Annotated in this window: 48 protein-coding genes and 3 pseudogenes (1 of these 51 cut by a window edge); 17 read left to right on the plus strand and 34 right to left on the minus strand. The window is 53.5% G+C overall.

What is annotated here, in order from left to right:
* A pseudogene (locus tag ACTH3S_RS02980) lies at positions 1–440 on the minus strand (alanine--glyoxylate aminotransferase family protein); the annotation flags it as partial.
* A gap of 379 nt (positions 441–819) precedes the next feature.
* Between ACTH3S_RS02980 and rnk the strand changes: the two are divergent.
* Positions 820–1,203, plus strand: a complete 384-nt coding sequence (gene rnk, locus ACTH3S_RS02985) for a nucleoside diphosphate kinase regulator (RefSeq protein ID WP_441807536.1) — start codon at positions 820–822, stop codon at positions 1,201–1,203.
* Between the two features lie 54 nt (positions 1,204–1,257).
* On the opposite strand, the gene ACTH3S_RS02990 is transcribed toward rnk, so the two are convergent.
* Positions 1,258–2,871 (minus strand): methyl-accepting chemotaxis protein, encoded by a 1,614-nt coding sequence (locus tag ACTH3S_RS02990; RefSeq protein ID WP_441807537.1) that lies wholly within the window; start codon positions 2,869–2,871, stop codon positions 1,258–1,260.
* A 276-nt stretch (positions 2,872–3,147) separates the two neighbouring features.
* On the opposite strand from ACTH3S_RS02990, the gene ACTH3S_RS02995 reads away from it, so the two are divergent.
* A complete protein-coding gene (locus tag ACTH3S_RS02995; RefSeq protein WP_441807538.1) occupies positions 3,148–3,813 on the plus strand; it encodes a hypothetical protein in 666 nt (221 codons plus the stop codon).
* Positions 3,814–3,816: 3 nt separating this feature from the next.
* On the opposite strand, the gene ACTH3S_RS03000 is transcribed toward ACTH3S_RS02995, so the two are convergent.
* Positions 3,817–4,440, minus strand: a complete 624-nt coding sequence (locus tag ACTH3S_RS03000) for an L-threonylcarbamoyladenylate synthase (RefSeq protein ID WP_441807539.1) — start codon at positions 4,438–4,440, stop codon at positions 3,817–3,819.
* The gene (locus ACTH3S_RS03005; protein ID WP_441807540.1) at positions 4,437–4,808 is read right to left on the minus strand and encodes a BolA/IbaG family iron-sulfur metabolism protein; all 372 of its coding nucleotides are present in this window, start codon (positions 4,806–4,808) and stop codon (positions 4,437–4,439) included. Before ACTH3S_RS03005 ends, ACTH3S_RS03000 begins: the two co-directional genes overlap by 4 nt.
* A 190-nt stretch (positions 4,809–4,998) precedes the next feature.
* On the opposite strand from ACTH3S_RS03005, the gene ACTH3S_RS03010 reads away from it, so the two are divergent.
* The 4 genes from ACTH3S_RS03010 (at position 4,999) to ACTH3S_RS03025 (ending at position 12,268) form a co-directional block, all read left to right on the plus strand.
* The gene (locus ACTH3S_RS03010) at positions 4,999–7,164 is read left to right on the plus strand and encodes a DNA topoisomerase III (protein WP_441807541.1); all 2,166 of its coding nucleotides are present in this window, start codon (positions 4,999–5,001) and stop codon (positions 7,162–7,164) included.
* 116 nt (positions 7,165–7,280) lie between these two features.
* Entirely contained in the window at positions 7,281–8,033 is a 753-nt protein-coding gene (locus ACTH3S_RS03015; RefSeq protein WP_441807542.1) for a response regulator transcription factor, read from the plus strand.
* A complete protein-coding gene (locus ACTH3S_RS03020) occupies positions 8,026–9,669 on the plus strand; it encodes a FecR family protein (RefSeq protein WP_441807543.1) in 1,644 nt (547 codons plus the stop codon). The genes ACTH3S_RS03015 and ACTH3S_RS03020 overlap by 8 nt, the downstream gene beginning before the upstream one ends.
* 31 nt (positions 9,670–9,700) lie before the next feature.
* Positions 9,701–12,268, plus strand: a complete 2,568-nt coding sequence (locus ACTH3S_RS03025) for a CHASE2 domain-containing protein (protein ID WP_441807544.1) — start codon at positions 9,701–9,703, stop codon at positions 12,266–12,268.
* A 4-nt stretch (positions 12,269–12,272) separates the two neighbouring features.
* Here the strand turns inward: ACTH3S_RS03025 and ACTH3S_RS03030 are convergent, their stop codons facing one another.
* The 5 genes from ACTH3S_RS03030 to ACTH3S_RS03050 form a co-directional block, all read right to left on the minus strand.
* Positions 12,273–12,722, minus strand: a complete 450-nt coding sequence (locus ACTH3S_RS03030; RefSeq protein WP_441807545.1) for a fibronectin type III domain-containing protein — start codon at positions 12,720–12,722, stop codon at positions 12,273–12,275.
* A gap of 343 nt (positions 12,723–13,065) precedes the next feature.
* A complete protein-coding gene (locus tag ACTH3S_RS03035) occupies positions 13,066–13,929 on the minus strand; it encodes a DUF7281 domain-containing protein (protein ID WP_441807546.1) in 864 nt (287 codons plus the stop codon).
* Complete coding sequence (locus ACTH3S_RS03040) at positions 13,919–15,163, minus strand: hypothetical protein (RefSeq protein WP_441807547.1); 1,245 nt, start codon at positions 15,161–15,163, stop codon at positions 13,919–13,921. The genes ACTH3S_RS03035 and ACTH3S_RS03040 overlap by 11 nt, the downstream gene beginning before the upstream one ends.
* Entirely contained in the window at positions 15,163–15,798 is a 636-nt protein-coding gene (locus ACTH3S_RS03045) for a condensin complex protein MksE (RefSeq protein ID WP_441807548.1), read from the minus strand. Before ACTH3S_RS03045 ends, ACTH3S_RS03040 begins: the two co-directional genes overlap by 1 nt.
* The gene (locus tag ACTH3S_RS03050) at positions 15,791–19,549 is read right to left on the minus strand and encodes an ATP-binding protein (protein WP_441807549.1); all 3,759 of its coding nucleotides are present in this window, start codon (positions 19,547–19,549) and stop codon (positions 15,791–15,793) included. The genes ACTH3S_RS03045 and ACTH3S_RS03050 overlap by 8 nt, the downstream gene beginning before the upstream one ends.
* Before the next feature lie 177 nt (positions 19,550–19,726).
* On the opposite strand from ACTH3S_RS03050, the gene ACTH3S_RS03055 reads away from it, so the two are divergent.
* A complete protein-coding gene (locus ACTH3S_RS03055; protein WP_441807550.1) occupies positions 19,727–19,969 on the plus strand; it encodes a DUF2061 domain-containing protein in 243 nt (80 codons plus the stop codon).
* A gap of 30 nt (positions 19,970–19,999) precedes the next feature.
* Here the strand turns inward: ACTH3S_RS03055 and ACTH3S_RS03060 are convergent, their stop codons facing one another.
* The 5 genes from ACTH3S_RS03060 to ACTH3S_RS03080 all read right to left on the minus strand — a co-directional run bounded on the left by ACTH3S_RS03060 (position 20,000) and on the right by ACTH3S_RS03080 (position 25,970).
* Positions 20,000–22,024: a TonB-dependent receptor gene (locus ACTH3S_RS03060; protein ID WP_441807583.1), complete on the minus strand. Its 2,025-nt coding sequence runs from the start codon at positions 22,022–22,024 to the stop codon at positions 20,000–20,002.
* A 190-nt stretch (positions 22,025–22,214) separates the two neighbouring features.
* Positions 22,215–23,021: an ABC transporter ATP-binding protein gene (locus ACTH3S_RS03065; protein WP_441807551.1), complete on the minus strand. Its 807-nt coding sequence runs from the start codon at positions 23,019–23,021 to the stop codon at positions 22,215–22,217.
* A complete protein-coding gene (locus ACTH3S_RS03070; RefSeq protein ID WP_441807552.1) occupies positions 23,018–24,061 on the minus strand; it encodes a FecCD family ABC transporter permease in 1,044 nt (347 codons plus the stop codon). The genes ACTH3S_RS03065 and ACTH3S_RS03070 overlap by 4 nt, the downstream gene beginning before the upstream one ends.
* A complete protein-coding gene (locus tag ACTH3S_RS03075) occupies positions 24,058–25,062 on the minus strand; it encodes a FecCD family ABC transporter permease (RefSeq protein ID WP_441807553.1) in 1,005 nt (334 codons plus the stop codon). The genes ACTH3S_RS03070 and ACTH3S_RS03075 overlap by 4 nt, the downstream gene beginning before the upstream one ends.
* Positions 25,063–25,094: 32 nt before the next feature.
* Positions 25,095–25,970 carry an iron-siderophore ABC transporter substrate-binding protein gene (locus tag ACTH3S_RS03080; protein WP_441807554.1) on the minus strand — a complete coding sequence of 292 codons (876 nt, stop codon included), beginning with the start codon at positions 25,968–25,970 and terminating at the stop codon, positions 25,095–25,097.
* 247 nt (positions 25,971–26,217) lie between these two features.
* Between ACTH3S_RS03080 and ACTH3S_RS03085 the strand changes: the two genes are divergently transcribed.
* Together ACTH3S_RS03085 and ACTH3S_RS03090 are read left to right on the plus strand one after the other, a co-directional pair.
* Positions 26,218–28,002: an ABC transporter ATP-binding protein gene (locus tag ACTH3S_RS03085; RefSeq protein WP_441807555.1), complete on the plus strand. Its 1,785-nt coding sequence runs from the start codon at positions 26,218–26,220 to the stop codon at positions 28,000–28,002.
* Complete coding sequence (locus ACTH3S_RS03090) at positions 27,999–28,856, plus strand: (2Fe-2S)-binding protein (RefSeq protein WP_441807556.1); 858 nt, start codon at positions 27,999–28,001, stop codon at positions 28,854–28,856. The genes ACTH3S_RS03085 and ACTH3S_RS03090 overlap by 4 nt, the downstream gene beginning before the upstream one ends.
* Here the strand turns inward: ACTH3S_RS03090 and ACTH3S_RS03095 are convergent.
* The 15 genes and pseudogenes from ACTH3S_RS03095 to pedF form a co-directional block, all read right to left on the minus strand.
* Entirely contained in the window at positions 28,802–29,716 is a 915-nt protein-coding gene (locus ACTH3S_RS03095) for a TolC family protein (RefSeq protein WP_441807584.1), read from the minus strand. The genes ACTH3S_RS03090 and ACTH3S_RS03095 overlap by 55 nt on opposite strands.
* A gap of 43 nt (positions 29,717–29,759) precedes the next feature.
* Positions 29,760–30,183, minus strand: a pseudogene (locus tag ACTH3S_RS03100) (ABC transporter ATP-binding protein); the annotation flags it as partial.
* Between the two features lie 493 nt (positions 30,184–30,676).
* Positions 30,677–31,316 (minus strand): annotated as a pseudogene (locus ACTH3S_RS03105) (hypothetical protein).
* 113 nt (positions 31,317–31,429) lie between these two features.
* Positions 31,430–33,181 carry a NahK/ErcS family hybrid sensor histidine kinase/response regulator gene (locus ACTH3S_RS03110; protein WP_441807557.1) on the minus strand — a complete coding sequence of 584 codons (1,752 nt, stop codon included), beginning with the start codon at positions 33,179–33,181 and terminating at the stop codon, positions 31,430–31,432.
* Entirely contained in the window at positions 33,165–34,328 is a 1,164-nt protein-coding gene (ercA, locus tag ACTH3S_RS03115; protein WP_441807558.1) for an alcohol dehydrogenase-like regulatory protein ErcA, read from the minus strand. Before ercA ends, ACTH3S_RS03110 begins: the two co-directional genes overlap by 17 nt.
* A gap of 50 nt (positions 34,329–34,378) precedes the next feature.
* Positions 34,379–36,268, minus strand: coding sequence for an alpha/beta hydrolase family protein (locus ACTH3S_RS03120; RefSeq protein ID WP_441807559.1), 1,890 nt, complete (start codon positions 36,266–36,268; stop codon positions 34,379–34,381).
* Between the two features lie 2 nt (positions 36,269–36,270).
* On the minus strand, positions 36,271–37,428 hold the full coding sequence (gene pqqE / locus ACTH3S_RS03125) for a pyrroloquinoline quinone biosynthesis protein PqqE (RefSeq protein ID WP_441807560.1): 1,158 nt from the start codon (positions 37,426–37,428) through the stop codon (positions 36,271–36,273).
* Complete coding sequence (pqqD, locus tag ACTH3S_RS03130) at positions 37,425–37,703, minus strand: pyrroloquinoline quinone biosynthesis peptide chaperone PqqD (RefSeq protein ID WP_441807561.1); 279 nt, start codon at positions 37,701–37,703, stop codon at positions 37,425–37,427. Before pqqD ends, pqqE begins: the two co-directional genes overlap by 4 nt.
* The gene (gene pqqC / locus ACTH3S_RS03135) at positions 37,700–38,455 is read right to left on the minus strand and encodes a pyrroloquinoline-quinone synthase PqqC (RefSeq protein ID WP_441807562.1); all 756 of its coding nucleotides are present in this window, start codon (positions 38,453–38,455) and stop codon (positions 37,700–37,702) included. Before pqqC ends, pqqD begins: the two co-directional genes overlap by 4 nt.
* The gene (gene pqqB, locus ACTH3S_RS03140) at positions 38,452–39,381 is read right to left on the minus strand and encodes a pyrroloquinoline quinone biosynthesis protein PqqB (RefSeq protein ID WP_441807563.1); all 930 of its coding nucleotides are present in this window, start codon (positions 39,379–39,381) and stop codon (positions 38,452–38,454) included. The genes pqqC and pqqB overlap by 4 nt, the downstream gene beginning before the upstream one ends.
* 56 nt (positions 39,382–39,437) lie before the next feature.
* Positions 39,438–39,509 (minus strand): pyrroloquinoline quinone precursor peptide PqqA, encoded by a 72-nt coding sequence (pqqA, locus tag ACTH3S_RS03145; RefSeq protein ID WP_007153157.1) that lies wholly within the window; start codon positions 39,507–39,509, stop codon positions 39,438–39,440.
* A gap of 317 nt (positions 39,510–39,826) precedes the next feature.
* Positions 39,827–41,347 (minus strand): acetaldehyde dehydrogenase ExaC, encoded by a 1,521-nt coding sequence (exaC, locus tag ACTH3S_RS03150; RefSeq protein WP_441807564.1) that lies wholly within the window; start codon positions 41,345–41,347, stop codon positions 39,827–39,829.
* A 142-nt stretch (positions 41,348–41,489) separates the two neighbouring features.
* Complete coding sequence (locus ACTH3S_RS03155) at positions 41,490–42,452, minus strand: quinoprotein relay system zinc metallohydrolase 1 (protein WP_441807565.1); 963 nt, start codon at positions 42,450–42,452, stop codon at positions 41,490–41,492.
* Positions 42,449–43,231, minus strand: coding sequence for a quinoprotein dehydrogenase-associated SoxYZ-like carrier (locus tag ACTH3S_RS03160; RefSeq protein WP_441807566.1), 783 nt, complete (start codon positions 43,229–43,231; stop codon positions 42,449–42,451). Before ACTH3S_RS03160 ends, ACTH3S_RS03155 begins: the two co-directional genes overlap by 4 nt.
* Before the next feature lie 44 nt (positions 43,232–43,275).
* The gene (gene pedF / locus ACTH3S_RS03165; RefSeq protein WP_441807585.1) at positions 43,276–43,710 is read right to left on the minus strand and encodes a cytochrome c-550 PedF; all 435 of its coding nucleotides are present in this window, start codon (positions 43,708–43,710) and stop codon (positions 43,276–43,278) included.
* A gap of 371 nt (positions 43,711–44,081) precedes the next feature.
* Between pedF and ACTH3S_RS03170 the strand changes: the two genes are divergently transcribed.
* Positions 44,082–45,932, plus strand: a complete 1,851-nt coding sequence (locus tag ACTH3S_RS03170) for a methanol/ethanol family PQQ-dependent dehydrogenase (RefSeq protein ID WP_441807567.1) — start codon at positions 44,082–44,084, stop codon at positions 45,930–45,932.
* Between the two features lie 109 nt (positions 45,933–46,041).
* Positions 46,042–46,692, plus strand: coding sequence for a pentapeptide repeat-containing protein (locus ACTH3S_RS03175; protein ID WP_441807568.1), 651 nt, complete (start codon positions 46,042–46,044; stop codon positions 46,690–46,692).
* A 44-nt stretch (positions 46,693–46,736) separates the two neighbouring features.
* Here the strand turns inward: ACTH3S_RS03175 and ACTH3S_RS03180 are convergent, their stop codons facing one another.
* Complete coding sequence (locus tag ACTH3S_RS03180) at positions 46,737–47,420, minus strand: response regulator transcription factor (RefSeq protein WP_441807569.1); 684 nt, start codon at positions 47,418–47,420, stop codon at positions 46,737–46,739.
* Between the two features lie 207 nt (positions 47,421–47,627).
* Between ACTH3S_RS03180 and ACTH3S_RS03185 the strand changes: the two genes are divergently transcribed.
* From ACTH3S_RS03185 to ACTH3S_RS03200, 4 genes are all read left to right on the plus strand, one after another.
* Positions 47,628–48,356: an ATP-binding cassette domain-containing protein gene (locus tag ACTH3S_RS03185; RefSeq protein ID WP_441807570.1), complete on the plus strand. Its 729-nt coding sequence runs from the start codon at positions 47,628–47,630 to the stop codon at positions 48,354–48,356.
* Positions 48,353–49,153 carry an ABC transporter permease gene (locus ACTH3S_RS03190; protein ID WP_441807571.1) on the plus strand — a complete coding sequence of 267 codons (801 nt, stop codon included), beginning with the start codon at positions 48,353–48,355 and terminating at the stop codon, positions 49,151–49,153. Before ACTH3S_RS03185 ends, ACTH3S_RS03190 begins: the two co-directional genes overlap by 4 nt.
* Before the next feature lie 105 nt (positions 49,154–49,258).
* Positions 49,259–49,822 (plus strand): rhodanese-like domain-containing protein, encoded by a 564-nt coding sequence (locus ACTH3S_RS03195; protein ID WP_441807572.1) that lies wholly within the window; start codon positions 49,259–49,261, stop codon positions 49,820–49,822.
* A gap of 222 nt (positions 49,823–50,044) precedes the next feature.
* Positions 50,045–50,728, plus strand: coding sequence for a response regulator (locus tag ACTH3S_RS03200; RefSeq protein ID WP_441807586.1), 684 nt, complete (start codon positions 50,045–50,047; stop codon positions 50,726–50,728).
* Between the two features lie 55 nt (positions 50,729–50,783).
* Here the strand turns inward: ACTH3S_RS03200 and ACTH3S_RS03205 are convergent, their stop codons facing one another.
* The 3 genes from ACTH3S_RS03205 to ACTH3S_RS03215 form a co-directional block, all read right to left on the minus strand.
* Positions 50,784–53,072, minus strand: coding sequence for a NahK/ErcS family hybrid sensor histidine kinase/response regulator (locus ACTH3S_RS03205; RefSeq protein WP_441807587.1), 2,289 nt, complete (start codon positions 53,070–53,072; stop codon positions 50,784–50,786).
* Positions 53,056–54,219: a nitric oxide-sensing protein NosP gene (gene nosP, locus ACTH3S_RS03210; RefSeq protein ID WP_441807588.1), complete on the minus strand. Its 1,164-nt coding sequence runs from the start codon at positions 54,217–54,219 to the stop codon at positions 53,056–53,058. Before nosP ends, ACTH3S_RS03205 begins: the two co-directional genes overlap by 17 nt.
* Positions 54,220–54,473: 254 nt before the next feature.
* Positions 54,474–55,574, minus strand: coding sequence for a porin (locus ACTH3S_RS03215; protein WP_441807573.1), 1,101 nt, complete (start codon positions 55,572–55,574; stop codon positions 54,474–54,476).
* Here ACTH3S_RS03215 and ACTH3S_RS03220 point away from each other — a divergent pair.
* Positions 55,543–55,749, plus strand: coding sequence for a hypothetical protein (locus ACTH3S_RS03220; protein ID WP_441807589.1), 207 nt, complete (start codon positions 55,543–55,545; stop codon positions 55,747–55,749). The genes ACTH3S_RS03215 and ACTH3S_RS03220 overlap by 32 nt on opposite strands.
* A gap of 68 nt (positions 55,750–55,817) precedes the next feature.
* Here ACTH3S_RS03220 and ACTH3S_RS03225 read toward each other — a convergent pair whose 3' ends face one another.
* Positions 55,818–56,120 carry a hexameric tyrosine-coordinated heme protein gene (locus tag ACTH3S_RS03225; RefSeq protein ID WP_441807574.1) on the minus strand — a complete coding sequence of 101 codons (303 nt, stop codon included), beginning with the start codon at positions 56,118–56,120 and terminating at the stop codon, positions 55,818–55,820.
* Positions 56,121–56,491: 371 nt separating this feature from the next.
* Here ACTH3S_RS03225 and ACTH3S_RS03230 point away from each other — a divergent pair, with 371 nt between their 5' ends.
* Positions 56,492–57,671, plus strand: the 5' portion of a protein-coding gene (locus ACTH3S_RS03230; protein WP_441807575.1) for a TonB-dependent receptor family protein. It continues 869 nt past the right edge of the window; only the first 1,180 of its 2,049 coding nucleotides appear in the window; it begins with the start codon at positions 56,492–56,494; its stop codon lies beyond the right edge, outside the window.

Here is a 57,671-nt window from a genome sequence, read left to right on the forward strand (position 1 = left end):
CCTGAAGCGGTTTCTACATGGGGGACAAACACAACGGCAGGCTTTTCTGCTCTGATGCGCTCGGCAACTTCTTCAGCGGGAACCGGTGCAAAAGCCGCCTGAGGCGAATTATCCAAAGCTTTGGCCTTGAGTACGGTTATTTTGTCGGTAATTTGGCCTATTTCCAGTATCTGGGTCCAGCGGTAACTGAACCAACCGTTGCGAACGATGAGGCAGTGTTCTCCGTTGGCAAACTGGCGGGCAACGGCTTCCATCCCAAAACTGCCTCCGCCTGGCACAATAACGGCGCTTTTGGCGTTATAAACCTGCCGCAATGTGGAAGAAATATCCCGCATCACCTGCTGAAACGGCGCAGACATGTGGTTGAGAGATCGGTCATTAAATACCACGGAGTATTCCAGCAAGCCATCTGGGTCAACAGAAGGATAAAGCTTGGACATAAGTAAAACTCCCTGTGTGTGATGCAGTCTTTGGATAGATCATCTATGGTGTCAGTCTAACAAATCTGGCGTTATACGCTTTATTTCTTACGTTTTCCGCAAGCCCACTTGTGGAACCCGACAAAAGCTTATAAATTGATCAAAGCGGCCAAGTTCCCGCTTTTTCCTTTATTTATCCAAACAACGCACTAGGTGAGCCTGTGAGAACGCTTTTCTCAGAGACCAGTCCTTTCTACCATTTCTGTGCCCGCCTCCAGGCAGGCACTTCTGGTGTGTTGCCCGCTTTTCTCTTTTCTCGCTGAATCCGCTGTTAAAACGCCGGGTTCGGCGCCTGAATCCTGAAATTCCAAATTATTAATTATTTTTTCTGGAGATTACTATGTCTGATATGCCGGCAATACTGGTTGCTGAAGAAGATTTCAACCGCTTGTCTACCCTGATCGAAAAACAGGGCGATTCTGATATTGCAGACGGCCTAGACGATGAGCTAAGCCGGGCCACGCTTGTGCCGCTTGCAGAAATGCCGGCCCACGTAGTAACGATGAATTCGAGTGTTCGTTTTCAGAATTCGGATAGTGGCCAGGAGCACGAGCTTACCTTGGTGTATCCCCATGAAGTGGGCACCGGAGATGGCAAGATTTCTATTCTGGCGCCGGCTGGCTCCGCCCTGCTTGGGCTTTCGGTTGGAGAGTCTATCGAATGGCCCATCCGTGGCCGCGCCAATATCCATCTTAAGATCATTAACGTTACCCGTCAGAACTAATTGCCGGGCAACAGCTGTGGGGCGGCCTATAAAAGGCCACCCCATCAGCTATCCTTATCTGGCCAGTCGGAACTGCTCAATGGTTTTCCTGAGCGTTTCCGCCATCACAAGCAAGTCGCCCGCAATGTCCGCAGTTTCCTGAGCATCCGTTGACGCCTGTTCTCCCGAGCGGCTGATCTCAATCACGTTCTGGTTAATCGCCTCTGACACATCGCTCTGCTCGTTCGCTGCGCTTTCCATCTCTTGGTTGAGAGAGGTAATTTCACGAACAGCCGCGGCAATGCTCTGCAATTCCGTTTCTACTTTCAAAATGGCATCTACCTGATCACCAGCCATATCCGAGGCATGGCGCATGGTAGCCACACAATCAACCACTTCGTTTTTAAGCCCGTTTATGGTGCTGCGAATTTCTTCTGTAGAAACCTGAGTGCGTGATGCCAGCGCACGAACTTCATCCGCAACCACGGAGAAACCACGGCCCTGCTCCCCTGCTCTGGCTGCTTCTATGGCCGCGTTCAGCGCCAGCAAATTGGTTTGATCCGCGATGTTAGAGATTTCTTCCAGCATGCTCGCCATCTGGCTGGTGCGCTGGTTTAAATCTTCAATTCGTTTGGCACCGCCCTGCACTTCCGTATTTAGCGCTTCAATACCTGTTACCGCAGCCCGCGCCAACTGCTCGCCGCTATTGGCTGACTCGGCTGTTTCGGCCGACTTCTGGGCAGTGTGATTGGCGTTTTCGCGCACCTGAACCGCCGATGCAGCCATTTCTGTGGTGGCACTGGCAACCTGATCGGTGTTGTCCTTCTGTGCCAACACCTCACGGCCGGTGGTGTCGGCTTTCGCTGCAATATTACGAGCGGCTTGCTCCACCTGCGCGGCGTTATCCATAACCGTGTGCATGCTCACCCGAATTTTTGCCATCATTCGGTTGAACGCCAGGGAGACAGAACCGATTTCGTCGTTACGAGTAACATCCAACTCAATGGTGAGATCAGAGTTGCCAGAAATCTCATCCATGCTCCGCTGAAGCCGACGCAATCTGGAGAACACCAGCCGATTCAACACCAACGCAGTCAGGAAAAATGCCGCAATGAAAATAGCAATCTGAATACCGCCACTGGCAAATAGTTGTTGATGCAGGCGGCCGTCACTCTCTACCAAGGAGTAGTCCACACGAATCGCACCCAGCACGTCACCTTCTTGTGCTTGGTGGCAACCCAGGCAATTCACACCCTGGTAGTTTTCCCTAGCAATAACAGGATCAATCAACGTATATACGCGCCCATCCTCGTTGTTTGAGTAGCGCTCAATCCGTTCACCCGCTAGGGCCTTTCTATCGTCAGGGCCACGCCTTTGCTCCGCTTTTGTACCGTTGCCAAACATCCGGTTTAATTGATCGCTTCGGATCACTCTTACATCCAGCACATCCTCCGGGGCCATTACTTTGTCCCGAAGCACATCGCGATTGCTGATCGTGCCAGTCACCATCATGGTGTTCAGGCCATCAAAATAGGACTTGGCAAGACCGTCTACATACCTGTGGCTGAACTCCTCCATATGGTCGCGCTGGGCATTTGCACTGTATAGCACAGTAAAAACCAGAATGAGTGAAAACGCAGCTGCGAGAGCCGCGAGTAGAAGAAAACGGATGGAATAGTGTTTTTTCATAGCAACCTGGTTAAAAGAACCAATCCGAAGGAGAAATCAACACGCCGGCACAAGAGTGCTGGAAAGAAAGATGAACGCCAGGATTAACCCAACACTTTCAGGCTCTCCCTGTTATTGACGGCACAGTGGCGGGTAACTTTATAGATATGCGTCAAATATTTACTGATTCAGATCAGAACCACGCACTTTCGCCGACTGGCCCGGAATATGCTTGTAATGTGAAACAGACGATCATTTTCCGGCGCGCGCGTGCGAACCGGTGGAGGAATATAAGCCATGTCATTGCTGACATCTCTTATCCAGGCAAGCACCCGCTTTCAGCAATCCCTGGAGAATCGCCCGGCCGCAAACGGCACTGAACAGCAAAGAGCCACAGGCACTGGCAACACAGAGGCAGCGCAGCCCACAAGCCCCGGCGATGACCGTTTCACGCCTTCTGGGGACTCTATAGATGATGCGAATCGACTGAAATCTCAGAAGTTACCGCTGTCGGATTACAAACAGACCGTAGGGCAGGATCTTGCCTTTATAAGGGAGACGCTGCGGCACAAACTTGCCGAGTACAACCTGAACCCGGCCACAGCCGTAAGCGTGAATAAAAGTGAGAGCGGCGAGATTGAGGTGGGCGGAAAGCTGCCGGAGGAGACCCGCGCCCAAATAGAGAAAGATCTGAATGTGAACAAGAACTTTTCAGATGCTTTCAGCCGGTTGAGCGTCAACGAACCGACGCTGCATTTCATGGATAACGCCTTAAAACTCAACCAAGCCTACGGCGTGAACAACTCTCTGCTGGATACAATTATCAGCGAAAACCAGCAGTTCAATGGCCTGCAGGATCTCGTACACCGCTACGATACCCTGCGCCGTTCAGCCCCGGCTGCCCCGTTTGAAGCTTCGGGAAACCGCGGCGCCTACGCCTTTAACTTAAACACCCGGGCCTGAGCATTACACATCAAACGGTGCTGGATCGCCCTTACCAACCCGGGTAACGGCCGGCACTTCACCGGTAAAGTTCACCACTGTGGTGGGCTCCATGCCGCAGAAGCCACCGTCAATAATCAGATCCAGCTCTTGCTCCAGAGTCTGCCGAATTTCATAGGGATCTGTCATGGCGTCTGACTCACCCGGCAATATCAGAGTGCTGCTCATAATCGGCTCGCCAAGCTCACCTAGCAGAGCTTGAACAATCGCATTGTTTGGCACTCGCACACCAATGGTGCGCCGCTTTGGGTGCAGTAGCCGGCGCGGAACTTCACCGGTCGCATCCAGAATGAACGTATACGCCCCAGGTGTGAACGTCTTCAAAAGCCGATACTGAGTGTTATCCACCTTGGCATACACACCGATGTCAGAAAGATCTCGACACATCAACGTAAAGTTGTGCTTATCATCAAGCTTACGAATTCGCTTGATGCGATCCTGTGCCTGTTTTTCCCCCAAGTGACAGCCGATGGCATAGCCAGAATCAGTGGGATACACCACAACGCCGCCCTTTCTCAGGATTTCAACCGCCTGCTTGACCAACCGCAGTTGCGGGTTTTCTGGATGAATCTGAAAGAACTGACTCATGACCGCCCCCCGTGCTGATTTTGATCGCCCGAAGCCGCTATCTGCGGATCCGCCTTGGAACCGCCCATGCAATTCGGCGACGTGGGCGCAACTTGCCCAGATGCTTCCCATTCCTCTGGTGAGTATAGATGCATCGCCAGAGCGTGCACGCCACCGTCCACTTCCAACTCTTCTGCAAGCACCTTATAAATGGCTTGATGCCGCTTAACCTTCATCTGCCCAACAAACGCCGGCGACACCATGGTCACCTTAAAATGCGTCTCTGAGTTTGGCGGCACGCTGTGCTTGTGGCTTTCGTTCTCCACATGAAGAAGGCTGGCGTCAAACGCCTGGCTCAGCTTGGTTTCGATGGTGTTCTGAATTTTCATAATGTATCAACTCTCAAAATTCGCTCTGGATTTGGTGGCGATACCCCGGAGTTTGAAGCGGGTGTGGGAGTTGCTTCCCCCATAGCAAACAGTCTACTACAAGAGGCAAGCCACCCGAACCTTGACACCCAACAACCAAACAGCCACATTCCCTCACCCACTCCACTCCAGAAAAAACCAAGCGAAAACCATGCTCCTGTATATCGCCGAAAAACCCAGCCTCGGCAGAGCGATTGCCGCTGCCCTCCCCGGCCCCTACCAAAAAGGCCAGGGCTGGATTCGCTGCGGCGAAGGCAATGAAGCCGCTACCGTAAGCTGGTGCATTGGCCATATGTTGGAACCGGCCGAGCCCGCCAGCTACAACCCTGCGTGGAAAAGCTGGCGTAAACACGACCTCCCCATGTTCCCAGACAAGTGGCAAGTCGCCCCCAAAGACAGCGTGCGTCAACAACTTAACGCGCTGGAATCGCTGATTCGCCAAGCACACACCATTGTTCACGCAGGCGACCCAGATAGAGAAGGCCAGCTCCTGGTTGATGAAGTGATACGGTATTTTGGCACCGAGGCGCCGGTAAAACGGATACTCATCAACGATCTAACCCCTGCCGCCGTTGCCAAAGCCATACAGCAGCCCAAAGACAACCTGGAATTTCGCAGGCTATCCCATTCTGCACTGGCGCGACAACGGGCTGATTGGCTTTATGGCATCAACCTCACCCGCTTTTACACGCTGAATTACCAACAGCAAGGGCAGCAGGGAGTCTATTCCGTTGGCCGGGTACAAACACCGGTATTGGGCTTGGTGGTGGAGCGTGACAACACCATCGCAAACTTCGATCCCAAGCCCTACTTCCCCATAGAAGCACGATTTAAAGCGCAGGAAGAAGAGGTTGACCAACAGGTTTTCACAGCCAAGTGGCTCCCGGACGAACCGCTCCAAGAGCATCTGGATGAAGAAAACCGTTTACTTGATCGCGAGACAGCCGAGCAAATCGCGGCCAGCGTTCATAGCCGACCCGGTTCCATTGTTGAATCTCGCTTCCGCAATCGGCCCGAAGCGCCACCTTTGCCTTTTTCACTGTCAGCATTACAAATAGAAGCCGGCCGCCTGTTCCGCATGGGCGCAAAAGATGTACTGGATACCGCTCAAAATTTGTACGAGCGCCACCAACTCATCACCTACCCCCGCTCAGATTGCAGGTACCTTCCGCAAGGACATTATGCTCAGCGGGAGCAGGTTACAGGTGCGATTGGCCGTGTCATGCCAGACCTGACTGAAGCTTGCAGCAAGGCTGACTTTAGCCGAAGAACGGCTGTTTGGAACGATAAGAAAGTAGACGCTCACCACGCCATTATTCCCACCAGCCGCACAGCTGCCAATGGCAAACTCAGCGGTGCAGAACAGAAAATCTACGGCCTGATTAGCCGCTATTACCTAATGCAGTTTTCTGCAGATGCCATACATCGCGAAGGCCGGCTTACCGTGCGGGTATCGGAACACCGTTTCCGCGCTACGGAAACCGCGATACTAACGCCCGGCTGGAAAGCGCTGGAGCTGAAACTACGGGATAGCCGTAAAGAGGCAGACAAGCCACCGCTGCCGCGTTTGGACAAAGGCGAACCTGTTTTCTGTGAAGACAGCCGCATAAGTGAGCGCAAGACCAAGCCGCCCCAGCACTTCAACGATGCCACGCTGCTGTCGGCAATGACCAACATTGCGCGATTTGTAACTGATCCAGAATTGAGAAAAACCCTACGGGAAACTGACGGCCTAGGCACAGAAGCAACCCGTGCGAACATTATAGACACGCTGTTCAAACGGGATTACCTATACCGAGACAGCAAGCACATCCGGGCCACCGACAAAGGTAAGGTGCTGATCAACGCGCTACCGGAGTCTGTTAGCAAGCCAGACAGAACCGCCGTATGGGAAGCCACTCTAGACGGCATTCGCCGGGGCGAAGACGACCCACGTAAATTTCTGGAAACGTTGAAAACAGAAATTCGTGGCTTCATTGGTCCTTCTACTACTAGCGCTCCTGATACCAAACCGCAAAGCACCGCACCCAACTGCCCGAAATGCCGTGCTCCGATGGCAGAGAGAGACGGCAAGTTCGGCCGCTTCTTTGCCTGCACCCGTTACCCGGATTGTCGCGGTACACGCCCTATTGAGGATGAAGCACCAAAGGATGGTACTGGGCAAAAGCCCATCCCCTGCCCCCACTGTTTCTCGCCCTTGGTTCGCAGGCAAGGGAAAAAAGGCTGGTTCTGGGGCTGCAGTAATTTCCCCGCCTGCCGACAAACCCTAGATGACGACGACGGAAAGCCCGCGACTCGTTTACGCAAGGCTACATAACGATACTGAATGCGTTCCAGCAATTTGTGATAATTAGCTGATATGGCAGGACATCCTGTATCGCATATAGCGGCACAGAATCGCAACGAGACATCATCTACCCCGGGAGAAGCGCAATGCGCATCGCTCTGCTTGAAGATCAACTGGAACAGGCGCAGCACATTCAGTCTATTTTGTCTGAGCGTGGACACCACTGTGACAGCTTTCCTACCGGCCAAAGCTTTCTCAGTGCGGTATTGCACCGCAGTTACGACCTGATGATTCTTGATTGGCAGATTCCGGACATGACCGGTATTGATGTGCTGACAAGCGTACGAGCGCAGATTAATTGGCCTATTCCGGTGGTATTTCTCACCCAGCGAGACAGTGAGGCCGATATTGTTCAGGCCCTGGATGCAGGCGCAGACGACTTTCTCGCAAAGCCCGCCCGCGCTGCGGAGCTGGTCGCGCGCATTAACGCTCTAGCGCGCCGCGCCAACCCAGACAACGAAAAAGAAGACCTCAAATATGGCCCTTTTGAGGTGAACACCCAGCACAGAACCATTACCCTCCACGGCGAAGAACTTGCGCTAACCGACAAAGACTTCGACCTGACCCTGTTCCTGTTCCAAAACCAGGGCCGCCTACTCACTCGGGAAGTGCTTTTGGAGAGGGTGTGGGGCTTGGCAAGAGACATCAATACCCGAACCGTAGATACCCACATGAGCCGCCTGCGGCGTCGATTGGGCCTGAACCCGGAAAACGGCTTCCGCATCAAAACAATCTACCAGCGTGGATACCGCCTGGAAGCCATGAAGACCGAAGCCGCCATCGACAACATAACTGAAACCCAGGTAGCCGATCAGGAAGTATACGCTCAGAATGGCTGAACACCAGATACCGTTTCTCACCAAAGCATTTTTGGTGCTGGTTCTTCTGGCGCTGGGCGCGCCTGTGGGCGCCGAACTGTCTATTACCCGCGGTTCGGCAACAACCGTGGCAAGTGCTTCCGGCAACTCTGTCCCAGAGTGGATATACACCCTGAAGCCCGGCGAGAGTTTTGCCGAAGTCGCCAACGAGCTTTTGGTTGCAAGCCATACCGCCGGTCGGCTCCGCCAGCACAACGCCATCGAAAACTCCGCCATGCTTGGGGAAGGCGATCGCATTCGCATTCCTTTGTCTTGGCTGAAGAGACAGCCAAACCCTGCACGCGTTACCTCGGTATCCGGCGGTGTTCAACTGATATCTGGCATTAATGGCCGAAAAAAGCCTTTAACTAAAGATGCTCTGATACGAGTGGGTGATGAGGTGCTTTCCGGTAGAGGGGCGGCAACCATTACTCTGGCGGACGGCTCAGAAGTGCGCCTATCCCCAGATTCCCGATTGATTTTCAATCGCCTCACTCAGTACGGTAAATCCGGCATGGTAGACACGCGGCTGAGACTGAACCGGGGGGAAGTTCATACGCGGGTTAAGCCGGTGATTGAAGGCGGCGCCCGCTTTGAAATTGAAACTCCCTCTGCCGTTGCCGCCGTTCGCGGAACCGCATTCTCACTAAAAACTGGGCCGCAAGGCACTCACTTGCAAGTAACCGAAGGCGTTGTGGATTTCGGAGCGCCAAACCAGACTCACCAAATACCCGCCGGCTACAGCGCAACCGTTGCAAGTAACAACGGCAGTAGAAACACACTGAACATACGCAAGATGCCCCCGGCACCAGAGATTAACCCTCTCCCGAGGGTGCTCACGCAGCTCCCGACAGAGATGACCTGGAAACAAAGCCCAGCATCGAACTACCGTTTAGATGTTTTTGAAACAGACAGTGGGCGCTGGGTTGAGAGCCGTGAAATTAACGGCAACCGCTTCGATATCAGCCGACTGGATAACGGCCAGTATGAAATCCACCTCGCGGTGCTTGGCCAGCACGGCATGGCAGGAATGCCCGGTATATTGCCCATAGAAGTTGATTTGCAGGCCCGCACGGCACAATTACTAGCGCCTGAAAACGGCGGCAACGTAAACGACGACATGCCGGAGTTTCGCTGGAATCTCAACGGCAAAAACGAAGTAGCCAGAGTTGAAATTGCCGAAGACGAGGCCTTCCGAAACCTGGTAGCAACCAGCGAGTGGGCGCCAGGAACAAGCGCTTTGCCTTCTCGCCCCCTAAGCCCGGGACAGTATTACTGGCGCGTGGTTACAGAAGCCGGTGGAAATTCAGTGGCCACCACACAGCCTCGCAAATTGATCGTAAACGGCACGCTTCCGCCGGTGCGCATCATCAGCATCAACTACGTCGACAGCCAGGTTCGCGTATTCTGGGAGAAGGTAGATACCGCCGCTAATTACCGGATGCAACTGGCGGAAGAGCCCAGTTTTAACAAGATTATTAAGGAAGCTACGCTGCCAGAGACCACAGCGGCCTTGCGTCTTATTCCCGGAAGACGGTATTTTGTGCGCCTGAAAGCGCTTTCTGACGGCCCATTACAAAGCCGCTGGGGACCAGGGAGGGAACTGTACCTGGAATAACATTGAATAACCGACACACACAGCAGGACACATGAACCGGGATTGGCTGCCACTTAAAACAACTCCATGGACACTTGGCCTGGCACTCCTGCTCATATTTCTGCTCGCCGAAACTACGGCGCTACCCCAGCGTATTGATTACTGGCTTCTGGACTCGGCCTTGCTCGCAAGCCCTGCCACCGCCTCTCCCAACATAGCGATCGTCGCTATAGATGACCTCAGCCTCGCCCAGCAAGGTCGTTGGCCCTGGCCAAGACGAACCCACGCAGCCCTTATCGAAAAACTACACCAAGCTGGCGCAGAAACCATAGTATTCGACATACTCTTCACGGAACCGTCTGCGGATGATGCGGCACTTAAACGCGCCATGCAGACCCATGGCAACGTTATCCTGCCGCTACATCTGTCGCCTTCCAGCTCCCGCATACTGCTCAGCGAACAGCTGCCTTCAAGCGAATTAGTCAGTGCGGCCGCAGGTCTTGGCCACGCACACGTCGAGCTGGGCCACGATGGCATCGCCAGAGGGCTTTACCTGTTTAATGGCATGGGCCGCCAGCTATGGCCTAGTCTCGCGCTTGCGGCTTCAGGCACTCACTCCAGAAGGCCAGATACACCAGAGTTGCCCTCATTTGTAAATGTGCGAGACGACTACCGCATTGTTCCGCTTACCGGCCGCGCTGGCACCTTGCCCACATACTCCTACAACGATGTGCTCAGCACGCCCCCGGCAACGGATGTGTTTAGTGGCAAGACGGTTTTTGTAGGCGCCACGGCGGCCGGGTTGGGAGACATTCTGCCAACGGCTTTTTCTGGCCTCAGTCAGCCGATGTCCGGCGTGGAGTTCCACGCAAACACCCTGTCTGCGGCACAACAGCGGCTCCTGATCAGCCCAGCGCCTAAGTGGATCAGCATAGTGCTGGCCGCCATCACACTCCTGGCCCTGGCTATTCTGCTACCACGCATACGGCCCGCTCGCACACTGATCGCATGCGTTGCGGCTGGCGCCATCATTCTTGGCCTGTACACAGTATTGCTGACTGTGTTTCGCGTTTGGCTCCCGGTCGCCCACGCGCTAATTATCCCCCTGCTTGCATTTCCAATAGCCAGTGGCCTGCGCTTAACCACGACCAGCCAGTTCCTCAATCGACAACTGGACGAGCTGGCTCGAAGCCCTAGAGTGGCATTACCTGAGCCGGCAAAGCGTCCACCCACACAACTTCTTGAGCATTTTCAGGAGCTGTTTCAGCCTCAAGGCTGGTTGCTGATGGAAGGCACTGATGTTCTCTCTTACCGACACCTGGGCTTGGCCGATGCTCCAGACAACCTAGAGCCGGGGCTCTGGTTACATGAGGGAAACCAGAGCTGGATTCTGCTACACCGCGGTAATGCCTGTTATACACTAGGGCTCACACTGCCCAACGATCTCAGCAGGGAAGCTATACAGCGTTACCTACGCCGGCTAATGCTATCCCAAACAGCCCCCACTGCAAAAAAAGTCAGGCCTACTGACAATATTTCGGCGCGCATTGAGCGCGTTAAGGTAGCCACTGAGCGCCTGAACCACATACAAGAATTTATCCGCCGCAGCTTTGAGCGTATGCCTGATGGGATCATCGTAACCGATGAACTGGGCATCATCCGCTTTGCCAATGGCCATATTGAAGAGTGGTTCGGAGAGCCCATGCCCAGCTTAGGCGGGCTTCCGCTAACACGACTCCTGGAAGGTCACGACCCTCGGGAAACACCGCCTTGGCATGAAACAGTTTCTGAAACGCTCACACTGCTGCAAAGCCGCACGGTGGATCTAAAAATCCAAGACAAGGATTTTCTCATTCACTTCGCACCCTTTGCCCTTCCAGACAGCGAGCAATACGGCATTATTGCCAACATTTCCGACATTTCTGAGCTGCGGGAGCAGCAGCGCCAGCACCGGGAGGCAATTGACTTTATCTCCCACGATGTTCGCTCGCCTTTGGTGTCACAACTGGCACTTATCGAACAGTTGAAGCGCGACCCCACACATATCGGCCAAAGCCAGTTGGAGCAACTGGGACGGCTGGCAAGGCGAAGCTACCATCTGGCAGAAGAGTTTGTTCAACTGGCACGCGCCGAACAGCTTACGGAAACCCGCTTTTATGAGTGCGAATTTCTGGCCATCGTCGAGAATGCCCGCGACAGCGTGAGCGAGCAGGCGCTGGAGAAGCGCATCCCCCTGCAGCTGCAAGGCACCGAAGACTTGTGGTTAAGAGGCAATGCAGAGCTACTTGAACGGGCAGTCATCAACCTGCTGACTAACGCTGTACAGTACAGCCCTAAGGGGTCAGCAGTAAGCCTTCAGGTGTTCCGTGCCGGACACCAAGCGTGCTTAACAATTGCAGATGAAGGCCTTGGGATAGACCAAGACGAACTACCCTATTTATTTGATCGCTACCGGCGCCAGAAAAGCAGTGAGCTGTCGGGCAATCACGGTACGGGGCTAGGGCTTTCTTTTGTAAAAACGGTGGTAGAGAAGCACCGGGGAGAGATTTATGTGGTCTCCAGCCCCGGAGAAGGCTCATCGTTTACACTTAAACTTCCGATTGCAGATCCGATGGCCTGAGATCTTAAGACTCAAAGGTCTTTTGAACAGTGCCGGAGGGGGCGCTTCTCAAACCATCAGTATCCTCTACTGAAATACTGAAATACCAAGTGCCGGTACTGAGATCACTGATCTTGTGGGCCATATCTACTCCACCTTCGCCAGGAACGATGACTTCGCGATCTAGGCTTTCAGCATCTTGGCCATAGCTAATGATGTACTTGTCGAGTTCATATAGCTCGATGTCTTGATCGTTTGCCCTGGATTTAGGGGCACTCCAACTGAGAACTGCTGACCTTTCTGCCCCTGGAAGAATCGGCTCAACAACTGCCCCTCCTGTTTCTGGCTTAGCTATGCCTGCCCCTGGCCCAGTGCTTACATCCGTAGAATCAGAAGCCCCACCACACCCAGTAAGCAAAACTCCAAAAGTAAACGCGGCGATCCATACCTTTGACACTTTAATGACGCGTTTCATATCTTTTTAACACCAGTTAATCGTCGTATTTGTTGAATTGTACAAAACGCGGCGGATTATCAATGTGAAGTTCGTCATCAATCTAGTTAAGAAATCGTCAATATTTCGTCAGAAAATGGTAACGAAATTCCTTTTAGGCGGTGAGCAATTGATTAGACAGGCATTTTTTTGCTCGACAGTAAAAAAGTGCACTATTCGGAGGGGTAAAAAAATAATAGGTGTGTTTTGGGGATTGTATTTAGGAGGTAAAGACATCCCTACCAGGCTTGGGCTCTGCGCCGCAGGAGACAGGCGCATAGCGTCGTGCCCATGTGACAAATCGGAAAACGGATTGCCTTGAAAGCTAAACTGAGGGTTGCGGGCCAGCCATCAGAAGTAGAGCCGTTAGAGGCTCATGCCGCAGAACCATATGCTCCTGCATCAGCGCCAGTTCTTCGCTCTCCATATATTTAGCGATGGCGAGAAGCTCCCCGGTGGCTCGACCTTTTAGCCTTTTCAGGGCTGTTGACTGATTGCGGTGGGTCTTTGGTTGGTTAAACGGTGTATGCCTGCCGAGTTCGCGCCATTTCTCGGGTACTAGGGTGCATCCTCTACCTTGATCGAGCGCGAGGGCTTGCCCAGCTGGGTCGAAATCGTAAAACCAGGCTAGCTTCTCTGCAGGCTGGTTGCGGGCGATCTCGGATACTGAGCGGGCATTCTCTCGGTGGCCACGATACAGGATCACTGAATCCTTCCAGTATTCTGGTAGCCGAAGATCCGCCCAATAGGGCATCAAACCGCCGTTTTCAATGATCACCAAGTTCCGGGATTGAAGGTGATCGATATCCAGACACTCCAGTCGTACGCTGAGCACGCTGCCTTGGGACGTTTTGGTACTTTCACCGCTCACCCTTACGCTTGCGGTGCCGGCGGTGGCCAACACGATCAGCCGGCCGAAGACCGAATCCCTGCTGAGTTTTTCACTGGCATCTTGGCGGGCCATGTCCATACGGCCAACGGCGCGGGAGTCGAACTGCGGGTCCAGGCGATATTCGGCCACCACGTATTCTCGTAAGCGCTGCTTGTCTAAGGGCGTAAAGTGGATCTCTCTGCCGATGACCTGCCCTACGCCATTTTCCGCGCAGATCTGTTCCCAAATCTGATTACGTTGAACCTTCGATTTGCCGGCTTTTAACAGGCGCTCGATGGCATTGATTTCAGCCTTCATTGTTGTGTCTCAGGGTCAGGTCAGACACCATCACATTGTCTGGATAAACCCGGTGCGCAACTTGATGGTAGACCACTTCAATGTGTCTCTGGTCTCCGTCTGGCAGGGATTCTATCTCGGAGACAATCGCCTGCAGCCAATCAGCCTTGTCTATTCCCAAGCCAGTGCTGGCAAGTGCCTCGGAAGCAAGAATCGTTCGCTCACCAAGGGCGCCGTCTACAACCAGCTGGATTAGCTCCTCGATGGCTTCTTCTACAGGGTCGTCTTCTTCAGCCTCAGTTTCACCCGCAATATCAAAGTTAACTGTATCTACACCATCCGGCGCTGGCTTGTCTTCAAGCTCCACGGAAATCGTTCGGGCTTTTGCAGCGATCTCGATCAGCTCAAGATCATCAGCCGAATCGTAAATATCCCCAAAGCCGCGTATCTGGAACGGAGCCACCGTATTGAGGAATTCTGGAACCTGCCTCAGATCCAGGTGATCAATAGACGGTTCAAAGCCACGGTTATTAACAAAGTGGGCTTCAAAGGCACCGACCATTCGGCTCAATCGCTGATCTTCGCGCATACGCACCAGCATCTTTCGGAGCTGGTTAAGAGCATAAGACAGGTTCTTTTGGGAAGACTCCAGGGTAGCCGGTAGGTGCCGCAGCAACAGGCGTTTTAGAAAGGCATCCGAACCCGCCTGTTCCGCCAACTCCCGTATCCGAAAGCTTTCGAACAAGGTAATCAGGCGGCCAGCGCGTTCAATAACCCGCTCGTTTTCCCGGATGCGCAGGTTCAAATCTGTGATGTAGGCGAAACCGGTGTTTATATAGGTGGCGAACGCTTCCGTTGCGTTTCGAATGTCTTCAATCACGTCCGCAAGGCACTCTTTGATTTCGCCTTCCAGCCGATCAATGTCACTCAGGGCAGATCGCTTTTTGGCCTCTTTGTATTCCTGGAACAGCTCGCTCAGCTGCTGCCACAAAATATGTACCTGGGCACTGGCGTAACGGCGCCGCTCTGACTCGGTTATGTGGTCGAGAAACTGAACCAACACTTTTTTCAGCTGCAGGTCTTCAGAGTCACCAATGCGCCACACCAGCCGGTGATGCTCCAGGGTTTCAATCAGCCCGAGGTTGTCATCAGAATCTGGAATACGGTTCCCGTTTCGCAGATGCGCTTCCAGAATCGCCTCGCCATATTTGGCCAGGGCCCGGAGTGTGCCGTGAGCGTCTTGAGCGCGGGCCATTAGTGAAGCCTCATCTGCTCAGAATCTGCATCTTCAGACCCTTGAATGCCTTCATGGGTCTGAATAAACGTCATGGCATCGTACAGCCAACTCCAACGGCCGGTCGCGCGGAAAAGACTGCCGCTGGTGCCAATAGGTTTCAGGTAACCCATCTTCTCCAGGCTGGAGAGCACCGCGCGAATCTGGCCCGCTGAATCCGCACGCTTGGTGTGAAACACCTTTTTCTCCGCCAGCGACCTGAGCTTTGATTCCAGCGCCGGTGCCGCCGCAATGCGATCGAGTATCGCGCCTTCAGACAGCTTATCGCCGGGCAATACCGGGCGATCATTTGCCTCCAGCATCATAACCAGCCGCAAAAACTGCACAAACGCTTCAAGATTGTTGGCAACGTCTCGAAACTGATGGCGAATTGCGTCTTTGGTGTCAGCACCCGAAATATCCAGATACGCACACACGAAAGCATCGTGGGCACTGGTTTGGCGTAGGGTTCGGTTGATCTGCCTTAAAAAACGGTTCACCGCATCCTGGTTGCCCGGCATAAGCAGGTAGTTGTACAGCTCGTCGTCACTGACTTCACAGATCACCCGCTCTTGCAGCAAGGCTGTCACGGTGCGCTCGAATAGTGGACTACTCATGGTTTGGCACCTCGTCTGCGGTTACTGGCCGCTCGCCGTGGCTCACACTGGCGAACAGCTCTGTGTGCTTGCCATTATGGGCAGTGGTTTCGTAGATATGAATCCGCCCCTGCTTGAGTGAAATTTTGTTCTCAAAGAACTTGCGCAGGCTTCTGTCAAGCTTGGGACACGCGGAGATCATGGTCAGGTTGTTCGCCTCCAACATGTCAGCCAAATGAGAGATATTATTGGGACTGAGTGTGGCTAACTCGTCAATGGGCCAGGTAATACGTGTGTTCAGATCCGGGCACAGGTAGCGCGTAAGCCCCATAAACACGGTCATAATCGCCAGATACGTAAGGCCCGTAGAGCTGGCAGACAGGAAGTCTGCATCTGTGCGAATCACCACCTGCCGGTCGTTTTCTATCATTTCCAGGCGCATGTCGATCATCGATTCGACACTTTCCTTTACCTTGGCGTCACTCAGGGTGTCTGTAACCAGCTTGAAGCGCCGCAGAATCCCATCGTTCGGCAGTGAGCGGCGGTTCATGGGAATCCAGGTTTGCCACTGATCCACAAATTCCTTCAAAGGCTGCCAGGTTTCGTCTTCATAGATTCGGGGCTCAAGCACAACCTGAATGTCGCTGAGGCTTTCGATCTGCTGATCGGTGTTGATCTTTCGTTTCAGCAGGCTGGACACCGTTTTCACCTCACGGGCCATCACCTCCAGGCTGTCGAAATACTTCACCAGACTGCCGGCTTCAGACACAAACTGATCAATCAGTGCATCCCGCAGCTGGGGGATGTCGGTGTCCAACAACTCACGCAAATCCGGAACCCGTGCCAGCTTGAAGCTTTCCTCATGATCCAGCACCTCGCCGGTCATCAGGCCGCGCCGGTGGGCAGACAGCTTTTGCCAGGCTTGTTGGATCTGGGTGTTGTCGTACCGGTTCAGAATAGATGTGGCCTGATCGAAGGTGCCCACCACCTCTTTGCGCAGCTGTTCCAGCTTCTGATAAGCACCCTGAAGTTCTTGAGTGAGGTCTGAGAGATTACCCGGGAATCCCTCCGCAAGTGTTCTTCCGTGGAAGTGTTTGAGCACACCTTCTGCGGCTTCTACTTGATCCCGAAGGGATTTGATGGCGCTATGGTGCTCGGCAATAGCAACCTTCAGCTTGCCATCCTGCTCCTTCCAGGTACGTTCCGCCTCGTCGCGCTTTCGAACCGCCGCCTCGCGCTGTGCTTTGGCTTGATTGGCTTGCTCCGTGAGCGCCTCAACCTTGCTCCATTCCTGTTCACGCCATTTGCGGTAGCCGCGCACAAGGTCTTCAGACACTACGATCTTTTCGACTGTATCTTTGAGTTTGGCCAGCGCTTCCCTCGCCTCTTGAACCACCTTCGGATCAATGCCCTCTTCGGATAGGCGCTGATCATATATCTGACGCTTTTTCTTGAGGCGCGTTTTGTGATCGAGCTCCGCCGAGGCAATCAGCTCAGTTTGCTGATCTTTGCTGGCTTGAAGCTCAGATTCCTGCTCCGCCCAATGGCCTCGTATATCTAGCACCTGCTGTTGAAAGCCAGATTCCACGTCTCGAATACCCTCCCCGGTTTGCTCATCGAAGGCTTTAAGCTTGAGCTGAACCGCGTCGAGATCTTTGCTGATTTTTGCGACCCGCGCTGCCTGTGCTTCTTTAACACGCAGGCGCACATTGCCAAGCTTGGTCTGGGCGTTATTGCGGGTGCGCTCGAACAGCGAAAACTCTGTTTCCAGCCGATCAGCGGCTTCGGCACGGGTTTTGTAGGTTTCATGCCGGCGCTGGGCTTCACGCTCGGTTTCTGTACGCTGCTTAATCGTGGCCTGGCGTTCGGCATCTATGCCTCGGCTACTATCCTGAAGGGCATCTTCAGAGGCGGCAAAATCCGGTATTGGCAGGGCATCGAGTGCAAGCTGCCAACTCATAACAGCTGTGCCGCTGGCATTTAGATCACGGGTTGGCGTCAGATCCTTTCTATGCAGCAAAGACGGATTAATCACCTTCGCCAAGCGGTTGCCCCACTCTGGGTCTTGGGCGCGTAGCTGCGACAACCAGGAGCCATCTTCCGGCGCAATCTGCCTCTGCAGCTCGTTAAACCTGTCTTCCAGGGTTTGGACGCTTGCATCCATGTGCTGAACTTGTGCCTGAGCTGCTTTCCAGTCGCGGTCTGCTTGGTCGCGCTTACGGCCGGCTTCCAAACGGTTTTCGTGGGCCTGGGAGACCTGCTCGGAAGCTTCCTCAGACGCCTGCTCTGCAACGGCAATCTCTTGCTGCTCCGCTTCCGTTTGGCCAGGGCTTTCCCTAAGTGCAGACAAGCGGGCTTGTTCGTTGGTCAGCTCTGACCGCTCTAGCGACCGAGTATCTTTGTACTCAGATACTGCCGTTACTTTGTCTGTTTTGATCGAGTTCAGTTTTAAATCATAAGCGTGCTTTGCAGAGGTAAGCGCATCGGTAGCCTCGCGCAAACGCTGCTGGCGCTGGGCCTGATGCTTCTCATGCTCACGCTGAATACTTTGTTTCTCAAGGTCGTACTCGCCCTCGATGGCAGACGCCTTATCCGTCAGGCTGTCGTAGTCGGCTTGCGCTGTCGCCAAGCGCTGTCGGTAATCGGCCAGGTTATCAAAACTCTGAGCCAAGTCTGGCAGGTTATCGGCTTCATACTTATCGTTCTGCTGGTGCAGGGCCGCTACTCGCCCATCCAAAGTTTCAAAATCGGCGTTGTGATCGGTCACCTGGCGGGCCAGCTGGTGATCTGTGCCCTCGAACTCCGCTCGTTGCTCGGTTCTTTGAGTTTCAAGCCGCTCTTTGCCTTGGCTCAGCTCACTGGCTTTTTCCCGAGCTTCCTCAACGGTGACGAATAAATTGGCAACGGTTTTATCGGTTTGTTCAAGTATCGCCCGGCGTTCGGCATCTTTTCTGAGACATTCTCGGATTTTTTCTTCCTCGCCCGCGAAGGCAGAAAGGCTCTGTATATCCGCAATCAAATCTTTGCGATCAATGGCTCGGGGCTTGGCGTGCTGGTGGATGTTTTCAAACTGGGTTTCACAGATCATCGTCTTGAAACTGCTCAGAAGCCGATGCTTGTTCAACACCACATGGGTGAGCCGTTCAATGTTGGTCATCTGGGTATCGCTGTCACCCAGGCCAAATTCTGCAGCCAGCGCTCGGAGCGACCGGGCATCTGCCGGCAACCGCTTGAGCAGTTTTTGATTACGCTGAATGATGGCCCGGTAATTGGTGATGGTATCAACCATTTTTGAAACGGTAACGCCCAGCTTGCGCAACGCTGCAAACACATCGTCTGCACTGGCGCCGGCCTGAAGAAGCGCTTTCACCTCTGGCGAGAAAAAGGTTTCTTCCGCCGAACCGGCCACAAAACGGTAGCAGGGTTTGCCCTGGGCATGGCGATACATCACTGCGCAATGAAGGCCGGTGTGTCGACGGTATTCGAAAATGACGAGGCTTTGAAACGTGGGCAGGTAATAGTCCAGGAAGGACAGCTTGCCCGACGCTTTGGTCACAATCCGTTCCGGTTCCTCGCCAAAGAAGGCGGGAACCAGCGCAAGAACAGAGGTTTTGCCGGCGCCGTTCACACCGCCCAGGTGCGTTCGTTCACGGCAATCGATTTTAATGGTTCGCCCTTTCACTTGCTTGAAGGAGTGGTGCAGGACAATGCTTTCTAATCCGTAATTTACAGTCTCGCCAGACAAACTGATTTCCCCGTAACGGCAGGTCATTCTTGAAACCTGCAGTATACAGTGAATCCTGCCCGGACAAAGCCGCCGAGTGGATGACTGACACTCAGAAAAGCAGCCTCCCGACCTTATACAAAAAAACTATCGCCGACATAAACGGAAAAAGATTCATATTGTAGTGAGACTGGTTATCATTAGCGTACACCGTAACCGCCGAGGATGAATACCATGTACACTAACGTCACCCGACACCGGGATTTGATCAAAACAGTTACCTTTGCTGTGATGCACTTCACCGTCGCGTTTCTGGTTACCTGGGCGCTAACCGGCGATATCCTGATCGGTGGCCTGGTGGCCATGGTTGAACCGGCGATTAATACGGTAGCGTTTTATTTTCATGAAAAGGTGTGGGGCTGTGTTAAAGGCAACACCGCCCCGTTGCACATCCATTCTCCGGGGTAAACCACACGCTCTACGGCATATTTCTCTCGCTTACCAACTGTAGCTGAGCGTAGCTATAACCTCTCTACCAGGATTGTAGTAATCCGCTGTGCCAGACCCCACCACGTGTTGCTCATCAAACAGATTACGGACGTTAACTGCCACATCGGTGCCTTTGATAATTTCATAGGTAAAGGCTGCATCAAACAAAGTGGCCGAATCACTTTCCGACGTGTTCGCAGCATCAAAATAGTAAGAGCCGGTATAACGGGCACCCAAACCAAAGCTCATCCCCGTGGCAGGCAAGGTGTAATAACTCCAGACAGAGGCGGAATGCTTAGGCGCAGCGGTGAAGGCACTTCCTTTGATGGACAAGCCACTTCTCAAGGCTCCCTGGACCACCTCTGAATCCATATAAGAATAACCACCGGAAACACTGAGGGTGTCGGTCAGTTCTGCCCTGGCCTCCAGGTCCAGCCCCTGAACCCGTGACTCGCCAATGGTTTGCCGGTCTATGGTTCCGTTGTCCTGAACAACAGCGATAGTAACGTTATCTTTATTGAGATCATAAATCGCAGCCGAGAACAGAGCGTTTATATTAACTGGCGAATACTTCACACCCACTTCATATTGCTCGCCACGTTCAGGCTCTACCCCAATGGAGGGGGGCGCAATGGATTCCACCATACTGATATAAGTGGAGACTTCATCCGTCACCCGATACGTTAACGCACCGCGGAATGAGGTTTCTGAAAAATCATCTGAAGCCCTAACCCCAGAGAGATCTTCAGAGGATAGTTTCAAGCCATCATTGCGCACGCCTGCAGTGACAATAAACCGGTCATTGAAGGACAGGTTCTGTGTCAGGAAGACCGAGCGGGTGGTGTAGTCCTGATCGTCACCGTAAGGTGCGTTCAGGCTTGCCGGGGCGCCTCTGTACTCAGGGTTGGCAAGATCAATCGAACCAGCATCGCCGTAAAATGAGCTATCCCCGGTTGACGCATCGCGGTACTCAAGACCTAGTAAGGTACTGCTGTCGATGCCGTCAAAACGGGCGTTGTATTGGAGAATGGCATTGCCAATCAACTCCCGGGCCTCACTATTGGTGCCAAAATAGGCGCGATCCGTGCCCGCTGTAGAAGAGTTATCCGCCAGATAAACGTAGCCGAAGTCATCAGTCAGGTCACTGTAGCGCAGGTTGCCCCGCAGGATCAGGCCGTTATTGAAATCATGGGTAAGCAGGCCAGTAACACTGCTGCGCTCTACTGCGTGATAGTTGAAGTCTGGCTCGCCATAGAAATTGCTACGATCATATTCCCTGTCCTTTGGGTAACCGCCGCTGTTGGGTGTGCTATCACGATTGAGATAATCCAGAATCAGGGTGGCAGAGGTATACGCGGTCGGCTCCCACGTGAGTCCACCCATCACGAACTCATTATCATCTCTGGAATAATCGTACTCGCGCTCGCTGTCCTGAACCTTTCCCGTGAAACGGTAGGCCAGTGTTTCCGCGTCATTCAGCACATCACCAACATCAATCCCCGCTTCCATGCGATCAAACGAGCCATACGTCAGATAACCCTCACCAAAACTCTGAAATTTGGGTTGTTTGCTCACGAAGTTAACAGAGCCACCCGGATCTGCCGGCCCAAATAATGTGGAGTTGGCACCACGCAGAATTTCCACCCGCTCAAAGGCGTAGGGCTCTTCGCGAACGCCACGCATAGAGCCAAGGGTTAAGCCATCACGGTAGGTTGTCGCCTGAAATCCACGAATCTTGAAATAATCGTTGCGATCATCCGTTCCGTAGTAATCAGTAAGCACTCCAGGCGTGTATTGCAGCACTTCCTCAGTGGTCTTGGCATTTCGCTGTTCGATTTCCTTTTCTGTAATCACAGAAACTGAGGCGGGTGTATCGAGGATGCTGGTCGCCACTTTGCCGCCCACCCAAAGCTCCTGGGCAACCGTTGAGTTCGCATCACCGGTATAAGCCTGTGCATTAACGATGATGGGGGAGAGGCGAAATACATTCTCCTGATCGTTGTCGGCGCTCATTTCCTGAGCATAGCCATTCATCGAAGTGATAATCAGGGGAACACAACAAAGCATGGATCTACGTTGACTCATTCACTGCATCCTCAATGGCTCAGGAAGCCTCCTATCACCATCAGGAGAGACTTCGTTACAAAGAAAACGCATTTTGTGGCATTTATTACATCTCTGTCAACGAATGATAATTATAATCATTGGCATTTTCGTTTAAGGACTATTCGTTCGCTAAACGATGACGACCGATGGGCAACATCATAGGCTTACCCGAAATAGGGTCTGGAATCACCCGGCTGCGCAAGCCGAAGACAGACAGGATAACTTCTTCCTTCAACACTTCTTCTGGCTGGCCGCACGCGAAAAGACGGCCAGATTCCATGGCAACCAGATGATCAGAGTACCGAGCAGCCAGATTGAGATCGTGCAACACCATAACAATAGTAATACCACGACTGCGGTTTAGGTCGGTCAGCAAATCAAGCACCTCAACCTGATGACTAACGTCCAGAAATGTGGTGGGTTCATCCAGCAGCAATAAATCCGTTTCCTGAGCCAGGGCCATTGCAATCCAGACTCGTTGCCGCTGCCCACCGGATAGTTCGTCCACGTCCCTGTCTGCAAGGTTGCCCGTTTTGGTCACCTCCAATGCCATGGCCACCGCCTCGTCATCCTTGAGGCTCCATCGGGATACCAGGCCGTGGTGGGGGTGCCGACCGCGGCTGACTAAATCGGCTACCGTGATGCCCTCCGGTGCCAACGGTGACTGAGGCAACAAACCCAGCGTCCGTGCAAGCTCTCTGGTGGGACTTCGGTGCACGGATTTACCATCCAGAAGGACCTGCCCTTTACTGGGGGACAACAGCCGTGAAATGGTACGGAGCAGAGTTGATTTACCGCACGCATTGGCTCCGACAATCGAGGTAATGCGCCCCGGCTCGAGAGCCAGATCCAAGCCATCAAGAATCGTTCGCTCGCCATAGCCGGCGGACAGGTTTTCAACAACAAGATGATGTCCAGCGGTCACAGCGAACCTCCTCTGCGATTAACACTAATGATTAGATAAATAAGATAGGGCGCACCCAGGGCACCGGTGATAACGCCCACCGGGTAGCGACTTGGCAACAGGAACTGGCCAATGTAATCGCCAATCAGTACCAGGCAGGCACCGATAAGGGCGGAGGGAATCAGGATAGATCCGTTCGGCCCGACTATGCGTGCGGCAATAGGCCCGGAGAGAAAGGAAACAAACGCAATCGGGCCAGTTACAGCCGTGGCGATGGCAATCATGCTCACGGCACAAACCATCACCATGACACGAGTCAGCGTTACCCGCACACCAAGCGCCGCTGCTGCGTCATCCCCCATACGTAACGTATCCAGATCCCGCCCCCGGCTCAACAGTACCCCGCCAAACAACAGCAGAGACACCAGCACAGGCCATGCCTGATCCAACTGGGCAGCATTCACACTGCCCGTCAGCCAGCGCATGGCCTCTTGCAAATCCCACGCCGGTGCCCGGGACAGAATATAAGCGATAGAGCTCTCGATCATCGCCGAGATACCAATGCCAATCAGAATCAGGCGAGTACCTGCCACGCCATTCTTATGGGACAGGCCGTAAACAAGCAGGGCTACGCCCAGTCCTGCCACGACCGAAAAGACAGAGACCGCCGCACCATCCAACTGCAGCACCACTATGGCAAACACAGCAGCGGCACTGGCACCGGAACTGACACCAATAATATCCGGGCTGGCCAGCGGGTTACGCAACATAACCTGGAACGCCACACCACCCAGGCCAAAGCTCATGCCCACCAGCACCGAAAGAACTGCTCTCGGCAAGCGCAGATGCTCAACGGTAAAACTGGCACCGGGCACATTCTCGCCCATCAACACCCGCAGCACGTCCTGAGGTGGCGTGAAAGACTGCCCAAGCATCAGCGTTATCGCCATGCCAGTAACCAGAATGACCACCAGCGCGGCCAGTATGCCCAGCCAGACCCGAGTACGTCGCTGACGGCCCTGTATTACGCGATCAAAAATGCTGATTTGCCCGGTGCTCATAACTCTCGCACTCTCTGGCGACGGACAATCCAGATAAAGAAGGGGGCACCGATGAAGGCGGTGATCACACCGACGGCGAGTTCACTAGGCCTTGCCACAATACGTCCTACCACATCCGCTAACAATAGCAGGTTGGCCCCACTCAGAGCAGAGAACGGCAAAAGCCAACGGTAATCCACTCCCACCAGCAAGCGGCACAGGTGAGGCACAATCAGGCCAACAAAACCAATCGGACCACACGCCGCCGTGGTCGCACCACATAAAAGAATAGCGCCCGCGCCTGCAGTGCCACGAGCCAAAACGAGTTTCTCGCCCAGCCCGGCTGCCAGATCATCACCCAGTGCGAGTATGTTCAGTTTGCGGGCAGACAGCAGGCTGATGGCAAGCCCCACCAGAAGGAACGGAAGAACCAATTGAATGGCGTCATAGGTGGCACCGCCTACCCCACCGATCTGCCACGACCGTACGCCACCCGCAATGTCGTTTCGGGGCAATACCACAGCAATCGTGAAACTGGACAGAGCGACAGATGTGGCGGCACCAGCCAACGCCAATTTTAGCGGCGTTGCGCCACCCCGGCCCAGAGAGCCTATCGTATAGACGAATACGGCCGTCACCCCTGCACCCAAAATAGCGGTCCAGACATAGGCATAGGCCATGCTCATGCCGAACCACGCAAGCCCAATAACGACAGCCAGTGAAGCGCCAATATTGACCCCCAGAATCCCGGGATCCGCCAGCGGATTACGAGTTACCCCTTGCATGATCGCGCCAGCCAGACCAAGAGCACCGCCAGCAATCACGGCCAGAAGAGTGCGTGGAATACGCATCGCCACAGCTGCCTCGCCCACACTTGTCAACTGCCCTTGCAGTGCAGCCGAGATTTCCTGCCAGGTAACCTCGCGGGTGCCCACGGCTATGGATAAGATACAGAGCGCGACTAACAGTACAACCAGAGCCAGCAGGCTCATCCATCTCAACAGCTGGTATTGATCAGGCACAGAGAATGGCCTTAACGTTTCTGTCCGCGCTGTCATTGTGACTTACGCGCTGCTTCCGCCAAGGCTCCAACATAGTCTTCAAGCACCCAGGGAATAGACAAAGGCGTTGGATTAGCCGCCGTGGCAAGTGGCCCCTGGCCCAGCATAACGACAGAACCGTTTTCAATGGCGCGCATGCGGGCCATGAGCGGGTTAGATTCCAGCGGGTCGAGCAGTTGTTCTTCGCCATACGTCACAAAGATGTCCACATCGTTAAACAGATCAATCCGCTCAACACTGACCTCCCCCGAATACGCTCCCTCGCCTGTTACTTGCCTTATGCTTTGTGGAGAGCGCATTCCCAGATCAGCAAAAAAGCTGACCCGGGTATCGTTCGCAGTATAAAAGCGCATGATGCTCAGATCGGTTGGATCCAGGTGCGTAATAAACATTGCGGATTTACCTTCAAGCTCGGGATAACCGGCTACCGCTTCTGCAATCTGTACGTCAATGCTATGGGCCAGAGCCTTGCCTTCTGCCTCCATGCCCAGAGCAATGCTGCTGATAAGGATCATCTCGCGCCAGTCGGTGGACCAAGGCGCATCAGGATAAGCAACCACTGGCGCGATCAGGCTAAGGGTATCGTAGTCGGCCTGGCTGAGCCCCGAATAAGTAGCCAGAATGACATCCGGCCGGGTGGCAGCCACCGCCTCAAAATCAATACCGTCACCTTCATCAAACAGCACAGGAACAGCTGCATTCAATTCCCTGAGCCGGGCACTAACCCAGGGCAAAACACCGTCGCCATTATCATCGCCGAAACTGGCCGCCGCGAATCCGACCGGCACCACCCCCAGGGCCAGGGGAACCTCATGGTTCGACCAGGCAACAGTTGCCACCCGCTCCGGCTTGTCGTTTATCGTTGTCACTCCGAAGGCGTGCTCAATAGTGAGAGGGAACGCAGGCTTCTGCGCCCACGCGGTAAGAGGAAAAACCAATAAAGCACAAAAAAACAGAGAAGAAATCGTGTTTCGGATCATGTACTGTCCACTCAAAAGTGATACTAGGAATATTGTAAATCTAGATGATAACAATTCGCTTTAAACTTTATCACTAAACCGATAAGCTTGGCACCACTTACGTACTCCCTCACTCAAATCCAGCCAAGAGCAACGCATGACCCATCATTCCAACACCAACAGCTTCGCTGCACTTGGCCGCCTGTTACGTTATGCCCGGGGCTACCGTCGCCAGATCACCACCGCTACCCTTTGCTCTGTCATCAACAAATTGTTCGATATCGCGCCTGAAATTCTGATCGGGGTGGCGATTGATGTGGTGGTCAACCAGGAACAAAGCTTCGTAGCTAAACTCGGCCTGGAAACAGCCCAGCAACAAATAGCCGCCCTGGCCGTGCTTACATTTTTTATCTGGGCCGGCGAGTCCCTGTTTGAATACCTCTATCAGGTTCTCTGGCGCAACCTCGCCCAGCGCCTGCAGTCGGAATTACGCCAGGACACATACGAACATACGCAACGTCTGGACATGAGTTTTTTCGAAGCCCAGAGCTCAGGACAACTGGTTGCTACTCTGAACGACGATGTGAATCAGCTGGAACGCTTTCTGGATGGCGGCGCCAATGCGGTTGTGCAGCTGGTCGTTACGGTAGTGGCTGTGGGCGCCGTTTTCTTCGTTATTTCTCCGCTGGTCGCCCTGCTGGCCTTTACGCCTATTCCCATCATTATCTGGGGTACCTTCTATTTTCAGCGTAAAGCCGGTCCTCTGTATGCAGATGTTCGGGAGAAAGTCGGCGATCTTTCAAGCCGCCTGGCCAACAACCTGGGAGGCATTGTCACCATTAAAAGTTTTACCGCTGAACAGCGGGAGGCCGAGCGGCTCAAGGCAAGCAGTGAGGCCTATGTAGAGGCCAACCGCAAAGCTATTCGAATCAGCTCCGCGTTTATCCCAGTGATTCGGATGGCGGTTCTGGCCGGGTTTCTGGCTACTTTTACCGTGGGCGGCATGATGGCCCTGGAAGGCAGCCTGAACGTTGGTGCCTATGGCGTACTGGTTTTCCTCACCCAACGCTTACTCTGGCCCATGACTGGTCTGGCCTCCGTTATTGATCTTTTTGAACGCGCCATGGCGAGCACCCGACGGATTCTGAACCTGCTTGAAGAACCGGTGCGGGTTCATGATGAAAGCAACCAGAGCCTCACTGAACCTGTGCGTGGTGAAGTGGAGTTTAAAAATGTGAGCTTTCGCTACCCAAGCGGCAGTATTGGTGTGGAAAACATTGCGATCAAGGTAAGCGCAGGTAATACCCTGGCCCTGGTAGGAGCAACCGGGTCTGGAAAATCCACCCTCATAAAACTGCTTCTGCGATTGTATGAACCTGATCAGGGCGACATCCTGATTGACGGGCAAGCCATTCGTGACGTTAGCCTGCGGTCTCTTCGCACCTGCATCGGACTGGTCAGCCAGGACGTTTACCTGTTTGAAGGTACGGTGAGGGAGAATCTGGTTTACGGCAATCCCGATGCATCCGATAGCGACATCATCGAGGCTGCAAAAACGGCTGAGGCATGGTCGTTTATTGAGGTCTTGCCCCAAGGCCTGGAGACCCTTGTGGGCGAACGTGGAGCCCGCTTGTCCGGCGGCCAGCGCCAGCGGCTGTCTCTGGCCCGGGCGCTACTGAAAAACCCACCCATCCTGGTTCTGGATGAGGCAACAAGTGCCGTGGACAACGAAACCGAAGCGGCCATCCAGCGTTCCCTGAAACGCATTGGGCATAATCGCACAGTGATCATGATTGCCCACCGCCTGTCCACCATTGTTGATGCGGATTCAATTCTGGTTATTGGTGATGGGCAGGTGATTGAACAAGGCAACCACCAAACATTGCTCGAAAAGGGAGGCGCATACGCCTCTCAATGGCGAGTACAGACGGGAGGCGCGTGAGCATTAACCAGAACCTCGTCGGCCTTTCGTGGCGCGACCTTTATTGCCAACGCCTCAAAGAGGATGGGTTAGACCCTGAGCTGATTCTTACTCAAGCCCTTTGTCGCCGGGATTCACAAGGCAATCCACAAGAGCACCCCCAAGACAGCCTGAGCAGCCTGTTTTCCCTGGCCCAGTGTCTCAAGAATCCCGATCTTCTGATTCAGCAGGTGAGGAACGACTACTCGGCTGCTGCCACCGCGCAACTGCAGAGAGCTTATCTTTCCGTTATCCATCAGGACCTGGCTCTAAGCGTGATCGCACCGCTTACACTGCAGCTGTTCCGGGATGGCAAAGTCCGGCTCCCCAGCCCCAACCAGATCTTTTTGGCGCCGCTTGAGCGCGAAGGCCAGACGACCTCACGCTGGTTCTCGGTAGTTGGGCAAACGGAGGTGGATGAGCAAGGGTTTATGGCGCACATGAGCGAGATCACAACCAACTGGTATCCATTTTTCAGGCGCACACTGGGTGTCAGCCCCGGAAGCTACTGGAGTAGCACCGGGCTGGGATTGGGGGCACCTTTCTCTGCCGTGTGGAACCTCGCCCAACCGGAAGCCACCTGCCACCTCGCGCAAAGCTGGCTGAAGGCCTTTGAAAATGAGGCCAACCGGTTCGTTGACTGGATTCCCTTCCCTTTTAATGACCAGAACTCCGCTCTTCCCCAGCGGCGCGGCTGCTGCCTCCAGTATTTGCTGCCCAACACCGGTTACTGCGGTACGTGCGGGGTTTATCGCAAGGAGAGGATGAAAACCCTCAAGTCTCAGCCCCCCGCATCATCACCAGAAGCATTCCAGCCGCCGCCCAAAGCTTTATAAAGATCAACCGTGACCACCAGACGCGCCAACCGCAACTGCGCTAGCTGTTCCCGGGTCTGGAACAGGGTGCGTTGTGCGTCCAGAAGAGTCAGCAGTTCGTCACTGCCTTCCCGGTAACGTAATTCTGTCAGCTCCAGGGTGCGGGCGGCGCTTTCACTGACTGTTGCCTGTAACGCCTCACGCTGCTGACTGGTCTGAACCCGGTCCAGAGCATCATCGGTTTCCTGCAGCGCAGTCAGGATGGCACTGCGATAATGTTCAAGCAATTCCAGTTGCTGGGATTCACTGATAGCCTGCTGGGCGTCCAGCCGGCCACCATCAAATAAGCTCTGAACCAGAGAAACTGTCCAGCCTGCCGTTTCTACCGGGTTATTCAGGCTCAGCAGATTATTGTTACTCAGCCCCGCGTTGAGCCCCAGGGAAACCGTTGGCAAAAGGGCCGTGCGGGCCTGTTCCACATTGGCATCTGCCGCCTGGAGGCGAGCTTCTTCCCGAGCAAGGTCGGGCCTTCGGGTAATCAGATCAGAAGGCAATCCGGCATCAACTTCAGGCAACTCCATGGCAAGCAGAGTTCCATGAGTGGATTCCACCTCAAACCCCAGCGGGGATTCTCCCACTAACACCGCCAGCGCAGACTGAATCTGCCGGTACTGAAGCTGCACGGGCACCAGGCCGGCTCTCTGATTCAGCACCTCGGTTTGCTGGCGCAGCAACTCTGTCCGGCTGGCCGCGCCATTTTGATAACGCACATCTACAATGCGCTCGGTTCGCTCGGCAATACGCAGGTTTTCTTCCCCTACCCGTATTTGTTCAGCCAGCACCAACAACTGAAACCAGGTAGTTGCCACACTACTGGCCAGGCTTAGTCGAGCAGTATCGTAATCGAAGGATGTGGCCCTGAAAGATGCTTCTGTCGTGGGTAATCAAAATGATGGTGTAACCTTCTTCGGAAAGGTCTCTCAGCAGCCGCATCACCTCCCGGCCGGTGATCCATACGCTCATCCAGCCCCAGCCCCAGCCCCAGCCGCTGCAGCAGTTTCGCGGCGCGTTCCTGCCGCTCAATCGCCCGGAGGCTGGCGTCACTGGCAGGCATTTCCACGTTCGCAGAGGCAGAGATTCCCGGCAGCAGGTTATAGCTCTGAAATACAAAGCCAAAGGATTCACGGCGCAAACGGGCCAGGCCGTCGCTGCTCAGCTTTGATACATTCTGCCCGTCAAACCAGTACTGTCCGGTTGATGGCCTGTCGAGGCACCCGAGAATATTCATCAAGGTGGACTTACCACAGCCTGAAGCCCCCACAATGGCCACAAACTCGCCCCGCTCAATTTCTTCAGTCTGGTCATTCTGGTCTATCACCAGAACACGGGTGCCATTTTCAGACCGGCCCAGCGCGGTTACCGGTACCAGTAGCGCGTTCCTGGCCTCAGCGTTCACAAAGAAAACCTGAGCCGTCATTTGTGTCATTAGCCGGCCCTGGGCATTGGGCACTTCAAAAACTGCGTTGTGCAACACCACGTTGTTTTCAACCACATGCGTAGGCTCCAACCGATCTAACCGGCTCTCCCAGCGGTGTCGTGGATTACCTGAATCAGTGACTCCGTTCGAATATAGCACCCAGAGCCTTAGCTGGCTCACGCCTAACCCGTTTTTAGAGTCAGTCCGGTTGCGTTGAGAACACGACTGTCAGTTTACCGATTGCAACGCCTTCAAATCGGCCTTAATCTGATCAAATATTAATCAAATTATGATTCTCAGGCACGGGCGATCTGCCCAATAAGATGATCGGATTGAGATCAAGCAACGAAGTGATCCGGGTGGTCTACCCGGGAGACGCGAGGCCTCGATAGAGATCACGATAAACCGCAAAACCCGGGCAGTGGCGGCCAAAGCGCTGGAACCGTTGCCTGCTGCTATGGATCAGGCGACAGGCCATGTACATCAGCTCCTGCATCACGGTTCTCAGGCGGCGGCGCTTGGCCGGGTGGCGCACAGGCGCATCCGGGGCAGTGAGCCTCAGCCCCATCCAGCGCAGTACGTTGTAGCCCAGCCTTGCAAATGCCATCACCAAGTTGTTGGTGGCTCAGAAAATCCTGATTGTCGCGGGCATCGTGGGCACTGTCCAGACGCAACAGAATGGGCGAGCGGGTGAGCGCCTTGGCGTCCTCATCAAACCGCTGCCGTAATCGGGCCGAGAATGGCGATTGTTTGATCCCCATGGCGGATTTAAAAAAGGGATCTGTACGCGCTGACTCCACGGCCTCGAAATCGCTCTTGCCGAGCGTGATCAAGCCCAGATAGGTCCGGATCAATTCGATGTTCGGAATACCGTGACGCTTTACCATGGTGCGGGCGGTTTGGGGCAGCGACGTGTGCCAGTTCAGGCAGTGGCCTACCAGAGCCAGTCCGCCGTGGGGAGTGTATACTTCTGTCTTTGATTGCTGGAGAGTGAAAGTACGCATGGGCCGATGCACCGACTGGGTGAATGGATGTCAGGTGCGATTATATCGCCTCAGGCCTTGTGATTGCCGGCTTGAACGTCAAGTTGGGCCGCGTGAAGTCACGGATTCAGGAACTAACCAGAAGCCAACAAACTCGACAGCAACGCCCGCAACCGATTAGGCTTCACCGGTTTATTAAGAATAGGTAGTTCCTGGTCCCGCATCAGCTGTCGCGTTTCCGCGCTATGGTCTGCGGTGATCAGAGCCGCAGGTATGTTGCGCCCCAACATTTTTCGGATAGCGTGAATCGCATCAGACCCGGTCTGGTCATAATCCAGATGATAATCTGCCAATATAGCCACCGGAAGCTCGTCTGCCTGCTCCAAGTATGCACGTGCAGCTTCTTCGCCTGGGGCCGTTACAACGGAGCAGTCCCAGCGCTCAAGCAGTAACTTCATACTTTCCAGAACCGAGAAATCGTTATCGATAACCAGTATTTTTGCGCCAACAAACCCTTGAGCAAAAGTTTGCGCTGTACCAACACTGGGCTTCATAGTGTGTTGTTCATCGCTCACATCCATCGGCAGCACCAGTGCAAACCGCGACCCGCGTCCGGGGCGTGAAACGACGTCCATTTTGCACTCCAGAACCCGCACCATGCGCTCAACAATGGCCAACCCTAGCCCGGCACCTTGGCGGCCACCAGTGCCTTGCGGTAAGAGCTGATGAAACTCTGTAAAAATCTCATCCAACTTGCTCCCCTCGATGCCCACTCCAGTATCCCAAACCTCAATACGAAGAGCATTTCGCCTTGCTCTCATGGCCAGTAAAACACGGCCGTTAGGGGTATAGCGAAAGGCGTTGCTAAGCAGGTTTCTGATAATTCGGGTTAGCATGCGCTGGTCGATTTTAATCATGGCCGGTATGGTACGGATACGAAAATCGAGTTGAGCGTTTGCGGCGATAGCCTCAAATTCCTCACCAAGCCCTTTAATCAGCACGGCGGCATCGGTCATAACTAAATCAGGCACCATTGCCTGCTGGTCAAGCTTTGAGATGTCTAGCAGATCTGCCAACAAATCCTCTGCTCCCTCCAGCGCACGGTGTACTTGTTGAACCATGCGGCCTTCTTCGGCGGGTAACTGGCTTTCTTGAAGTGCGGAGATCATAAGGCGGGCGGCGTTCAATGGCTGCAGCAGGTCATGGCTCGCTGCCGCTAAATACTTATCCTTGCTGCGGTTCGCATCTTGGGCGGCCTGTACAGCAACTACCAGCCCTCGTTCGGCTTTTTCACGCTCTTCAATCTGATAATGCAAACCAGAGTTGGCTTGTTGCAAAGCTGCAGTGCGCTCATCAACCCTGCGCTCAAGATTGGCATTCATTTGCACCAGTTTCTCACGGGACTGAACCCGCTCGGTAATATCCGCAACAAACGCTTCTACCACTTCTGGCCCAAGATCGGGCCGCCGCAGTAGCGTAATCGCGACATGTACCGGGGCCGAATCTGCCCGCCTTAGCCGGGTTTCTCGGGCACTAAGGCTGCCACGATCAAGCAACTCCTGGCGCAAATCATCAAACTCGCTGGAGCTACAAAACAGCTGCTCTCGCAGACGAATCACTCGGTGCTTAAGCTCCTCCGGGCTATCGTAGCCGCAAATTTTTGCCATGGCCGGATTACACGCCAGGAACCCAGCTCTCAAATTACCCTGGAAAACACCATGTAAGGCGTTCTCAAATAGCCATTTATACCGGTTACGTTCCTGCTCAAGCTCTTCGATGCGGTCTTGCAGTGCCGGGTAATAATTTTTTCTAACAGATTGGCTACCAAAACCCAGCAAATCTCCAATGCCATAGTCACTGGCTTGCTCGTCAGAGGGCTTCTTCATATACAACCTGAACATCTCTCAACGAGGATTTGCGAGGGTTGGTTAGTATGCAGGGGTCCTGAAGTGCGAACCCAGATAGATAGGGAATATCAGACACGCTAACGCCGAGGTTCGCCAGGCTGTCTTGCAAGCCAACTTTGCGTTTGAGTTGGACGATGCGATTCATAAGGCGCTTCTGGATTTCAGGCTTACCCATTCCGCGAGTATCAATATCCATTGCTTCCGCAACCCGCCGAAAGCGGTCTTCCGCCGACCGGAAGTTGTAGGCCACCACATGCTCCAGAAGCAGCGCGTTACAGAGGCCGTGGGGCAAGTCCAGAAACCCGCCTAGGCTGTGAGACATGGCGTGAACCGCACCCAGGATGGCGTTGGAAAAGGCCAGCCCTGCCTGCATGGATGCCAGCATGATCTGCTCTCGCAGGAAGGGATCAGAGGTGTTATCGACCAGCGGCTCAAGATTGCGGTTAATCAACCGAATCGCTTCAAGAGCATGGGAGTCTGTTAGTGGTCCGCTTCCTGTGGATACAAATGCCTCTATCGCATGTACCAGCGCATCCACGCCGGTGCAGGCGGTTAAATAGGCGCTCATGGTTTCGGTCACTTCCGGATCGATCAATGAAACATCCGGCACCACTGCTTTGCTGATGATGGAGAATTTAAACCGGCGATTCGGATCAGAAATAATGGCAAATTGTGACACGTCGGCCGAGGTGCCGGCCGTTGTTGGAATCAGGATCAAGGGTGGTGGCGGGTTAGAAATAGTGTCTACGCCTTCAAAATCGAGAATATGGCGACCATTGCTGGCGATAATTCCGACACCCTTCGCGCAATCCATGGGGCTGCCACCGCCGATGGCGACAACCACATCGCACTCTGAAGATTTATAAAGTTCAGCGCCAGCCATCACCTCATCCACGCGGGGGTTAGCGGACACACCGGTAAAAACTGTTGAGCGTAAGCCCGCATCCGTCAATAAGGTAACGATTTCACCCACCCAACCTGCCGCCACAACACCTGGGTCAGACACCAGGAACACGTGTTTTGCTCCGAGATTGCTTGCAAAATTTGCAACGGATTTACGGGCCCCGGCACCGAACACGATCTCTGGCGAGACAAATTTTCGCAGAACAGATATGTCATGACTCATGAGAACACACTCAACATTATGCTTTTTATTGGAATACCTGAGAGCTTAACTCAAGTTTTCTGAGGGTTCACCGGCTTTAGACTATGTTTCTTATAAAAACCATGGAGTCCTTCAAGCATTCTCACCTGATTTTTTTGCTGTAAGAACCCGTGGCCTTCCGACTCAAACCAGAGCAGCTCAGGTGTTTGCCCCAATTGTTTCATAGCCCCAATCATCTCTCTGGTCTGCTCAGGCACAACAACTCTATCCTGCCCTCCCTGGAAAAAAATAACAGGGGTACTTATAGCTGTGGCTTGAAGACTGGGCGTGCGGGCAACCCAGCGTTGAAAATACCGCTCGGGCTCACCCAGTAACCAATCCAGATACCCGGATTCAAAGCGATGAGTCATGCGCCGCAACTGCAGCGGGTCGGTCACACCATAGATACTGGCGCCAGCGGTGTAACGGCTACTCCCCACCAAAGCCATTAACGCCGTATAGCCTCCGGAACTGCGGCCTTGAATAAACACCTGCTGACCATTTGCAAGGCCGGAAACAACCAGATGGTCTGCAGCTCTGGCCATATCCTGTACATCAATTTTCCCCCACCGGCCCGCCAGCGAGAGCCTGAAATTTCGCCCAAACCCACTGCTTCCACGGTAATTTACCTCAGCAACTGCAAAGCCCTGCTGGCACCAATACTGAACCTGCGGATTAAAAACCGGGTATGCCGCAGACGTTGGGCCCCCGTGGGCAATAAGGATGAGAGGAGGCGCACTGGCAGAACGGGTAATCGGTGAATAATAGAAACCCTGAGGAGGCTGGGCTTCGTTATGGCCCAACGGAACCCGGAAGGCCCTTGGTAGTGAAATACGACACCCAGGCAGGGCTTCCTCGCCGCCGGCGACCACGCATGCATGGCCAGTTTCCGGATCTATCCGCAGCACGGCATCCAGCCGGGAAGGCGATTTGGCAATTGCATAAAGAAAACCACCTGCGGCACACAAACAGCGGAAATCACTAAAACTACTGGCAACCCTTACGCACCCGCCGGCTCCTCGCTCTGAAAGCCAGAGTTCACCTGTGCCGTTGCGATAACACACTCGCGCCCACCGGGCGCCCGGCAACGGGCAGTAATGAGACTCACCCAGTTGCCAGGGCGCATTCCCATGATCCAACGGAAGCACGTGTTCGCCGAGTATCCAGCAGCTCGATACCATCTGATGATCCACCTGCCAGGGTTGCCACCACCCCTCATGATCCGACATCACCCAAAGTGTCTGACCTGCGAAAACGGGCTGTTGAATAGAAGCTTCTTGGGGTGCATCGCGAACCTGACAATCCGTCAACTTACCGTCACTGCCGATGTTTGCGGTCCAAAGGCGGGTTCGTAACCAGGGCATGTCTGGCAACTGCCAGCTTACCCACGCTAGGCGGCGGCCATCCGCAGAGAGTGCGGGTGCGCTATAAAAGTCTTCGCCACAATGCAGAACTTCAATCTCACCCGTTAATGCAACGGCAACCAGCTCTTGTTGACCTTGAACTGGCCCCCTTTCAGCATTGTCAGATTCCCGAACCGCCAGTACTCGGTCTCTTAACGGGTCGACAACAAGCCCGCCAAAGGCCGCCGTATCGTCTGTCAGTGCTTGGCTATGACCATCGTCGTGACGAACAAAATGGATTCGCTGGCAAGCACTGACCACAAACGTGCCGGTTAACGAAGCCGCAATGGCGCCACCACCATAGCCGTTTACCTGGCTGCGGATGCTAAGACCGGCATTATGCAACTGAGCGGTTCCGTTATTCCGGTGTGGGAGGTGCCATAGCCGGTTAATGCCGGTATGAGGCTCATTCTGCAGCCAGAACAAACCTGCCTCACAGGCGATGAGGTTGGTGCGCTGGATGTAGCCTTCACAGGCTTCACTGGCGCTAAGTACCCGAATGTCAGAAGGCCCCAGCACCGTCAGCTCTTGAAGAACAGTCTGGAATTGTCTGCGTTGCGATAGGTCAGCTCAGCGATGCCAACCGTGGCGTGATCTGCGGCTTTACGAGCCGCCAGAATACGATCGTGATAAGAAGACTTGCTGCAAACCGGGTCGGCATTATCCGCATTGCCCGTTAATAGAAAAGCCTGGCAGCGGCAGCCACCAAAATCCTTTTCCTTCTCATCACAGGAACGACAAGGCTCTGGCATCCAGGCGTCGCCACGATAGTGATTGAAGCCAGGGCTGTCGTACCAAACCGATTTCAAACTTGTGTCGCGAACATTTGGAAAGTCGATGGGCAACAGGCGCGCGCTGTGGCAGGGCAAGGCGGTGCCATCCGGGGCAACCGTCAGGAATAAACTACCCCAACCATTCATGCAGGCCTTCGGGCGCTCTTCGTAGTAGTCGGGTGTCACGAAAATAAGCTTCATAATAGAACCAGAAGCCTCAAGTTCTGCCCGGTACTCATTCACCTCGCGCTCTGCCTTTTCCAACTGTGCTTTTGATGGCATAAGCCCTTCGCGATTTTCCAGCGCCCAGCCATAATACTGACAAGTCGCCAATTCCACGAAATCGGCTCCCAAACGCTCACACAGCGTCATAACGTCCTTCATCTGATGGATATTATGACGGTGGATCACAAAGTTGAGCACCATCGGATAACCCGCTTCTTTTACAGCGCGGGCCATTTTCAACTTCTGGTCAAACGCTTTTCGCGAGCCGGCGATGGCGTTATTGAGCTCTGGGTCTGACGCCTGAAAGCTCACCTGAATGTGATCCAGGCCGGCTTCAGCAAAGGCGTTCACTTTGGCTTCTGTCAGGCCCAAACCAGAGGTGATCAAGTTGGTGTAGTACCCCAGCGAGCGGGCCTCTGCTATAAGTTCTTCAAGGTCTGGGCGTACCAAGGGTTCACCACCGGAAAACCCGAGTTGTGCCGCCCCCATCTCTCGCCCTTGCCGTAACACTTGAACCCACTCATCCGTGGTGAGTTCCTTCTCCGTTTGAGCAAAATCCAGCGGGTTTGAGCAGTAAGGGCACTGCAACGGGCAGCGATAAGTCAGCTCTGCCAACAACCAAAGCGGTGGCCCGACACTCACATCAGCTTTGCCCGGTGCTACCGGTGTAGAAAGAGTCATGACAGCTCCAGCCAATGTTGATTCCGGGCGTGCTCAAGAAACTCGCACACGTCGCCTGTCAGTGCTCCCGCATCCGGAAACTTCTGTTCCAGCGCAGACACAATATCCGCAACACTACGCTGGCCATCCACTTCATTCAGAATAGCGCCGGCGCTATCGTTAAGCTTCACCATCCCTTCTGGGTACAGAAGTACGTGGCACTGCTGCGCTGGCTCCCACTGAAACCGGAACCCGCGCCGAAAGCGAAGTACGTTTACCATGGCAACCTCCATCAAAGCCCCCGGTGCCAGACTTGCTGGTCAGTAACCGTATGGAACGGTGGCGTTTTATGGCTATACGCCATGGTGAGGGCATCCAGCATGGCCCAGAGAATATCCAGCTTGAACTGCAGAATATCCAGCGCCCGGGCCTGCTGAGTTGGTGAAGTGAAGTGGTCCAGGGTAATGGTTAAACCATGCGCTACATCTCGCCGTGCTTCTGAAAGCCGCTTGCGAAAATAGCTGTAGCCGCCCTCTTCTATCCAGGGATAATGCTGCGGCCAACTGTCCAGCCGGGACTGGTGTATTTCTGGCGCAAACAATTCCGTCAGGGAGGAGCAGGCAGCCTCCTGCCAGGTCGCCCGCCGGGCAAAATTCAGATAGGCATCTACCGCGAATCTTACCCCAGGCAATACGTGGCGCTGATCAACCACCTCTTCCCGGCTCAGCCCTACCGATTCTGCCAGGCACAACCAGGCTTCAATGCCGCCGCAATCCCCATCGTGGCCATCATGGTCGAGAATGCGCTGCAACCATTGCTGACGAACGTCCGCATCCGGGCAATTCGCCATAATGGCGGCGTCTTTGCGGGGGATCATTATCTGATAGTAATAGCGGTTAGCCACCCAGCCCCGGATCTGTTCCGGGGTGCATTGCCCACTGTACATGGCTTTATGATAAGGATGATGGATATGATAAAGCTGGCCTTTATCCCGCAGTGCCTGTTCAAAGTCTGTTCGGTTCATGACAGTGTTGGCGATGGCGTTCATGACGGCCCCACAAGTTCGACCTGCATCCCGTCCCACGCCACTTCAATGCCGTGCTGCGCCAGCTGCGCACGCTCGGGCGAGTCCTCGTTCAGGATCGGGTTGGTGTTGTTTATATGGATCAGGATCTTGCGCTTGGCTGGCATGGTGTCAAGCACTTCAATCATGCCGCCCGGCCCACTCTGGGCCAAGTGGCCCATGTCTTGGCCGGTTTTGGTGCCCACTTCCTGGCGGATCATTTCATCGTCGTGCCACACCGTGCCATCCACCATTAAAACATCAGCTTTGCGCATCCACGACAGGATTTGCGCATCCATCCGGCCAAGGCCCGGGGCGTAAAGCACACTTTGCCCGGTTCGGGTGTCTTCGATAAAAATGCCTATATTGTCACCCGGGTGAGGGTTATCGCGCCGTGGAGAATACGGTGGCGCATTGCTCAGCAAAGGGATGGCTGTCAGGTGCAGTGCAGGCGCACAAGGAATGGTAAAAGCTGCAGACTCCGAGGCCGCCACTTCTCGCCAGTTAAGCCCGCCGTTCCAGTGTTTCAGCATAGGGAACAACGGAAAGCCGGAACTCAAGTCGTCCTTCACTTGCGCGGTGCACCATACGTCCAGTGGCAGCCCCTCTCTCAGGGTCAGCAGGCCAGTGGTGTGATCAACCTGGCTATCAAACAGTAAAACGGCGTTGATGCCCGTATCCCGCAATGCCCGTGCAGGTTGCATAGCCGCGCAAGCGGCCAGCTGGGCACGAATGTCCGGTGACGCATTAAACAAAATCCAGCGTTCGCCGTCTTCACTTACGGCAATGGACGACTGGGTTCGTGCATGGGCGTTTAATGTGCCTTTGCGAAAGCCATCGCAGTTGGCGCAGTTGCAATTCCATTGCGGGAAACCGCCTCCAGCAGCAGAACCGAGAATATGGATATACATGGGCAGAAGCTCCAGAAGTAAAACGGCCAGCATTACCTCACTGGCCGCTCCAGCCTTCAGCGGTTGGCGAAGTACATGGTCACTTCGAAACCGATACGCAGATCTTCATAAGCTGGTTTAGTCCACATAATGCTCACCTCTTTTGTCATGATTATTTGTGCATCAAGGACGGGTCGACAGCATTGCCGATGCCCTACAACTCATCCTAGAGACAGACATCAGATACCCATATGGTACTTTCGCACTGTTTTGGCACGGCCATAAGTTGCATGAAATGAAAGGTCAGAATTGAAGCTAAAACAGATAGTTCGACAGAAGAGACAAAAAAAAGGCCCTTAGCGGGCCAAAAGAGCAGGACAACAACGTAACCACTCAAAAAACCTCCCCGGCAAAGTTCGGGGAGGAAATCTCCCCCTGCTGGAGGGGGAGTGGGACAACACTCAGATCAGAAAAACCCTAGCGGATTGATATCGTAGCTGGTCAGCATGCACTTGGTTTGCTGGTAGTGATCCAGCGCCAGCTTGTGCGTTTCACGGCCGATGCCAGACTTCTTATAACCACCGAATGCAGCATGGGCGGGGTATGCGTGATAGCAGTTCATCCACACTCGCCCTGCCTGAATGCTGCGGCCCATACGATAGGCACGGTTGGTATCACGGGTCCAAACGCCGGCGCCAAGACCAAACTCTGTATCGTTGGCAATCGCCAGCGCTTCTTCTTCTGTTTTAAAGGTAGTGACCGCGACAACCGGGCCGAAGATTTCCTCCTGGAATACCCGCATGCTGTTATCGCCTTTGAACAGCGTAGGCTGGATGTAGAAACCGTTATCGTATTCGCCACCCAAGTCTTCACGATCACCACCGGTGAGAACCGTTGCGCCTTCTTCCTTACCGATTTTCAGGTAAGACATGATCTTGTCGTACTGCTCTTTACTGGCCTGTGCGCCTACTTGCACATCGGTATCCAGAGGATTACCGCGCCTGATCGCCTTGGTGCGCTCAACAACCTTTTGCATAAACTCTTCGTACATGTCTTCCTGCACCAACGCGCGAGAAGGACAGGTGCACACTTCACCCTGATTGAAGAAGGCAAGCACCAGGCCTTCAACGCACTTGTCGACAAATTCTGGCTCGGCGTTCATTACATCGGAGAAGTAGATGTTAGGGGACTTGCCACCCAGTTCGACCGTTGAGGGAATAATGTTCTCGGCTGCGCACTTCAGAATGTGGGAGCCAACCGGAGTTGAGCCGGTGAAGGCGATTTTGGCAATGCGCTTGCTGGTCGCAAGGGCCTGCCCTGCTTCAATGCCATACCCGTTTACAATATTCAGAACACCCGGTGGCAGCAGATCACCAATAACTTCCATTAACACCAGAATACTTGCTGGCGTTTGCTCTGCTGGTTTGAGCACTGTGCAGTTACCTGCTGCCAGGCAAGGCCCCAACTTCCATGCGGCCATAAGGATTGGGAAGTTCCAGGGAATGATCTGACCAACCACACCCAAAGGTTCGTGGTAATGAAAAGCCACGGTATTTTGATCAATCTCGCCCATGTGCCCTTCTTGAGCGCGAATGCAGCCGGCAAAGTAGCGGAAATGGTCGGCAGCTAATGGGATGTCTGCGTTTAAGGTTTCTCGCACGGCCTTGCCGTTATCCCAGGTTTCTGCAACCGCTAGCTTTTCGAGATTGGCTTCAATGCGGTCGGCAATTTCCAGAAGGATGTTGGACCGCTCTGCTGCTGAGGTGCGTCCCCAGGCTGGAGCTGCTTTGTGCGCTGCATCAAGAGCCAGTTCGATATCTTCCGCTGTAGAGCGCGGAATCTCGCAGATCACATTGCCCGTTATCGGGGTAATGTTCTCAAAGTGTTGCCCTTTAACCGGGGCAACCCACTCGCCGCCAATGTAGTTTCCGTAGCGAGACTTGAAAGAAACGACGGAACCATCTTGTCCTGGTTGTGCGTAGATCATGGTGTGGACCTCTTTTTGTGTTTATCGTAAAGCAACGCTGGCTTTCACGTTTACCTGTCTAATTTATGCTGCAAACACGGCTGACTAAATGGTGCGTTGGGGGCGAAAACCTCATCCCTTGGTACTAGGTAGAACATCTGCCTCAATTACCAGTGAGTTCTCGGTTTTCGTAATCAGAATAAAGATGGGTAACCGAGCGGACCAACTCGTAGCTGGCACCCTCTATATCCGCAAAGCGATCAGGGATTGCGGTAAGGATGACTTCGGCTGCACTCAAACCACGGGCCGCCGAAAGAGTCATAACGCCATCTAGCCAGGTTAGGTAATCTGTCATTTGAAGAAACGCGCGGTTGTCCTTAACTACTGGCCCATGCCCTGGCACAACAATAGAAAAAGGCAACTCTGCAAGTTGTTGGATCTCCGAGCGCCATGCCATAAGCCCAGGCGTTTGAGGCGTTGTTAAAGCTCGGTTAAAAAACACCATATCTGAGGCGAACAAAACGCCGGAAGTTTCATCCAAAACCACAAGATCTGCACCTGTATGCCCCTGCATTGCAATGAAACGTAGCGTTCGCCCACCAAGCTGAAAAGTACCGGGCTGCACCCGGTGCTTGGGAACAATCACTTCCGTGCCGCGCATCCAGTCGCCAATCATTCGATACATGTTGTCTGAGAAGGCCTCGCCATCTCGCTCAAGGAGCCGTGCAGACTCATCCAACATGTGAAGAGTTTCTGGGTCGAAGGCTTGGCTGCCGAATGCGTGGTCTGGGTGATGATGAGTAATCAGCACCTTAACGATCGGCTCGCTTGTGTGGCGATCGATCAGTGCACGTAGTGCCTCGCCATACCGTTTGGATGGCCCGGTATCAATAACAACTATGCCTTCGCCCGTTTCGATAAAGCCTGTATTGACGATATTGCCGCCATTGGTTTTTGAGAAATTGGCGGTGCTTCCGACCACCGCCCACACGCCATCAGCGACCGGGGTTGCTCTCAAATCATAAGCTTTCCCATTCGCCCCGGCGGCGGTGGTAATGAGTAGCAACAAGGCAATAGCAAACAAATACCTAACGGGCTGATGCAACAATCCAAGATGGCTTTTCATGGCTTGGCCCCCCCGATTGATCCCTCAAACCGGTAACCGTTGTTGTCTTCCATCCAGATCGCAAGGCTTTCGTTCTCGTGTTCCTGCCCATCTTCAAACTCGAATACAAACATTGGGTTTTCAGAGGCAGACTCGGCCAAGGTCATGGTAAGCAATACGGCGTCTGAACCTTCTTCGCGAACCTCAACATTTCCCACAAAAAAAGCCGGCACATTACCAACCATTCCTGAATCCATCGGGTGCAACAAACTGGCTTTTATTCGGGTTTTGCCATCGCCAGAAAACAAGCCGGTTCTTAGGGTTCCAAACTCATTTTCCCACTCAGAGCTGCTAACCACCTCGCGAGGCGCCGTACAACCACCGCCTGCCGCATCTACAAACCCGCTGTCTATGTGCCACACACCCTTCTCATCCAGCACCGCTGCCCGCACGCTACTGGCTTGTTGAACACGAAAGTTCAGCGAAACCAGCTTTAGCCCGCCATCACGGCTATCTGCATCGAACAAAAGCGGCACCGGGTTCATATCAACCCAGGTCACGACTTTGGTTGCCGTGTGTGGAAACGCCGACAGGTTTACGGCCAACGGTACCTGCGTGCTGTCTTCAGCGAAGCCAGGCACCGACAAACCTACCCGGTCATCCACAACAACATTCGCACCCTGGCCTAAGTAGCGTTCGATGTTGTACTCCCATAACGGCGAACCGAGTGGATCTGCTGGAAGCTCCGCCCAGGCAGCTTCAGCTAAAAGTAAAAGAGCGCATAAACAATATCGTCCCACAACCCACCCCCGGATCAGACTTCATACTATTGATGCTTGCCCTGTTAGTGCTCAGACACAGATTCCACATACGTGCGGATCGACCAGATAGCCGTTTGCCCCAGATTGCTCTTAAAGGAAGGCATTCCCCTGTCGGTGCCATTCATTACTCGGCCAATAAAATATTCATCGTCCCACTCTGTCAGCTCACGCAAATCGGGAGTCAAGCCACCAGACTGCGCCTCAATGCCATGACAGCCTGCGCAGTTGCCAGCGTATGCGCTCATACCCACTTCAACCGCCTCAGCGTTAAGCGTGCCTTTCTCGTTACCTTCACGAAATGGGTTTTCATTCAGAGCTTCGCGCCCGAGATCCGGGAGATCGCCCGTGTCTACCGCTTGCGGCGTTACGTTGCCATGGCTGACAGCGGCAGAAGCCCAGACCAGAGCACTGGTGCAAAGAATCACTTTTAGAACCTTGGAGTACGACTTGGAGTTCAACATAACGAGACACCCTTTTGTTTTATGTTTGGTAGCCCCTCAACGCATACCTTCCTACGTAACAGGCCTTTCTCCAAGTCTAGGGAGTTCGGGGATGGGCCTTATACTCCACTTTGGCCGTTGCGGCTTAGTTCCTTAGTCGTAACCCTCTAGGTTAGGGGCCAAAGCATGAGGCGCGCACCCTTTTGCCGAAAAATTTCGGTTTTTCAAGATGTTGTTTTTAAGCCGGGAAATTATCCCGAGTGCCAGAGCGAAAAATCCCGACTCCCCCGTGAATTCCTCCGTCGCCTACCCACCCACTCCATGCCAATACTCTGTCCGTCAGCGCAAACATGCATGCGTTCGTCACAACAACAATTAAGGGGAAAGTCATGAAAACACTGTTTACCAAGCGCCCCCTGCTGCGCGGTATCAGCTTAGCGGTTTCTATAAGCGCAGCTGGTATGGCCAGTCAGGCACACGCCGCAGGCGTTACGTGGAGCGACATCGTTAACGATGCGGAAACCACCCAAGATGTTCTCGGTTACGGAATCGGGCCAAAAGCTCAACGTTACAGCCCGATGACGACCATCAACAAAGAAAACGTAGACCGAATGGTTCCCGCCTGGTCGTTCTCATTTGGCGATGAAAAACAGCGGGGGCAGGAATCGCAAGCTCTGGTACACGACGGCATCATCTACGTAACAGGCTCTTACTCCCGCCTTTATGCCCTGGACGCAAAAAGCGGTAAGCGGCTCTGGGAGTACACCCACCGTTTACCAGAGGGTATTCGCCCCTGCTGCGACGTTGTAAACCGTGGTGCTGCGATTTTCGGTGACAAGGTTTTCTTTGGCACCCTGGATGCAGGCATCGTTGCCCTGAACAAGAAAACCGGCAAAGTAGCCTGGCGCGTGAAGTTTGGTGACCACGAAGCTGGCTACACCATGACCGGCGCCCCAACACTGATAAAAGATCAGAAAACCGGCAAAGTCATGCTGATTCACGGATCTTCCGGTGATGAATTCGGCGTAGTGGGTAAGCTTTACGCCCGCGACCCGGAAACCGGCAAAGAGCTCTGGATGCGGCCATTTGTTGAAGGCCACTATGGCCGCTTGAATGGTGAGAAGAGCACACCCTCTGGCGACCCAAGCGCGCCAAGTTGGCCGGATGATCCCAACACGGAAACCGGAAAAGTTGAAGCGTGGAGCCAAGGCGGCGGTGCACCCTGGCAGAGCGCAAGCTTTGATGTTGAAACCAATACCATCATTGTTGGCGCGGGTAACCCTGCACCCTGGAATACCTGGAAGCGTACCTCCCCAGGTGGCGATCCAGCAGATTACGACAATCTCTATACCTCCGGCCAGGTCGCTGTAGACCCTACCACCGGTGAAGTGAAGTGGTTCTACCAGCACACACCAAACGATGCCTGGGATTTTTCAGGCAACAACGAGTTGGTTCTTTTTGAATACACAAAGGATGGGGAAACCGTAAAAGCGACGGCCCACGCAGACAGAAACGGGTATTTCTATCTGGTGGATCGCACTAACGGCGAATTCCAAAATGCCTTCCCGTTTGTGGACAACATTACCTGGGCAACCAGCATCGGGGCTGATGGCCGGCCTGTTGAGGGTAAAGGCCAGCGCCCACCACCCGTGGCAGAAGGCGAAACTCGCGGCGAATCCATAGAAGTTTCGCCACCCTTCCTTGGGGGTAAAAACTGGAACCCTATGGCCTACAGCCAAGACACTGGCCTGTTCTATATTCCGGCCAACCACTGGAAAGAAGACTACTGGACCGAAGAAGTTACCTACAAAAAAGGTGCGGCCTACCTGGGCCAGGGCTTCCGTATTAAGCGTATGTTCGACGATCACGTTGGCATTCTGCGGGCTATGGACCCTGTAAGTGGTGAGGTGAAGTGGGAACATAAAGAGCCTATGCCCCTCTGGGCAGGCGTACTGGCTACCAAGGGTGGCTTGGTCTTTACCGGCACGGGTGACGGCTACTTCAAAGCCTTTGATGCCGACACGGGTGAAGAGCTTTGGAAGTTCCAGACAGGCTCGGGAATTATCTCCCCACCTATCACTTGGGAAATGGACGGTGAGCAGTACGTAGGCGTGACCTCAGGTTACGGCGGCGCGGTGCCTCTATGGGGTGGCGATATGGCTGAACTCACCAAACCGATCTCGCAAGGCGGATCATTCTGGGTGTTCAAAATACCTTCTTGGGCAACCGCGGCCAAGTAATCCACTAACCTAGCCCTTCAAAGCGGCCCCTGAACGGGGCCAGCAAGCGGGATTACCAACAAAAAAGCCGCCAGCACACGGCGGCTTCTTTCTCGTTCAGGAGTTCACCATGAAGTTATTCATAAAGCTGGCCATGCTCGCCTTCATCGCTCCTGCATTTGCAGAAGACTACTTGGCAGATGTTAAGCCTCCAGAGTTTAACGGCTGTGTGCTTGAGGAAAAATCGGTATGCAAAGGGGCCAACCTTCGGGGCGCAGATATGTCCAACCTAGATCTGAAGTCGGTAGACTTCAGCGGTGCTGATTTAACCGGGGCTACACTGAACCACACCAACTTGCGCGGCGCGAACCTCAAGGGGGCGAAGCTTGATCAGGTAACCGGTTATCGCGTTAACCTCTACCGGGCCGACGTACGCGGAGCCAGTATCCGCGATGCTCAGCTACAAGGCGCCATGGGGGAGTATCTGTTCGCCCAGGGGGCAGATTTTACCGGCTCAAATATGGCTGGCGCCAACTTTGGCTTTTCGAGATTCTCAGGCGCGACACTTATAGACTGTGACCTTTCCTACACAAGCTTTGAAATCGCGTGGTTACCGAAGGTCGATTTGGCAGATGCCAATCTATTTGGCGCCAACCTGCAAGAAGCGAAGTTTGGCAGCGCCAACCTGGCAGGGGCGGACATGCGCAACACACGTATTCACTACGCAACTTTCGTAGGTACCTTCATGGATGACTGCAAAGGCTGCCCAGTCGACTGGTAGGCTGGAGGTATTTGTAAGCGCAGAGGAAGAAATTGGATTAAGAGTTAGCTGAGGAAGGCAGTGTTATCACTGCCCTTCAGGCCATACCGCACCAAGCCTGATTCTACCGCAAAATGTAACAATTCAAGCGTGGAAGAAATCTCCAATTTACTCTTGAGAATCGACAAATGATTGGCAACGGTTTTTACACTGATGTTTAACCGCTCTGCAACACTTTGGCTGGATACCCCTCGCGCAATCAGAATCAGTATTTCAACTTCACGTTGGGTCATGTCTGCCAGCCGGCTGCTTGTGCTGCTAACCAATCCATGACTACCCAGCTGCACCATTGCTAACTGAGTAGCAAGATCGTGCTCAAGATACACCTCACCTTCAGCGGCTTTTTTTATAGCGGTTGCGAGTTCTGCGGGCCGACAGTTTTTAGAGATGTATCCTTGCGCACCCAGGCCAAGCGCCTGTTTTACCATGCCGACATCATCTATCGAAGATAGAAACACAACACTGGCTTTGCTCCATCGCTGCCGAACTCGCTTACACAGTTCAAGCCCCGAATAATCAGGAAGCAATAGCTCCGTAATAAGAACATCTGGCATGTGGTCGGCGTACTGGTTCACCGCCTGCGCGCCTGTGCCGGCGCTTTCAACAATAATGCCAGGCACCGTGCTCCTTAGCAGGCAGACTGTGGCCTCCCTCACCAACCGATGACCATCGGCAATAACGATCTTCATGGCAGTACCTCAATCACAAGGAGCACCTCAATATAGGGTGCACAGCTGAACGCATGCACTTTCCCTTTTATCCTAACCTCAACAAAAACTTGCTGAATGGTTCTTTAGTACTGGCTGTTTACTACTTTCCGAATATTCCCCCTCTGTTGCGACTCACGTAGCCTGAATCAACAACTTCTGTTCAAGCGATAACAAAAAGAGATGGCCATGCAACTCGAGGTCCGCAACGTCAGTTACGACTACGGCAGTAGTCAGGCGCTTTCAGACATCAGTTTTAAATTGGAAGGTGGCCGATTTCATGCACTTTTGGGCCTCAACGGGGCGGGTAAAACAACGTTGTTCGGGCTCATTACCCGTTTGCTCGCACTCCAGTCAGGGGACATACAGCTCAGCTGCCGCAGCCTTCGCCGTCACCCGTCCAGCGCTATGAAACTGCTGGGTGCCGTGTTCCAGCAAAGCGCTCTGGACCTGGATCTTACGGTTCAACAAAACCTCGAATATCATGCGGCGCTGCATGGGTTCGGCCGCAAAGAAGCCGGCCAGCGCATCGGCACCGAATTGGATCGTTTTCATCTTTCAGACCACGCAACTGCGTTTGTCCGATCGCTAAACGGCGGGCATCGCCGTCGAATCGAGATTGCCCGGTCACTGTTGCACCAGCCGTCCATTCTGCTTCTCGATGAACCCTCAACTGGTTTGGACGTAGCGACGCGTGAAGCACTAATACAGCATGTTCACCAGCTGGTTGAGAACGAAGGATTAACGGTGCTTTGGGCCACGCATCTTTTTGATGAGGTATTACCGACCGATAACGTGCTGATATTGGATAAAGGGCGTCTTTTGGCTGATGAACAGGCCTGCACTCTTGTGCGACGCTTGAATGCCATCACTGTCAAAGAGGCTTTTTCGGCCGTAACCAAGGAGCAGTGCACGTGAGCCCGTTACACTACTGGCACTGTTTTGCTGGCATTCAACTGCGGGAGTGGCGAAGATTCTGGCAACAAAGAAACCGCTTTGCCACAGCGCTTATACGCCCGATATTATGGCTTTTTATCTTTGCCAGCGGCCTTGGCTTGAGCACAAAAGGCGCGACACTTCCCGGAGCAAGCGGGCCAGTCAGTTATCAGATGTATCTGATTCCAGGTCTGTGTGCCATGGTCATTCTGTTCAACAGCATGCAAAGTGCCCTATCCATGGTTTACGACCGGGAACTAGGCAGCATGCGCGTACTTCTGGTTAGCCCCTTACCCAGACCATTTTTGCTCTTCGCAAAGCTTCTTGCCATGGGCAGTCTTTCTGTCATCCAGGTACTGGTCTTCCTTGCGGTCACCTGGGCCGTGGGATTCCGGGGCCCGCCGGCAGGTTACATTACAGCAATACCCGCGCTTTTTGTTTCAGCGCTGATGCTTGGGGCTCTGGGCTTGGTTATAGCGACATGGATTCGGCAACTGGAAAACTTTGCTGGCGTGATGAACTTTGTCATTTTTCCGGTGTTCTTTCTCTCTTCGGCACTATACCCACTAGAGAATTTCGCTCCAGACTCCCCAATTCTATTCTGGGCAGGGCTGGTCAACCCGTTCACACATGCCGTTGAAGCCATCCGATTTTCACTTTCAGCTCAGTGGCACTGGCAAAGCTTTTCAATCTCTGTGTTCAGCACCCTCGTACTGTGCCTGATTGCTATTCAGGGTTTTCAGCCTCAGCGAACGCGCATTCTAGGTAGCACCCACTAGCAGGTGCGCAACTTTGGTATCAGCAAATCACGCCCATGGTTGGATTTACCTGCTGCCAGGTGGTGCTTTGTAATAACAACAACACAACAACCGGGAGGTATGGTTATGTCCAAGGCATGGCTACTGACATTCATCTTTGTTTTATCGGTGGCCCCGGTCATGGTTACCGCCAACGAGGCGAAACCAGCCTCTCAAGATCTGTTTTCCCCGGAAGGCTACCGCATCGACCGGTACCGAAGCCCAACGCCCAACGCTATTGACGATGTGCAGACCATCAGCACGTCAGAACTTAAAGCAGCACTCGACGCCAACCCAGCGCCCATTGTTATTGACGTAATCAACTCAGAGTACCGTGCTGCGCGGTTCATTGAGACCAAGCCTCATTACTCAGTTCCTGGCGCTTACTGGCTGCCCAATACAGGCCGTGGCAACCTGGATCAGCCATGGCTTGACTACCTTGTCAAAAACGTTCGCAAGCTGACCATGAACAACCAAGACCACCCGGTTGTTGTGATGTGTAAATCGGACTGCTGGCTTTCGTGGAATGCTACTCGCCGTCTCAAAGACGCAGGTTTTGCCAATTTGTTCTGGTACAAAAACGGTATAGATTCGTGGAAAAATGCAGATCTTCCCGTAGAGGTAACCGCCCCGGTGCCTCCAGAGATCTAAACCTTGTGCAAAACCGGGCGGAAAATTACTACTTTAGTACCTGTTTTTTGATGCAATGGTCGCATTCAATTAATGGCAGCAGTGGCGTGTAATGGCATAACTACAACTATAAACAGAGGCCCCTCCATGCTGAACGAACCCAGTGCTCTACTAGCATCGGAAAACAGCTATCATACGGCAGACGCCCTTTCCGCCACTGACGTTCAACAGGCAGACACATCCATGGAGCCAACGTACAAAATTCTGATTGCAGACGACCACCCGCTTTTTCGGGAAGCAATCAGCAGTGTTATCGCCTCTGGCGTGGAAGGCAGCGAAGTGCTGCAAACCGACGATCTGGACAGCGCCCTTTTAGTCACCCGCGAAAACGACGATCTTGATCTGATATTACTGGATTTGAATATGCCAGGGATGAATGGGCTGAACGGGCTGATGACCCTGCGCAACGAAGCGCCGACCATTCCGGTTGTAATCGTTTCGGCAGAAGAGGATAAGCAGGTTGTATTGCAGGCGATTACCTATGGCGCCGTTGGTTTCATTACAAAATCGTCGCCACGCTTGGAAATGACAAAAGCTATTCAACAAATTCTCAACGGTAATGTTTACTTACCCTCGGATATCATTCGCACCGGCAAAGAGAGTAGCAATAACAACCGCCGCAACCGCCATGAAGACAATCCAGTGTCGCCAGAGATGCTGAACTCTCTTACTCGACGGCAGTTGCTGGTGCTTGAGCGTATGTCTAAGGGCGAATCCAACAAACAGATCGCATACAACCTCAATATCGCCGAAACCACGGTGAAAGCCCACGTTTCTGCGATACTCCGTAAGCTCGGGGTTCATAACCGGGTGCAAGCCATTCTTTCAGCTGGCGATGTCGATTTCAGCCATTACTTAAAGCGCTAGCCTGGCTGCGCTCTGCTCTCCAAACCCTACCGGCCCCCTCCATTATCATTGCCGTTTACACGCTTCGCAGTATGTGATTCAACGCACTGCGAAGCTTTATCGGTTTCACCGGTTTATTCATCAACACATAACCCAGCTCGCGGATATGCTGTTTCAGCTCGTTGGTGTAATTAGCTGTGATCATCACCACTGGCACAGGGCTGCGCCGGCAGCCATTAATAGCTGCAACTGTGTCTACGCCGTTTTCATCGTTATCCAAGTGGTAGTCTGCCAAGATCACATCCACTGAGCTCGTTGATGGGTCCAGTTGGCACTCCAGATCTGCCAACGAGACAGCCGTAACAACCTGACAACCCCAACCTTCCAGCACCACCTGCATGCCTTGACAAATAGCCGGGTCATTATCAATAACCCATATTCTGGCACCGCCTAAATCATGAGCCACGAGGGTACTGACATCCCGCTTTGGTGTTGCCATGCGAGGTATAAGCTTGCCCATAGGTACGCGAACACTAAAAACGGAACCCTTTCCTTCTACAGACGACACACTGACTTCATGATTCAACATCCGAGAGATTTTATCCACAATGGCCAGGCCCAAGCCCAGGCCTTTATCTACAGGGGAACCTATCGGGCGCACCCGTTTGAACTCCTGGAAAATCTCAGTCAGTTTGTCTTGTGGAATACCCGGGCCGGTATCCCATACCTGCAATAACACAGAATCTGCCTCCCGCCGACAACCGAGCATCACCCGACCCTGTCCTGTATAACGGATGGCGTTAGTCAGAAAATTACGAAGAATCCGTGCCAGTAATTGAGAATCCGATTCGACAATGACCGAACTGCCCACGAAGTCGAGTTGAAGCCCCTCAGCCATAGCCATTTGCCGGAATTCCCGGGCGATGTTATTGAGCAGATCCCGTAGATCAAATGCAGTCACATCCGGCATTATCACACCGGCATCCAGCTTGGAAATATCTACAAGCGTACCTAGTAAGCCTTCCACATCATCCAGTGACGTGCTAACTGAGCGCACCAAATCTTCCGCTCTGGGGCCAAACGATTGTTCCTGTAAGGCACTGGTAAACAATCTTGCGGCATTCAGGGGTTGCAGCAAATCGTGGCTAACGGCCGCCAAGAACTTGGTCTTGGACAGGTTCGCTCGCTCTGCCTCCAGTTTGGCGTCTCGCAAGCGCGCTTCCGCCGCATTACGTTCACCGATTTCTTCGCGCAACTGGCTGTTTAACTCAGTCAACGCCATAGTGCGCTCTTTAACCCGGCACTCAAGATCATCATAGGCCTGCTCTAGAGCCTCAGCGGTTTTACGCCGATCTGTAATGTCTCGAATCAGTACAAAAAAGCCAACAACTTCGCCCTGATCGCCGAAGTTAGGCACATAAGAGCGCAACATATAACGCGCTTGGCCTTGTTCTCCGAATTCTTCAAACTCAAACGTGACATTACGCCCCGTAAGTACCTCTAGGATCTGCGGCATTAACCGTTGATAGGTCTCGGGCGAATGGATATTAGCCAGGTTTTTACATAGAGGTGATTCACCATTACGACCGTACCAGGCAGCATAAACCTGGTTACAAAATTGGATATTCATGTCAGCACCCACATACGCAATCAAGGCGGGTACATGGTCGGTCACCACTCGAATCCAGCGCTCGCTTTCCTCCAGCGCAGCAATGCGCCGGGCCATCTCGCTGTTTTTTATGTCGGTAATATCTGAATAAAGCACAACCAGACCGCCCTCACGGGTGGGCCGCTCGGTCATCTGTACCCAGCGTTCGTTCGACAGCAAAAACACCTCACCCTCGGAATCCGGCTCGCTATGCTCTTCAACAATTAGCCCAGAGGCCAATGCCAGCCTTCGTACGTCGCCAATATGCGTTCCTGGAGATGGGATGGTTGCCCCCGCATGCCGCCAATAGCTACGAAAGCGGCTGTTGCTTTGAATCAATCGATGCTGATAATCAAAGAGCACAAAACCATCTGCAATACTCTCAATGGCATCACTCAGGCGTTGGCGAGAGGTTTCAGCTTCTTCTCGGGCGCGAGTGAGGGCTTTGTTACTGGCCTTCAACTCTTCCATGGTTTGGTTAAGGGCCTCGGTACGCTCGCGTACCTGTTCAGCCAGCACCACAGAATGCTCGAAGGCAGCATAGGGTTCCGGTTTATGGGCTGTGCCAGATTCCACCCGAACAATCAGCGCATCACGGATTTTTCGCAGGCGCTCATTCTCTGCTTCAAGTTCTGCAACTCGTTGCACCAAAGCCGCATCCGCTGCAGACGTATCTTTATCCAGAGCGGATGGCCGGTTTTCATCCGGAATAGGCATCAGGCTGGCCAATGACCACCCCCGTGAACGTCTGGTTGATATGCATTCCGTTGAACTGCTCACCGTAAGTATTAAAACCAACCACTTTATGATGGCGCAAAAAATCCGACACAGTGTCTAATTCACCAATAAGCTCTGCTTCCAGGCGCCGCAAAAAACAATCACAGCCAATCGTCACCAATGGCTTACCAACAATGCGTTCCGAGGTTTCAAGCTGATCGCGCACTGTATCCAACAGCGAGCCTGGCTTCATGGCGGTCATCACAATGCCTGTCTCCACGGCGCAGTAAAACGTCAGGCTTTTATCCGGATTAACGCGCTGAATCGAGCGAACGAAATAATGGCCGCCAATCTTCACGCCCAAAGGCCGCAACGCAAATACTTCCCTGCTCAGGGCATCCACCGTGGTGCCCACTGCGCGTGCATAGGCCTCTGCTGCGGGTTCTGCATTGAGCTCATAAACCGTTCGGCTGTCTGAGCAGGCGCCGGTAACAATCAGCTTTTCGCTACCCTCGGTCAGGTGATGGGTAGAAAAAACACGGAAATCCAACGGTGTGTTTACCAGCAATACCGTCGCTGCGCCGGCATGAAACTGGCCTTTATAAAAAACATGAGTGTCTGCCAAGTGCTCATCGTCACCGGCTGAACCACCAAACTGAGGAATACTGCCGAGCGCAGAATTTAACGTCGCCAGTACCAGTTCCTCTCTGCTCGACAAACCATCCAACAGCGTTATTGCGAACGTGTTGCCTTTAATGGGCGCCAGTTTTGCATTGCGACAGTTTAAGAGGAGGTGATCTATCACGCTCTGTGCATCCCGCAGGGTGAATCGATCCATCTCTCGAATCAGGGCACACTCTATGGCGAAATAACGACTGTCGAAACCGATGGCCGTGATACATCCGCGATCATATCCTTCGGGCGTAATTTCCCCCGCAGAAGTACAGCCTGATACACCAACGTTCGGAAACTCCTGCTCCAACGCCACGCCCAAACGAGCCAAATCATACTCGGCGGAGCAAAAAAACAGCACATACCCAAGATGTTGGTGTCGAAGCTGGCCCGCAAGATCTCTGGCAGCAGAAAACGGGTCGCGAATGCAGGAACTGGCAACCTGCACCGCTGGCAGAGTTGTTACTGGCTTCATAAATGCAGGTTCCACAGGAAAATAGCTTTCCCGTAATTTTACGGCATCCAAGTATCCCGCCAATGCGACTTCAGTGCTTTTGACAGGCGCCCCAAAGTTTCTGTAAGCCATTGATTAGTAGACTCCTTCCTAAACATCGAGGCGCGCAGCATTCCTGCTCATGACAAAACCAGTACTTTCGCACTATTAAGGCGTGATAATCGGGGTGGCACAAACACAGTCTGACCACCCTATAATTATCAGCTCTGCCAACTTCAGAAGGTCACAACAGCCCCTAATGCAACTGTGTCACTATCGGTGGTGGTGACGCCGGTAGTACGATTTTTGTCCTCATACATGCTGTACTCAGCCACCAGCTTGAAATTGCTGTTCACATCGTGAAAGAAGCCAATGGTGGTGTTTTCGGTTTCCAGATCAATAATTTCTGCATCGGTTTCACCGTAAGAAAGCACCACTCGGTTGGCACCGAAGGCATAAGAGCCCTGTAACAAGTACCCATCTGCATCGTCTTCCGTCACAGCGCCATTACTGATTAGCACAGGGTTGTTACCCTTAGACGTAAAGCCTGATGCCGCCAATACAAATCCAGCTACTGACCCTTTAAGACCATAACCCACGCCGGTGCTGTCAATGGTGGTAGCACCATTCTCCGCAGACTGATAACGACCGTTTACCCAGCCGGTTAGTGCCAAGTTGTTGAGATTAGTGCTGTAGGTGATCTCTGATTCAATCCGAGGCGTTGTATTCTCATCGTTCGCTCCCGTAACTGTATCCGCGGGATCCAAAGCGCCCACTGCAATTTTTAAACCGCCCATGTCCGGAGAACGATAGGTAATCTGGGCAGAAGGCGTTGGATACGGATAACCAGTGCGGATATTACCGAAGGAGACGCCGCCAGCGGCACCCGGAGAACCAAAGCCCATTAGGATTTCATCGAGGAAAATATTCGAGCGAGCATAGAGACCGAAGTCTTTACCAATCAGCACTTGGCCGAAACTTCCATCTACCGTGGCGTAGAACTGGCGAACATCAATGGCCGTATCGGTGGGTGAATCCAGACTGTCGTTAATGGTGGTCCAGAACGAGGAACGACCACCTAACGTCAGGTCACCGATCTCCTTACTGAAGTTAAAACCAATGGTATTGGGCAGGAAGCCCATTTTGATGCGGGAATCCCGGGTGTCCGACACGTCGTCGTCACGGTTTACGTAAAAAGCGTTGAAGTAGCCGTCTACCGAAAAAGACGTTCCATCCTTGTCATACAGTTCAACCGCCGCATTTGCTCCCATGCTTGTGCACATAGCAGATGCCAAGGCGATAGCCATGCCCGACTTTCTGAAATTTTTGTTGTTCATAATTCCCCCAGTTATTTTTGAAATTCTGGATCAGGCTGCCGACTTGGGCGACAGCCCCAGGCGTGGTATTGCGCCAGAACATCATATTGAGTTAACCGGGGAAGATGAGAAATCAGCCAAGGGGGCTGGTTTTGTGCTCATTTGGGAGGCAGGGGAAACGGAACTTTGGGAGTAAGACTTGTACTGAAAAAACGACATGCACAGCCCTGACAACATCAAAACAGGGCCATGCTTATTGGAGCACTACTTCCAATAATCGTTCGCAGCAGCAACGGTTTGGAAGTGAACAGCAATCACTTCAGAGACGTGTATTAACGCCTCGCCACTCTGGGCATATTTGTCCCGCTCACGAAACAGTACTTCTTTATCTGGCTGGGTTGTTTTAACACCCACACGTGACAGCTTAACAGCCAGTTCAAAACCTTCTTGGGGAGTGCTTGTTTGTAGCGTCGGCAGCCAGCTTTGCGCTTTCTCCATTGTCGTCTCAGCAGACAGCGGAGCTGCCAGCAACATAGTTGCCGCCAAAACAAGCATGTTTTTTTTCAAAGAATGCATTTTAGTTACCTCTCTATAGTTTTATTTTTCTTAGCTTTCGTCTTTGAAGAAGCTGGAAGCATTCAACAACCAATCCAACCACCTGGATCTCAGTCTACCCAACAAATATATAAACTAAATACCCTTTTATGACTAATTTTGCTGTTCTGTAGTGTTGGTCTTCGCACTGACTGCAGCCCCGATCTCCCTGAACACATACAACACCACCTACTTTCAGGCCCACTACTTTAGTGTCATCATTTGCAAGGATTACGACCGAAAAGGCGCATTGAGCCTTAGGGGCGGTCACTGGAAGTATGTAATTCATTAAACCAAGTTCATCAACCGATAAGGGGGGGGAGCCGTCCCTTAAGGCGAGTGCCATGAAAAACAACAAACCTATATTTTTCTATTTGAGTGGGCTAATGGCGTTACCCATCACTATGACGGCTTATGGCCAATCCGGCGCTGACATTACGGTTACGGCTCCGGTTATAGAGCGTGAGCTGTACCAAACGCCCGTATCCATCTCGATTGTTAGGCCTGAGTCCATCAAAAAGGGCCAACCCAAGCTGAAACTGGATGAAACCTTGAACCAGATCCCTGGCGTTTTTTTGCAGAACCAGGAGAACTTTGCCCAGGGTGAGCGTGTTGCTATACGCGGGTTTGGATCGCGGGCACCCTTTGGTGTTCGTGGTGTGACGGTTGTGGTTGATGGCATTCCCTATACGCTACCCGATGGCCAGGCCCAGCTGGACGCAATCGATCTGGACAGTGCCGAGCGCATAGAAGTGATTCGCGGCCCCGCCTCCGTTATGTACGGCAATGCCGCAGGCGGGGTTATCAGCGTGACCACAGCCGACGGGCGGAACAACCCCAACCAAACCTCCATTCGTGCTACCGGTGGCAGTAACAGCTTTGGCAAGCTCGCCCTCAGCAACAGCGGGAACAATGGCGACTGGTCACACAACGTAAGCTTTTCAGCCCTCAACTCCGAAGGCTATCGCGACCACGCGGAAGTCGAAAAATACCTATTCAACTCCAAGCTGCGCTGGGCCCTGGACAACGACCGCTCGCTGACGGCCATCATCAACCTACTGGATAACCCACGCTCACAAGACCCAGGCGCACTCACCGCCGAGCAGGTAGCTGAAGACAGATCCCAGGCGGGTCGCTTTACCGAAGAGTATGACTCTGGGCAAACCGTCGACCAGCAAGTGCTTGGCCTGCAATACCAGGACCTTTCCGCCGGCCCCGGCGAGTTCCGCGCAAAAACCTTCTACATGCGCCGCAACTTTGAGCAGCAACTTCCGTTCCCAGGCTCTAGCCGTATTGACTACAACCGAAACTATTTTGGGGCCAGTACCGATTACCGCCACTCTTTTAAAATCGCGGGGCTGCCTTTTCGTTATGTTGCGGGCCTAGCAGCACGGGAACAGCGCGATGACCGCATCCGCACAGAAATGAGTTTTGGTGGTGATCTGCAAGGGCTAACCGCCGACGAGCTGCAAACAGCAACCGCTTTAGGTGGTTTTGTTCAAGGTGACCTGAATTTTACTGACC

Source organism: Marinobacter sp., from assembly GCF_052094685.1.
Taxonomy (GTDB): Bacteria; Pseudomonadota; Gammaproteobacteria; order Pseudomonadales; family Oleiphilaceae; genus Marinobacter.

What these genes read in the sequence shown, in the direction of transcription:
- rnk (WP_441807536.1), top strand. Translation starts at nt 820, where the DNA reads ATGTCTGATATGCCGGCAATACTGGTTGCTGAAGAAGATTTCAACCGC.
- ACTH3S_RS02990 (WP_441807537.1), bottom strand. Translation starts at nt 2,871, where the DNA reads ATGAAAAAACACTATTCCATCCGTTTTCTTCTACTCGCGGCTCTCGCA.
- ACTH3S_RS02995 (WP_441807538.1), top strand. Translation starts at nt 3,148, where the DNA reads ATGTCATTGCTGACATCTCTTATCCAGGCAAGCACCCGCTTTCAGCAA.
- ACTH3S_RS03000 (WP_441807539.1), bottom strand. Translation starts at nt 4,440, where the DNA reads ATGAGTCAGTTCTTTCAGATTCATCCAGAAAACCCGCAACTGCGGTTG.
- ACTH3S_RS03005 (WP_441807540.1), bottom strand. Translation starts at nt 4,808, where the DNA reads ATGAAAATTCAGAACACCATCGAAACCAAGCTGAGCCAGGCGTTTGAC.
- ACTH3S_RS03010 (WP_441807541.1), top strand. Translation starts at nt 4,999, where the DNA reads ATGCTCCTGTATATCGCCGAAAAACCCAGCCTCGGCAGAGCGATTGCC.
- ACTH3S_RS03015 (WP_441807542.1), top strand. Translation starts at nt 7,281, where the DNA reads ATGCGCATCGCTCTGCTTGAAGATCAACTGGAACAGGCGCAGCACATT.
- ACTH3S_RS03020 (WP_441807543.1), top strand. Translation starts at nt 8,026, where the DNA reads ATGGCTGAACACCAGATACCGTTTCTCACCAAAGCATTTTTGGTGCTG.
- ACTH3S_RS03025 (WP_441807544.1), top strand. Translation starts at nt 9,701, where the DNA reads ATGAACCGGGATTGGCTGCCACTTAAAACAACTCCATGGACACTTGGC.
- ACTH3S_RS03030 (WP_441807545.1), bottom strand. Translation starts at nt 12,722, where the DNA reads ATGAAACGCGTCATTAAAGTGTCAAAGGTATGGATCGCCGCGTTTACT.
- ACTH3S_RS03035 (WP_441807546.1), bottom strand. Translation starts at nt 13,929, where the DNA reads ATGAAGGCTGAAATCAATGCCATCGAGCGCCTGTTAAAAGCCGGCAAA.
- ACTH3S_RS03040 (WP_441807547.1), bottom strand. Translation starts at nt 15,163, where the DNA reads ATGGCCCGCGCTCAAGACGCTCACGGCACACTCCGGGCCCTGGCCAAA.
- ACTH3S_RS03045 (WP_441807548.1), bottom strand. Translation starts at nt 15,798, where the DNA reads ATGAGTAGTCCACTATTCGAGCGCACCGTGACAGCCTTGCTGCAAGAG.
- ACTH3S_RS03050 (WP_441807549.1), bottom strand. Translation starts at nt 19,549, where the DNA reads ATGACCTGCCGTTACGGGGAAATCAGTTTGTCTGGCGAGACTGTAAAT.
- ACTH3S_RS03055 (WP_441807550.1), top strand. Translation starts at nt 19,727, where the DNA reads ATGAATACCATGTACACTAACGTCACCCGACACCGGGATTTGATCAAA.
- ACTH3S_RS03060 (WP_441807583.1), bottom strand. Translation starts at nt 22,024, where the DNA reads ATGAATGGCTATGCTCAGGAAATGAGCGCCGACAACGATCAGGAGAAT.
- ACTH3S_RS03070 (WP_441807552.1), bottom strand. Translation starts at nt 24,061, where the DNA reads ATGAGCACCGGGCAAATCAGCATTTTTGATCGCGTAATACAGGGCCGT.
- ACTH3S_RS03085 (WP_441807555.1), top strand. Translation starts at nt 26,218, where the DNA reads ATGACCCATCATTCCAACACCAACAGCTTCGCTGCACTTGGCCGCCTG.
- ACTH3S_RS03110 (WP_441807557.1), bottom strand. Translation starts at nt 33,181, where the DNA reads ATGAAGAAGCCCTCTGACGAGCAAGCCAGTGACTATGGCATTGGAGAT.
- ercA (WP_441807558.1), bottom strand. Translation starts at nt 34,328, where the DNA reads ATGAGTCATGACATATCTGTTCTGCGAAAATTTGTCTCGCCAGAGATC.
- pqqE (WP_441807560.1), bottom strand. Translation starts at nt 37,428, where the DNA reads ATGACTCTTTCTACACCGGTAGCACCGGGCAAAGCTGATGTGAGTGTC.
- pqqC (WP_441807562.1), bottom strand. Translation starts at nt 38,455, where the DNA reads ATGAACGCCATCGCCAACACTGTCATGAACCGAACAGACTTTGAACAG.
- pqqB (WP_441807563.1), bottom strand. Translation starts at nt 39,381, where the DNA reads ATGTATATCCATATTCTCGGTTCTGCTGCTGGAGGCGGTTTCCCGCAA.
- exaC (WP_441807564.1), bottom strand. Translation starts at nt 41,347, where the DNA reads ATGATCTACGCACAACCAGGACAAGATGGTTCCGTCGTTTCTTTCAAG.
- ACTH3S_RS03155 (WP_441807565.1), bottom strand. Translation starts at nt 42,452, where the DNA reads ATGAAAAGCCATCTTGGATTGTTGCATCAGCCCGTTAGGTATTTGTTT.
- ACTH3S_RS03170 (WP_441807567.1), top strand. Translation starts at nt 44,082, where the DNA reads ATGAAAACACTGTTTACCAAGCGCCCCCTGCTGCGCGGTATCAGCTTA.
- ACTH3S_RS03175 (WP_441807568.1), top strand. Translation starts at nt 46,042, where the DNA reads ATGAAGTTATTCATAAAGCTGGCCATGCTCGCCTTCATCGCTCCTGCA.
- ACTH3S_RS03180 (WP_441807569.1), bottom strand. Translation starts at nt 47,420, where the DNA reads ATGAAGATCGTTATTGCCGATGGTCATCGGTTGGTGAGGGAGGCCACA.
- ACTH3S_RS03185 (WP_441807570.1), top strand. Translation starts at nt 47,628, where the DNA reads ATGCAACTCGAGGTCCGCAACGTCAGTTACGACTACGGCAGTAGTCAG.
- ACTH3S_RS03195 (WP_441807572.1), top strand. Translation starts at nt 49,259, where the DNA reads ATGTCCAAGGCATGGCTACTGACATTCATCTTTGTTTTATCGGTGGCC.
- ACTH3S_RS03200 (WP_441807586.1), top strand. Translation starts at nt 50,045, where the DNA reads ATGGAGCCAACGTACAAAATTCTGATTGCAGACGACCACCCGCTTTTT.
- ACTH3S_RS03205 (WP_441807587.1), bottom strand. Translation starts at nt 53,072, where the DNA reads ATGCCTATTCCGGATGAAAACCGGCCATCCGCTCTGGATAAAGATACG.
- nosP (WP_441807588.1), bottom strand. Translation starts at nt 54,219, where the DNA reads ATGAAGCCAGTAACAACTCTGCCAGCGGTGCAGGTTGCCAGTTCCTGC.
- ACTH3S_RS03220 (WP_441807589.1), top strand. Translation starts at nt 55,543, where the DNA reads ATGCCCGACTTTCTGAAATTTTTGTTGTTCATAATTCCCCCAGTTATT.
- ACTH3S_RS03215 (WP_441807573.1), bottom strand. Translation starts at nt 55,574, where the DNA reads ATGAACAACAAAAATTTCAGAAAGTCGGGCATGGCTATCGCCTTGGCA.